The sequence below is a fragment of the Meridianimarinicoccus roseus genome (genome assembly GCF_003172915.1).
Lineage (GTDB): Bacteria > Pseudomonadota > Alphaproteobacteria > Rhodobacterales > Rhodobacteraceae > Meridianimarinicoccus > Meridianimarinicoccus roseus.
In genome coordinates this window covers 1-57,521 of sequence record NZ_QGKU01000047.1, presented here as the reverse complement: position 1 = coordinate 57,521, position 57,521 = coordinate 1, and the positions used below count along the sequence as shown (strand labels likewise).

Annotated in this window: 47 protein-coding genes, 4 tRNA genes, 3 rRNA genes and 1 pseudogene (1 of these 55 running past the window's edge); 42 read left to right on the top strand and 13 right to left on the bottom strand. The window is 65.2% G+C overall.

Features of this window, described 5'->3' with window-relative positions; translation table 11 throughout:
- From DKT77_RS14625 to DKT77_RS14590, 8 genes are all read left to right on the top strand, one after another.
- Positions 1-958, top strand: partial view of a heparinase II/III family protein gene (locus DKT77_RS14625; RefSeq protein WP_109812413.1) — the 3' portion only. The gene continues 794 nt to the left of window position 1, outside the view; only the last 958 of its 1,752 coding nucleotides appear in the window; its start codon lies off the left edge, out of view; the stop codon is at positions 956-958.
- A gap of 54 nt (positions 959-1,012) precedes the next feature.
- Entirely contained in the window at positions 1,013-2,596 is a 1,584-nt protein-coding gene (purH, locus tag DKT77_RS14620; protein WP_109812412.1) for a bifunctional phosphoribosylaminoimidazolecarboxamide formyltransferase/IMP cyclohydrolase, read from the top strand.
- 4 nt (positions 2,597-2,600) lie between these two features.
- On the top strand, positions 2,601-3,068 hold the full coding sequence (gene lspA / locus DKT77_RS14615; protein ID WP_238547919.1) for a signal peptidase II: 468 nt from the start codon (positions 2,601-2,603) through the stop codon (positions 3,066-3,068).
- 32 nt (positions 3,069-3,100) lie between these two features.
- Positions 3,101-3,652, top strand: a complete 552-nt coding sequence (locus DKT77_RS14610; protein ID WP_420798322.1) for a DUF3035 domain-containing protein — start codon at positions 3,101-3,103, stop codon at positions 3,650-3,652.
- 76 nt (positions 3,653-3,728) lie between these two features.
- Positions 3,729-5,087: a M16 family metallopeptidase gene (locus DKT77_RS14605; protein ID WP_109812409.1), complete on the top strand. Its 1,359-nt coding sequence runs from the start codon at positions 3,729-3,731 to the stop codon at positions 5,085-5,087.
- Positions 5,084-6,409 (top strand): M16 family metallopeptidase, encoded by a 1,326-nt coding sequence (locus DKT77_RS14600; RefSeq protein WP_109812408.1) that lies wholly within the window; start codon positions 5,084-5,086, stop codon positions 6,407-6,409. The genes DKT77_RS14605 and DKT77_RS14600 overlap by 4 nt, the downstream gene beginning before the upstream one ends.
- Before the next feature lie 410 nt (positions 6,410-6,819).
- Positions 6,820-8,676, top strand: a complete 1,857-nt coding sequence (gene mutL, locus DKT77_RS14595; protein WP_109812407.1) for a DNA mismatch repair endonuclease MutL — start codon at positions 6,820-6,822, stop codon at positions 8,674-8,676.
- A complete protein-coding gene (locus DKT77_RS14590; protein ID WP_109812406.1) occupies positions 8,673-9,842 on the top strand; it encodes a DNA recombination protein RmuC in 1,170 nt (389 codons plus the stop codon). The genes mutL and DKT77_RS14590 overlap by 4 nt, the downstream gene beginning before the upstream one ends.
- A gap of 25 nt (positions 9,843-9,867) precedes the next feature.
- Here DKT77_RS14590 and DKT77_RS14585 read toward each other — a convergent pair whose 3' ends face one another.
- Both DKT77_RS14585 and DKT77_RS14580 read right to left on the bottom strand, forming a co-directional pair.
- Positions 9,868-10,515, bottom strand: coding sequence for a ChrR family anti-sigma-E factor (locus DKT77_RS14585; protein ID WP_109812405.1), 648 nt, complete (start codon positions 10,513-10,515; stop codon positions 9,868-9,870).
- Between the two features lie 9 nt (positions 10,516-10,524).
- Positions 10,525-11,031 (bottom strand): sigma-70 family RNA polymerase sigma factor, encoded by a 507-nt coding sequence (locus DKT77_RS14580; protein ID WP_109812404.1) that lies wholly within the window; start codon positions 11,029-11,031, stop codon positions 10,525-10,527.
- Positions 11,032-11,353: 322 nt separating this feature from the next.
- Between DKT77_RS14580 and DKT77_RS14575 the strand changes: the two genes are divergently transcribed.
- The 12 genes from DKT77_RS14575 (at position 11,354) to DKT77_RS14520 (ending at position 23,450) form a co-directional block, all read left to right on the top strand.
- On the top strand, positions 11,354-12,643 hold the full coding sequence (locus tag DKT77_RS14575; RefSeq protein ID WP_109812403.1) for an NAD(P)/FAD-dependent oxidoreductase: 1,290 nt from the start codon (positions 11,354-11,356) through the stop codon (positions 12,641-12,643).
- Complete coding sequence (locus tag DKT77_RS14570) at positions 12,643-13,401, top strand: DUF1365 domain-containing protein (protein ID WP_109812402.1); 759 nt, start codon at positions 12,643-12,645, stop codon at positions 13,399-13,401. Before DKT77_RS14575 ends, DKT77_RS14570 begins: the two co-directional genes overlap by 1 nt.
- Positions 13,402-13,412: 11 nt before the next feature.
- A complete protein-coding gene (locus tag DKT77_RS14565) occupies positions 13,413-14,642 on the top strand; it encodes an MFS transporter (RefSeq protein WP_109812506.1) in 1,230 nt (409 codons plus the stop codon).
- Between the two features lie 3 nt (positions 14,643-14,645).
- A complete protein-coding gene (locus DKT77_RS14560; protein ID WP_109812401.1) occupies positions 14,646-15,239 on the top strand; it encodes a DUF3833 family protein in 594 nt (197 codons plus the stop codon).
- Entirely contained in the window at positions 15,236-15,979 is a 744-nt protein-coding gene (locus tag DKT77_RS14555; RefSeq protein ID WP_109812400.1) for an SDR family NAD(P)-dependent oxidoreductase, read from the top strand. Before DKT77_RS14560 ends, DKT77_RS14555 begins: the two co-directional genes overlap by 4 nt.
- Positions 15,980-16,066: 87 nt before the next feature.
- A complete protein-coding gene (locus DKT77_RS14550; RefSeq protein ID WP_109812399.1) occupies positions 16,067-16,438 on the top strand; it encodes a DUF3775 domain-containing protein in 372 nt (123 codons plus the stop codon).
- Between the two features lie 173 nt (positions 16,439-16,611).
- On the top strand, positions 16,612-18,546 hold the full coding sequence (locus DKT77_RS14545; RefSeq protein ID WP_109812398.1) for an AMP-binding protein: 1,935 nt from the start codon (positions 16,612-16,614) through the stop codon (positions 18,544-18,546).
- A complete protein-coding gene (locus DKT77_RS14540) occupies positions 18,543-19,367 on the top strand; it encodes an ABC transporter ATP-binding protein (RefSeq protein WP_109812397.1) in 825 nt (274 codons plus the stop codon). The genes DKT77_RS14545 and DKT77_RS14540 overlap by 4 nt, the downstream gene beginning before the upstream one ends.
- Before the next feature lie 80 nt (positions 19,368-19,447).
- A complete protein-coding gene (locus tag DKT77_RS14535; RefSeq protein ID WP_109812396.1) occupies positions 19,448-20,434 on the top strand; it encodes a branched-chain amino acid ABC transporter permease in 987 nt (328 codons plus the stop codon).
- Between the two features lie 153 nt (positions 20,435-20,587).
- On the top strand, positions 20,588-20,836 hold the full coding sequence (locus DKT77_RS14530) for a hypothetical protein (protein WP_109812395.1): 249 nt from the start codon (positions 20,588-20,590) through the stop codon (positions 20,834-20,836).
- Positions 20,837-21,013: 177 nt separating this feature from the next.
- Positions 21,014-22,090, top strand: coding sequence for a branched-chain amino acid ABC transporter permease (locus DKT77_RS14525; RefSeq protein ID WP_109812394.1), 1,077 nt, complete (start codon positions 21,014-21,016; stop codon positions 22,088-22,090).
- A 76-nt stretch (positions 22,091-22,166) separates the two neighbouring features.
- A complete protein-coding gene (locus DKT77_RS14520) occupies positions 22,167-23,450 on the top strand; it encodes an ABC transporter substrate-binding protein (protein WP_109812393.1) in 1,284 nt (427 codons plus the stop codon).
- Positions 23,451-23,503: 53 nt separating this feature from the next.
- On the opposite strand, the gene DKT77_RS14515 is transcribed toward DKT77_RS14520, so the two are convergent.
- Positions 23,504-23,743, bottom strand: a complete 240-nt coding sequence (locus DKT77_RS14515; RefSeq protein WP_109812392.1) for a DUF6552 family protein — start codon at positions 23,741-23,743, stop codon at positions 23,504-23,506.
- Positions 23,744-23,860: 117 nt separating this feature from the next.
- Between DKT77_RS14515 and DKT77_RS14510 the strand changes: the two genes are divergently transcribed.
- From DKT77_RS14510 to DKT77_RS14500, 3 genes are all read left to right on the top strand, one after another.
- On the top strand, positions 23,861-24,724 hold the full coding sequence (locus tag DKT77_RS14510; protein ID WP_109812391.1) for an ABC transporter ATP-binding protein: 864 nt from the start codon (positions 23,861-23,863) through the stop codon (positions 24,722-24,724).
- A gap of 261 nt (positions 24,725-24,985) precedes the next feature.
- The gene (locus tag DKT77_RS14505; RefSeq protein ID WP_109812505.1) at positions 24,986-26,215 is read left to right on the top strand and encodes a phenylacetate--CoA ligase family protein; all 1,230 of its coding nucleotides are present in this window, start codon (positions 24,986-24,988) and stop codon (positions 26,213-26,215) included.
- Between the two features lie 123 nt (positions 26,216-26,338).
- Positions 26,339-27,226: a PAS domain-containing protein gene (locus tag DKT77_RS14500; protein ID WP_146205013.1), complete on the top strand. Its 888-nt coding sequence runs from the start codon at positions 26,339-26,341 to the stop codon at positions 27,224-27,226.
- 23 nt (positions 27,227-27,249) lie between these two features.
- On the opposite strand, the gene DKT77_RS14495 is transcribed toward DKT77_RS14500, so the two are convergent.
- From DKT77_RS14495 to DKT77_RS14480, 4 genes are all read right to left on the bottom strand, one after another.
- Positions 27,250-28,455, bottom strand: a complete 1,206-nt coding sequence (locus tag DKT77_RS14495) for a surface lipoprotein assembly modifier (protein ID WP_238547918.1) — start codon at positions 28,453-28,455, stop codon at positions 27,250-27,252.
- Positions 28,456-28,544: 89 nt separating this feature from the next.
- Entirely contained in the window at positions 28,545-29,498 is a 954-nt protein-coding gene (locus DKT77_RS14490) for a transferrin-binding protein-like solute binding protein (RefSeq protein WP_109812388.1), read from the bottom strand.
- Positions 29,499-29,726: 228 nt separating this feature from the next.
- Positions 29,727-29,933, bottom strand: coding sequence for a type B 50S ribosomal protein L36 (gene ykgO, locus DKT77_RS14485; protein ID WP_238547917.1), 207 nt, complete (start codon positions 29,931-29,933; stop codon positions 29,727-29,729).
- 5 nt (positions 29,934-29,938) lie between these two features.
- A tRNA-Val gene (locus DKT77_RS14480) sits at positions 29,939-30,013 on the bottom strand.
- Between the two features lie 155 nt (positions 30,014-30,168).
- Here DKT77_RS14480 and DKT77_RS14475 point away from each other — a divergent pair.
- Positions 30,169-31,020 carry an N-formylglutamate amidohydrolase gene (locus DKT77_RS14475; protein WP_238547916.1) on the top strand — a complete coding sequence of 284 codons (852 nt, stop codon included), beginning with the start codon at positions 30,169-30,171 and terminating at the stop codon, positions 31,018-31,020.
- Between the two features lie 19 nt (positions 31,021-31,039).
- Here DKT77_RS14475 and DKT77_RS14470 read toward each other — a convergent pair whose 3' ends face one another.
- On the bottom strand, positions 31,040-32,293 hold the full coding sequence (locus DKT77_RS14470) for a DNA polymerase IV (protein WP_109812385.1): 1,254 nt from the start codon (positions 32,291-32,293) through the stop codon (positions 31,040-31,042).
- Positions 32,294-32,423: 130 nt separating this feature from the next.
- Between DKT77_RS14470 and DKT77_RS14465 the strand changes: the two genes are divergently transcribed.
- Positions 32,424-32,837, top strand: a complete 414-nt coding sequence (locus tag DKT77_RS14465; RefSeq protein WP_109812384.1) for a BLUF domain-containing protein — start codon at positions 32,424-32,426, stop codon at positions 32,835-32,837.
- Between the two features lie 6 nt (positions 32,838-32,843).
- Here DKT77_RS14465 and pyrF read toward each other — a convergent pair whose 3' ends face one another.
- The gene (gene pyrF / locus DKT77_RS14460; protein ID WP_109812383.1) at positions 32,844-33,542 is read right to left on the bottom strand and encodes an orotidine-5'-phosphate decarboxylase; all 699 of its coding nucleotides are present in this window, start codon (positions 33,540-33,542) and stop codon (positions 32,844-32,846) included.
- 184 nt (positions 33,543-33,726) lie between these two features.
- On the opposite strand from pyrF, the gene DKT77_RS14455 reads away from it, so the two are divergent.
- Entirely contained in the window at positions 33,727-34,275 is a 549-nt protein-coding gene (locus DKT77_RS14455) for a VPLPA-CTERM sorting domain-containing protein (protein WP_109812382.1), read from the top strand.
- Between the two features lie 111 nt (positions 34,276-34,386).
- On the opposite strand, the gene DKT77_RS14450 is transcribed toward DKT77_RS14455, so the two are convergent.
- Positions 34,387-35,916, bottom strand: a complete 1,530-nt coding sequence (locus DKT77_RS14450) for a hypothetical protein (RefSeq protein ID WP_109812381.1) — start codon at positions 35,914-35,916, stop codon at positions 34,387-34,389.
- A gap of 201 nt (positions 35,917-36,117) precedes the next feature.
- On the opposite strand from DKT77_RS14450, the gene clpB reads away from it, so the two are divergent.
- Complete coding sequence (gene clpB, locus DKT77_RS14445; protein ID WP_109812380.1) at positions 36,118-38,733, top strand: ATP-dependent chaperone ClpB; 2,616 nt, start codon at positions 36,118-36,120, stop codon at positions 38,731-38,733.
- A gap of 192 nt (positions 38,734-38,925) precedes the next feature.
- Here clpB and DKT77_RS14440 read toward each other — a convergent pair whose 3' ends face one another.
- A complete protein-coding gene (locus DKT77_RS14440; protein WP_238547915.1) occupies positions 38,926-39,693 on the bottom strand; it encodes a VPLPA-CTERM sorting domain-containing protein in 768 nt (255 codons plus the stop codon).
- Between the two features lie 176 nt (positions 39,694-39,869).
- Positions 39,870-40,349 (bottom strand): fasciclin domain-containing protein, encoded by a 480-nt coding sequence (locus tag DKT77_RS14435; protein ID WP_109812379.1) that lies wholly within the window; start codon positions 40,347-40,349, stop codon positions 39,870-39,872.
- 252 nt (positions 40,350-40,601) lie between these two features.
- On the opposite strand from DKT77_RS14435, the gene DKT77_RS14430 reads away from it, so the two are divergent.
- The 15 genes from DKT77_RS14430 (at position 40,602) to DKT77_RS14360 (ending at position 56,727) form a co-directional block, all read left to right on the top strand.
- On the top strand, positions 40,602-41,489 hold the full coding sequence (locus tag DKT77_RS14430) for a LysR family transcriptional regulator (protein WP_109812503.1): 888 nt from the start codon (positions 40,602-40,604) through the stop codon (positions 41,487-41,489).
- 86 nt (positions 41,490-41,575) lie between these two features.
- A complete protein-coding gene (locus DKT77_RS14425) occupies positions 41,576-42,052 on the top strand; it encodes a formate dehydrogenase subunit gamma (RefSeq protein ID WP_420798321.1) in 477 nt (158 codons plus the stop codon).
- Positions 42,049-43,566, top strand: a complete 1,518-nt coding sequence (locus tag DKT77_RS14420) for a formate dehydrogenase beta subunit (RefSeq protein WP_109812378.1) — start codon at positions 42,049-42,051, stop codon at positions 43,564-43,566. Before DKT77_RS14425 ends, DKT77_RS14420 begins: the two co-directional genes overlap by 4 nt.
- Positions 43,563-46,457 (top strand): formate dehydrogenase subunit alpha, encoded by a 2,895-nt coding sequence (gene fdhF / locus DKT77_RS14415; protein ID WP_109812377.1) that lies wholly within the window; start codon positions 43,563-43,565, stop codon positions 46,455-46,457. Before DKT77_RS14420 ends, fdhF begins: the two co-directional genes overlap by 4 nt.
- 5 nt (positions 46,458-46,462) lie before the next feature.
- A complete protein-coding gene (fdhD, locus tag DKT77_RS14410; RefSeq protein ID WP_109812376.1) occupies positions 46,463-47,281 on the top strand; it encodes a formate dehydrogenase accessory sulfurtransferase FdhD in 819 nt (272 codons plus the stop codon).
- A complete protein-coding gene (locus DKT77_RS14405) occupies positions 47,271-47,489 on the top strand; it encodes a formate dehydrogenase subunit delta (RefSeq protein WP_109812375.1) in 219 nt (72 codons plus the stop codon). Before fdhD ends, DKT77_RS14405 begins: the two co-directional genes overlap by 11 nt.
- A gap of 112 nt (positions 47,490-47,601) precedes the next feature.
- Positions 47,602-49,092 carry an FMN-binding glutamate synthase family protein gene (locus tag DKT77_RS14400; RefSeq protein ID WP_109812374.1) on the top strand — a complete coding sequence of 497 codons (1,491 nt, stop codon included), beginning with the start codon at positions 47,602-47,604 and terminating at the stop codon, positions 49,090-49,092.
- Between the two features lie 108 nt (positions 49,093-49,200).
- Positions 49,201-50,100 (top strand): protein-methionine-sulfoxide reductase catalytic subunit MsrP, encoded by a 900-nt coding sequence (gene msrP, locus DKT77_RS14395; protein ID WP_109812373.1) that lies wholly within the window; start codon positions 49,201-49,203, stop codon positions 50,098-50,100.
- A complete protein-coding gene (gene msrQ / locus DKT77_RS14390; protein ID WP_109812372.1) occupies positions 50,100-50,708 on the top strand; it encodes a protein-methionine-sulfoxide reductase heme-binding subunit MsrQ in 609 nt (202 codons plus the stop codon). The genes msrP and msrQ overlap by 1 nt, the downstream gene beginning before the upstream one ends.
- Positions 50,709-51,329: 621 nt before the next feature.
- Positions 51,330-52,794: ribosomal RNA gene (locus DKT77_RS14385) — 16S ribosomal RNA — on the top strand.
- A 159-nt stretch (positions 52,795-52,953) separates the two neighbouring features.
- Positions 52,954-53,030, top strand: a tRNA-Ile gene (locus DKT77_RS14380).
- Positions 53,031-53,076: 46 nt separating this feature from the next.
- Positions 53,077-53,152, top strand: a tRNA-Ala gene (locus DKT77_RS14375).
- Positions 53,153-53,491: 339 nt separating this feature from the next.
- Positions 53,492-56,395: ribosomal RNA gene (locus tag DKT77_RS14370) — 23S ribosomal RNA — on the top strand.
- A gap of 95 nt (positions 56,396-56,490) precedes the next feature.
- Positions 56,491-56,605 (top strand): 5S ribosomal RNA (gene rrf / locus DKT77_RS14365).
- The 16S, 23S and 5S rRNA genes sit together here with 3 tRNA genes alongside, the layout of an rRNA operon.
- A 45-nt stretch (positions 56,606-56,650) precedes the next feature.
- Positions 56,651-56,727: transfer RNA gene (locus DKT77_RS14360), tRNA-Met, on the top strand.
- 513 nt (positions 56,728-57,240) lie between these two features.
- Here the strand turns inward: DKT77_RS14360 and DKT77_RS21100 are convergent.
- A pseudogene (locus tag DKT77_RS21100) lies at positions 57,241-57,521 on the bottom strand (hypothetical protein); the annotation flags it as partial.

Below are 57,521 nucleotides of genomic sequence, written 5' to 3'. Positions count from 1 at the left end.
GCGTGCGCTGCGCCATGCAGATGGCGGGCTGGCGCGGTTCCACGGCGGCGGTGCGGGCGACCGGGCCCGGATCGACGCCGCGCTCGCGATCCTGCGGGCGGCCGGTATCGGCGCGGGCAGCGGCGCTGGTGCCCGTCACCGCGCGCCGCCCGACCAGCCGATGGGCTTCGTACGGCTGGCGCGCGGCCGCGTCACGGTGATCGCAGACATGGCTGCGCCCCCCGTCGCCCCGGAAGCGGCGACCAGCGCCCATGCCGGCACGCTGGGATTCGAGATGACGGTCGGCGCCGCCCCGCTCATCGTCAGTTGCGGGACCGGCGCCGCTTTCGGGCCCGACTGGCAGGACGCGGCGCGCCAGACCGCGTCGCACAGCACGCTGGTGCTGGACGGGCAGTCGTCGTCCCGGCTGGAACGCGGGCGCGGCGCGGCGTTGGTGCTGACCGCCGCGCCCGGCAACGTGCGCGCCGACCTGCACCCGGACGCGCCCGACCTGCATGTGGTCGGCGCCCATGACGGCTATGGGCCCGCCTATGGTCTGGTCCATGCCCGGCGGCTCGACCTGTCGCTGCCCGGGGACGTTCTGGAGGGCGAGGACATGCTGAGCGCGGCCACCGCCACCGAACAGCGCCGCTTTGCCGCGGTCGGCGGCGGGCAGGGGCTGCCCTTTGTGCTGCGCTTCCACCTCCATCCGCAGGTCGAAGCGACGCTCGATCCGTCCAACGGCGCGGTGCGGCTGACCCTGCCCACCCGCGACGTGTGGCACTTCAGCCATGACGGGCGCTGCACGATCCGGCTTGACCCCGGCGTCTATCTGGAGAAAACCCGCCCCGAACCCGCGCCGTGCCGTCAGATCGTGCTGGTCGGACGGGCCGCGCAGCCGGTCACCTCGGTGCGCTGGCGGCTGACACGGGATCGCGCAACGCCCGCCTTCGCCCCGCCGGACACGGGGCGAGATTGAAGACACCGACGCCACAGAACCGCCACCCCGCGGCCCGACCGAAGGACCCCCCGAATGACCGACACCGCCCCGCTTAAGACGGCCCTGCTCTCCGTTTCCGACAAGACCGGCCTGACCGAGTTCGCGGCTGCGCTGGCCGGGGCCGGGGTGCGGCTGCTGTCCACCGGAGGCACGGCGAAGGCACTGCGCGACGCTGGCCTGGAGGTGACGGACGTGGCCGAGGTGACCGGCTTTCCCGAGATGATGGACGGCCGCGTCAAGACGCTTCATCCCGCCGTGCATGGCGGGCTGCTGGCGCTGCGCGACAACCCGGAGCACGTGGCGGCGATGAAGGCGCACGGGATCGGCGCGATCGACCTGCTGGTGGTGAACCTGTATCCGTTCGAGGCGACGGTCGCCGCCGGTGCGGACTACGACACCTGCATCGAGAATATCGACATCGGCGGCCCGGCGATGATCCGCGCGGCGGCGAAGAACCACGCCCATGTGGCGGTCGTCACCGACCCCGAGGATTATGCGACGATTCTGGCGGCGCTGCCCGGCGGCGGCACCGACCTTGCGACCCGCAAGCGACTTGCGCAGATCGCCTATGCGCGAACGGCGGCCTATGACACGGCGGTGTCCACCTGGATGGCCGGCGCGCTTGGCGAGACGGCGCCGCGCCGCGCCGCGGTGGCCGGGCGACTGGCGCAGACCATGCGCTACGGCGAGAACCCGCACCAGCAGGCGGCGTTCTACACCGACGGCAGCGGCCGCCCCGGCGTGGCGACAGCGGTGCAGCACCAGGGCAAGGCGCTGTCCTACAACAACATCAACGACACCGACGCAGCCTTCGAACTTGTGGCGGAATTCGCGCCGCAGGACGGGCCGGCCTGTGTGATCGTCAAGCACGCGAATCCTTGCGGCGTGGCGCGCGGCGCGACGCTGGCCGAGGCCTACGGGCGCGCCTTCGACTGCGACCGGACTTCGGCCTTCGGTGGGATCATCGCCCTGAACGGCGTTGTGGACGGCCCGACCGCCGAGGCGATCACCGGCATTTTCTCGGAGGTGGTGATCGCGCCGGGTGCCGATGACGATGCCATGCGCGTCTTTGCGGGCAAGAAGAACCTGCGCCTGCTGACGACGGCGGGGCTGCCGGACCCGGCCGCTCCGGGCACAACATGGCGGCAGGTCTCGGGCGGCTATCTCGTGCAGGACAAGGACACCGGGCGTATCGCGGCCGAGGATCTGAAAGTGGTCACGAAGCGCGCGCCGACGGATGCCGAACTGGCCGACCTGCTGTTCGCCTGGCGTGTCGCCAAGCATGTCAAGTCCAACGCGATCGTCTACGTGAAGGACGGTGCGACGGTTGGCGTCGGCGCGGGCCAGATGAGCCGGGTGGACAGCACCCGCATCGCCGCGCGCAAGGCCCGCGACATGGCCGAGGCGATGGGCCTGCCTGCGCCGCTGACCGAAGGCTCTGTCGTGGCATCGGACGCGTTCTTTCCCTTCGCCGACGGGCTCGTGACCGCGGCCGAGGCGGGCGCCACAGCGGTGATCCAGCCCGGCGGCTCGATGCGCGACGACGAGGTGATCGCGGCGGCCGATGCGGCGGGGCTGGCGATGGTGTTCACCGGCATGCGCCACTTCCGGCACTGATCCGGTGCGCGCCTTCGCCCTTGCCGCGCTTGTCATGTTCGCTCTGGACCAGGGCAGCAAATGGGCCGTGGTGCATTGGCTGGGCCTCAAGCACCGGCTGGCGATCGACGTGCTCCCGCCGCTGCTGAACTTTCGCATGGGCTGGAACGACGGGATCAACTTCGGCCTGCTGTCCGGACATCCCGCCGCCGCGCGCTGGCTGCTTATCGCCCTGGCTCTTGCGATCTGCGCCTGGGTGACATGGTTCGCCCGCCGCGACGGGCGCCCGCGGATGATGATTGCGGCGGGCGTGCTGGTGGGCGGCGCGCTTGGCAACGTCGCGGACCGGCTGGTCTATGGCGCGGTGGCCGATTTCCTGAACATGTCCTGCTGCGGCATCACCAACCCGTTCGCCTTCAACATCGCCGATATCGGCGTGTTCGCCGGTGCCATAGCGTTGGTGCTGTGGTCGGACCCGGAAAAGACACGGTGACGGCGCTGCGCCGCTGCGCTAGAACCCCGCACATGACCGAAGGACCGATCCGAGTGACCATGCGCCTGCCTCGCCTTTTTCTGCTGGTCCCCGCGCTGCTGGCCGCCTGCGGCGGCGGAACGCCCAGCCTGATGAACTTCGCCTCCACCCGCGAGCCGAACGAATTCCTGGTGGTGCCCGCCAAGCCGCTTGAAACCCCGCCCGAAGGCGCCGCGCTGCCGCGGCCCGCGCCCGGCACCGCCAACCGCGCCGACGCTACACCGCTTGACGATGCGGTCGCGGCGCTTGGGGGCAACCCGGCCGCCCGCCGCGCGGACGGCGCGATCCCCGGCGGCGATGGCGCGCTGGTCAACCACGTCTCGCGCTACGGCCGCGACCCTCAGATCCGCGCCACGCTCGCCGAACAGGATCTCGCCTTCCGACTGGCCAATCCGGGCCGGGTGATGGAACGGCTGTTCAACGTGAACCGCTATTTCGACATCTACGACCGCCAGAGCCTCGATCAGCAGGCCGAGGCCGAGCGGTTGCGCCGGGCGGGCGTGCCCACCTCAAGCGCGCCGCCCGCCGCGCTGAAACCCGAATAGCACGCTCACAAACGCGTTGCCCGGCTTGCACGGGGGCGCCGGTGGCGTATCTGTCAGACAAGACGGAGGAACGCCCATGACATTCGCCACCCGCCTGCTGGCCGCCCCGCTGGCCGCGCTCACCCTGCTGGCCGGTCCGGCCGCCGCCGAGGACGGCGTGACCCAGTTCACCCTCGACAACGGGATGGACGTACTGGTGATCGAGGATCACCGCTCGCCCGCCGTGGTGCACATGGTCTGGTACCGCGTCGGTGCCGCCGACGAACCCGCCGGGCTGTCCGGCATCGCCCACTACCTCGAACACCTGATGTTCAAGGGCACCGACGACATGGCGGCGGGCGAATTCTCGGAAACCGTGCGCGCCAATGGCGGCAGCGACAATGCGTTCACCTCTTGGGACTACACCGGCTATTTCCAGCGCGTCGCGGCGGACCTGTTGCCCCGCATGATGGAGATGGAAGCCGACCGGATGACCGACCTGATCCTGAAGGACGAGGTCGCGCTGCCCGAACGTTCCGTCATCCTAGAAGAACGCGCCCAGCGGATCGACAGCGATCCCGGCGCGCTGTTCCGTGAACAGACCCGCGCGGCGCAGTACCTGCACCACCCCTACGGCCTGCCGATCATCGGCTGGCGACACGAGATGGAGCAGTTGTCCACCGATGACGCGCTTGATTTCTACCGCGAGTTCTATGCCCCAAATAACGCCATCCTGATCGTGGCGGGCGACGTGACCCCGGACGAGGTGCGCGCTCTGGCGCAGGAATACTACGGCCCGGTTCCGGCCAACCCGGATCTCACTCCGCGCGCCCGCGTCACCGAACCGCCACAGACCGCCGCGCGGCGCGTGGTGTTCGAAGACCCGCGCGTCGCGCAGCCTTATGTCACGCGCAGCTACCTTGCGCCCGAACGCAACCCGGGCGATCAGGACCGCGCGGCGGCGCTGACCCTGCTTGCCGACCTGCTGAGCGATGGACCGAATTCCTTCCTGCAGCGCCGGTTGCAGTTCGACACGCAAACCGCGCTCTATGCCGGGGCGTGGTATGGCGCTACCTCGCTCGACGCGACGACATTCAACCTGACCGTGGTTCCGGCCGAAGGCGTCAGCCTGTCCGAGGCGGAGGCCGCGCTGGACACGGCGCTGGCCGACTTCGTCGCCGGCGGCGTCGATGCCGAGAAACTTACGCGGCTGAAACGGCAATACGCGGCGCAGTCGGTCTACGAGATGGACAGTACCCAGTCCCGTGCGCGCAAGTATGGCGCCGCGCTGACCAGCGGTCTGACCGTGGCCGACGTGCAGGCCTGGCCGGACGTGCTTCAGGCCGTTACGGAAGATGACATCCTTGCCGCAGCCCGCGCTGTGCTTGTGCCCGAAACCTCGGTCACCGGCTGGTTGCGCGCGCCCGAAGGCACCACCCCGGAGGTGACCCAATGATCCGTTTCGCACCCGCCCTTGCGCTCTCCGCGCTGATCGGCCTCGCCGCCGCGGTGCCGGTCCGCGCCGCGGTGGACATCGAACAGGTGGAAACCCCCGGCGGGCTGTCGGCCTGGCTGGTGCAAGAACCGACGATCCCCTTCGTCGCGCTCGAAATCGTATTCCGGGGCGGCACCTCGCTAGATGCTCCTGAAAAGCTCGGCGCTGTGAACCTGATGACCGCGCTGATCGAGGAAGGCTCCGGCGATCTTGATGCCAGCGCCTTTGCCGCGGCGAGGGACGACCTTGCCGCCAGCTTCCGCTTCTCGGCCAGTGACGACGCGATCAGCGTCTCGGCCCGGTTCCTGACCGACACCACGGATGCGGCAATGGACCTGCTGCGCGGCGCGCTGACCGAACCGCGATTCGACCCCGACGCGATCGAACGGGTGCGCGCGCAGGTGATATCGGGACTGCGGTCGGACGCCGAGGATCCGAACGCGCTGGTCGGTCGCGCCTTCGCCGAGGCGGTATACGGCGATCATCCCTATGCCCGTCCCGGCGACGGCACGGTCGAGACCGTCTCGGCGCTGACCCGCGACGATCTGCTGGACGCCTTCGGCGGAGCCATCGCCCGCGACCGCGTGACCATCGCCGCGGCTGGCGACATCTCCCCACAGGAACTGTCGGCGCTGCTCGACGATCTGCTGGGCGATCTGCCTGGCACCGGTGCGCCGCTGCCCGGTCCGGCCACGCTGTCCTTCACCGGCGGGACCACGGTGATCGACTTCCCCACGCCGCAATCGGTGATCAGCTTCGGGCAGCCCGGTATTCCGCGCGACGATGACGACTTCTTCGCCGCGTTCCTGCTCAACCAGATCCTCGGCGGGGGCGGCTTCGGCTCGCGCCTGACCGAAGAGGTGCGGGTGAAGCGGGGGCTGACCTACGGGATTTATTCCTACCTCGCCAACAAGGATCACGCCGATCTCTATGTCGGGGGCGCGTCCACCGCCAACGCGCGCGCCGCCGAAACCATCGAGGTCGTGCGCGCCGAATGGGCCCGTATGGCCAAGGACGGTCCGACCGAGGCTGAACTGGACGCGGCGCGAAAATTTCTGATCGGCGGTTATCCGCTGCGCTTCGACAGCAACGCGTCCATCGCCAACATCCTCGTCGGCATGCAACTCGACGGGCTGAGGCCGGACTACATCGAAACGCGCAACGACCGGCTCGCGGCGGTGACCCGCGACGACGTGCGGCGCGTGGCAGCCGACCTGCTGGACCCCGAGGCGCTGACCTTCTTCGTGGTCGGCCAGCCCGAAGGGCTTGCCCCCGGCAACTGACCGCACGCCCGCCTCTTCGGGGCAGGGACAGGCCGCGCGGCGCAGCTTGGGATCATCGCGCCGCTCGAAGCGCCCGGCCATCCAAGACCGTACAGATCGCGGGCCGACTGCCCTGAAACCGGCAGGCGGGACGCGGGCTCGTCTCGTGCCCCGTGTCGCCACCGTTCAGCATTTCCGAATGCGGCGCCGCGCTGTGTCCCCAAGCCCGAACGCTTCGCCGACTTTTTAACTCCCAACCGGTATTCGGCGGGTCCTCCCCATCCCCGTTGGGGTTGGCCTGCGGGGGTCGCCCCTTTTGTTCTTTCGGGCTTATCATACAAGATTACTAAACTGTTCCGACTGCGGTCCGACACGGGGCCCCGGCGATCTGACCCTAGTGAATCACCCCGCTTCATGCTAGTTCTGGTGGCATGAACGCTCCCAACCCCCATATCCTTGCGCATCTCCCAAGAATTGCGCAGCTCAGCGATGCCGCCATCAACCGGATCGCCGCCGGCGAGGTCGTCGAACGCCCTGCCTCCGCCGTCAAGGAACTGGTGGAGAACAGTCTCGACGCAGGCGCGCGTCGGATCGAGGTGGCCTATGCCGATGGCGGCAAGACCCTTCTTCGCATAACCGACGATGGGCACGGCATGCGCCCCGAAGACCTTCCCCTGGCGCTGGCACGGCATGCGACCTCCAAGATTGACGGTACGGATCTGTTGAATATCAACAGTTTCGGCTTTCGAGGCGAGGCGCTGGCCTCCCTCGGGGCGGTAGGGCGGCTGACCGTGACGAGTCGTTATGCCGGCCATGACGGTGCAGCCGTTGCCGTGGCCGGCGGGCAGATCCAGCCGGTGCGGCCCGCGGCGCTGCGCGGCGGGACGGTTGTGGAACTGCGCGATCTGTTCTGCGCCACGCCCGCACGGCTGAAATTCCTGCGCACCGACCGTGCCGAGGCGCAGGCGATCGGCGACGTGGTGCGCCGCCTCGCGATGGCCGAACCCTTCACCGGCTTCACCCTCCGCGACGTCACCGGCGGCGGCGACGGCCGCACGGTGCTGCGGCTCGATCCCGAAAACGGCGATCCGCAGGACGCGCTCGCGGCGCGGCTGGCACGAGTGATCGGGCGTGATTTCGTTGAAAACGCACTGCAAATCGATGCGGAACGCGACGGCATCGCGCTGTCGGGCTTGGCTGCGCTGCCGACTTATTCGCGCGGCTCGGCGGTCACGCAGTTCCTTTTCGTCAACGGGCGGCCGGTGCGCGACAAGCTTCTGATCGGCGCCCTGCGTGCAGCCTATTCCGATGTGCTGAGCCGCGACCGGCACCCGGCGGCGGCGCTGTTCATTGACTGCGACCCGCTGCAGGTGGATGTGAACGTGCATCCCGCCAAGGCCGAGGTGCGGTTCCGCGATCCTTGGCTGGTCCGAGGGCTGATCGTGTCGGCACTGCGCCACGCGCTGGCCGAGGCCGGGCATCGCGCGTCCAGCACGCTGACGGGGGCGACGCTGGGCGCGATGCAACCCGGGACCGCTCCGCCGGCCGGAAGGGTCTACCAGATGGACCGTCCGGGACAGGCAGCGCGCGGGGCGGCCTACGCCGTTCAGGCCCCGTCTGCCCCGGATGCGCCGGGCTTTGCCGAAACCGGCGCGCCCTCCGCCCGGACCGAGGCGGCGCCGGACGCGGCGCGCGACCGCGATCAGGCCGCGCGCCCCTTGGGGGCGGCACGGGCGCAACTGCACGAGAACTACATCATCGCCCAGACCGACGACGGTATGGTGATCGTCGATCAGCACGCGGCCCATGAGCGGCTGGTCTATGAACGGCTCAAGGCGCAGCGCGCCGCCAACGGTGTCGCCGCGCAGGCCCTGCTGATCCCCGAGATCGTGGACCTGGGCGAGGACGCGGTGCTTTTACTGGAGCATGCGGAGGCGTTCGCGGCGCTTGGCCTGACGATCGAACCCTTCGGGCCGGGTGCCGTGGCAGTGCGCGAGACCCCTGCGCTGCTGGGCGTGGTGGATGCGCACGGCCTGCTGCGCGACATCGCGGATGAACTGGCCGATCTGGGTGACAGCGCCGCGCTGCCCACGCGGATCGACGCCGTGCTGTCCCGCATGTCGTGCCACGGATCGATAAGGTCCGGCCGCCGGATGCAGGCCGACGAGATGAACGCTCTGCTGCGCGAGATGGAGGCGACGCCGCTGTCGGGCCAGTGCAACCACGGTCGGCCGACCTATGTCACGCTGAAGCTGTCGGACATCGAACGGCTGTTCGGGCGCACATGACGCTGCCGGGCGGGCTGATCCTCGACCCGGCGGACCCGGTGCATCTTGCGCTGCTCGGGGCAATGGGGGCGCTAGCGCTCATGCTGGTCCTGCTGCTGGCCGCGCTCCGCGCGCAGCGACGGCAGGCCCGCATGCTGGAGCCGTTGGCGCAGCAGCTTGGCGCGCTGGGGCGGGCGCAGCAGCAACTGGCCGGTGGGCTGAGCCAAGTCACCGATGCTCAGCTTCGCAGCCAGCAGGCGACTATGGCCACGCTTGAAGCGCGGCTGGCCGATGTGAGTCGCAGCATGGGCGACAGCCTTCAGGGCAGCGCCACCCGCACCGCGCGCAGCCTCGGAGAATTGCAGCAGCGGCTGGAAACGATCGACCGGGCGCAGGCCAATATCGAGAAGCTGTCCGGCAACGTGCTCGGACTTCAGGACATCCTGTCGAACAAGCAGGCGCGCGGCGCGTTCGGGGAAATCCAACTGCACGAAATCGTTTCCAAGGCGCTGCCTCCCGACAGTTTCACGATGCAGGCAACGTTGGGCAACGGCAAGCGGGCCGACTGCTTGATCCACATGCCGATGCCGCCGGGGCCACTGGTGATCGACAGCAAATTTCCGCTGGAGCCTTATGAGGCGCTGGTCGCGGCCGAGTCGGACCACGAGCGCGGGCAGGCAGCGCGCGACCTGCGCATGGCGGTTAGGCGGCACATCCGCGCCATTGCCGAGAAGTACATCATCGAGGGAGAAACCGCCGACGGCGCGGTGATGTTTGTGCCGTCCGAAGCGGTCTATTCCGAATTGCATGCGCGCTATTCCGACCTCGTGAGAGAGGGGTTCGCCGCACGGGTTTGGCTGGTGTCGCCCACCACCTGCATGGCGACGCTCAACACGCTGCGTTCGGTCCTGAAGGATGTTCGGATGCGCGAACAGGCAGGGCTGATCCGGCGCGAGTTGCACCTTCTGCACGCCGATGTGGATCGACTGGTGACGCGGGTGGACAATCTAGACCGGCATTTCGGGCAGGCCCAGAAGGACTTGGCCGACATCCGCGTGTCCGCCGACAAGGCGGGCCGACGCGCGCAACGTCTGGACAGTTTCGATTTCGCAGACACCGCGCGGGACGAGGCGCATGAGGAAAATCCATCCGGCCCGGTGGGGGAGGTTCTTGCCGTCGGTCGTTAGGATTGTCCGCGTGGCCAGGCCAGGATCAGATCCGCAGGAAGGGCTGCGCGAGGCGCGGCAACATTGAGGTGAATCTAAGCCGCGCATCACTGGCCGTCAGGCAGATGCAGTCCTGAGCGCCAATGGCGACAGGTGTATGGTGTACCTCTTCGTCCGCAACCTCGATATCGCCGCGATGGTATTCGCCGTCATCGTCGCGGTAAGCGCCTTGAAGCACCAAGGTCATTTCGGTGCCGCCGTGGCTGTGATCCGGCATCGCCATGCCCGACGGAATGTAGAGCAGCCGCACGCGTGCGCCATCCTGCGTGGGCAGGATCGCCTGTTTCACACCCCCGCCAATCTTGCGCCATGCGACAGCATCCAGATCGCCGCCCACATAGTCCCTCACCGGGGCGGGTAGCACCGACGGCGCGGGGCGCGGTTGCGCATTGCGGTCCACCGGGCCGCTGCCCTTGATGCGGGCCAGCGTCGCCGCAAGTGCACCGCCCGACATTTCAGCCGGTTCCAGAGTGTCCAGAACCGCTCCGCCGACCGTGTCGTACGCGCCGAGCCGTGCCCGGCTGTCATCGGACAACGACACATGCGCGGCGACCACCACGTTGAAGGCTTCGGGCAGGATCCCGGCCGAATAGGCCATCAGGAACTCGTCCGCGATATGATGCTTCACGCCCATGTCTTCACTCTATCTCATTTCGTGACGCAACCGTTCCAGCGCCAACCTAATCCGCGACTTGATTGTGCCCAGCGGCAAACCGGTCTCTGCGGCAATTTCGCTGTGCGACAGGTTTCCGAAATACGCGCTTTCCACCAAGGCCCTTTGTTTTTCGGGCAGGTTCGCCATCGCGCGGGTCAACCTTTCGCTTTCCTGTTGCAGGACGACCACGTCTGCCTGGTCCGGTTCCGCCTCGGGGCCCCAGGGAAGATCCTCGGGTTCGGGGCGGCGCTGTCGGCGCAGCAGGTCGATCTTGCGATTCCGTGCGATGGTGAACACCCATGTGCTCACGCTGGCGCGGGAGGGATCGAACTGGTGCGCTTTCTGCCAGATCGTCGTCATCACATCCTGCGTGCATTCCTCCGCCAGTGCCTCGCTTGCGCCGGACTTGATCAAGAACCCCTTCACGCGAGGGGCATAGTATTCAAACAGCGTAATGAACGCCGTTTCGTCCTGCGCGTCGCGTATCCGCGCCATGCAGGCAGCCCACTCCGCTTCCCTTTGCTGCGTCGTCGTCAATGCCGCTTCCAAGCCTTCGCCGCACCTTCATGCCCCGTATCGACGCCCATTAACGGTGCTTCACTCGGAAGGCCCAGCCCCGGTCACCAAGTGTTGATGAGGTATAGGGGCCAAGGGCACAAACGGATCACTTTTCGACATGAAAAAAAATCTGCGTGCCCGCGGACGGCGCGATCGGCGGCAAACTGGCACTGCCGCCGCCGAGTTGCGACTCATCCGGTTGCGTCCGTCGCCCGTATCCTCCTTTAAGGGATCAAGCAGAAACGGATGAGGCGGGTTTATGCCATATGACACGACCGGCGGTGTGCCGATGCGCATCGCGGTGATCGGTGCGGGAATTTCCGGAATGGGCGCGGCATACAGGCTGGGACGCAACCACGCCGTCACGCTGTTTGAAGCCGAACCGCGGTTGGGCGGTCATGCGCGCACGGTACTGGCCGGCAAGCGGGGCGACCAGCCGGTCGATACGGGGTTCATCGTATTCAACTACGCGACCTATCCGCACCTTACTGCGCTGTTTGCCGAACTGGATGTGCCGATCGCGGATAGCCGCATGACCTTCGCCGCGTCCATTCGCGATGGCGAAGTGGAGTACGCCTTGAATACCCTGTCGAGCCTGTTCGGGCAGCGTCGCAACGCTGTCAACCCGTCCTTCCTTGCGATGCTGCGCGACATCTTGCGTTTCAACGCACGGGCCGAGGCGCTGGCCGCCGACGAGACGATGACGATCCGCGACCTGCTCGACCGACTGGGCACGGGCGCGCGGTTCCGTGACCACTACCTGCTTCCTTTCTCGGGCGCGATCTGGTCGACGCCGGTGCGGGACATCCTGGACTTTCCGGCGGCAGCGCTAGTTCGGTTCTTCCGCAACCACGCGCTTCTGGGCGTGACCGGGCAGCACAAGTGGTACACCGTGCGCGGAGGGTCGGTGGAATACGTTCGTCGCCTGGAGGCGGCGATGCACGGCGAAGGGGTGGAGGTGCGTACCGGTTGCCCGATCGACCGGGTGGAGCGGCTGGAAGCAGGTGTGCGGATCAAGCCGCGCTGCGGCGAATGGCAGGTTTTCGACGAGGTGATCTTCGCTACACATGGCGACGACAGCCTGCGCCTGTTGGGCGATGCCGACGACCGCGAACGCGCGGCGCTGTCCGGGGTGAAATACCAGCCGAACACCGCGATCCTGCATTCGGATTCCAGCCTGATGCCGCGCCGCCGCCGGTGCTGGGCATCCTGGAACTACACCGAAACATCGGCCGGGCGCGACGCTGTGGGGCTGACCTACTGGATGAATTCGCTTCAGCCGATCCCGATGGACGATCCGCTCTTCGTCACGCTTAATCCAACGCGCGACATCAACCCGGCGCTGGTGCATGACCGCGTCAGCTTCAGCCACCCGATGTATACGCTTGACATGATGGCCGCCCAGCGGGCGGTGGCCGCGCTGAACGGGCGGCGCAACACATGGTTCTGCGGTGCCTGGATGCGCAACGGCTTTCACGAGGACGGGCTTGCCACCGCGATGGACGTGGTGGAGGCGCTGGCCGACCGGACAGGCGTGCTGGCGGCCTGATGGCCCGCGACGTCGATCTTATCGTGGGGCGCACCTATCACGGGCGCGCGGGAGGGGTGGAGAACGCCTTCCGCTACTCGGTGGACTACTGCCTGCTCGACCCGGACCGCGCCCACGGGCCGGGCCTTTTCTCGCGCAACGGGCGCAATCTGACGGCCCTGCATGACCGCGATCATGGCGGGGCGCCGGGGCAGGGGCGGGGTGCTGCCTGGGCACGCGACGTGTTGGTGGCCCACCAGCTTGACCGCTGTGACGGCCCGCTGCTGCTGCTGGCGCAACCGCGCGTGCTGGGGCACGTGTTCAATCCGGTCAGCTTCTGGCTAGCCCACGGGCGCGACGGCACGCTGCGCGCGGTGATCGCCGAAGTGTCCAACACGTTCGGCGACCGCCATTCCTACCTGTGTCACCACCCGGACCAGCGCGCGATCACGCGACACGAACGGCTGCGCGCTGAGAAGATCTTCCATGTCTCGCCGTTCCAGCCCGTCGGCGGTGACTATACCTTCCGCTTCGACATCCGGCACGACCGGGTCGGGGTCTGGATCGATTTCCGCATCGGCACAGAACGGCTTTACGCAACGCTGACCGGCCGCCGCAAACCCCTGACCAATCGCGCAATCCTGTGGGCGGCGCTGCGCCGCCCGCTTGGGTCGCGCCGGGTTCTTGGGCTGATCCACTGGCAGGCGCTGGTGCTTTGGTGGAAGGGGGCGCGGTGGCACGTGCGCCCGGCGCCCCCGGCGGACGAGGTGTCGCGGTGACCGCGCAGGCGCTGCGGGCGCCGGGGCACCGGCTGCCGGCCTTCGCGCTTTTCGGCGCGATCCTGTCCGGTGCGGGCCTGCCGATCTACATCTATGCGCCGAAGTTTTTCGCCGACACCTACGGTGTCAGCCTGTCGCTGCTGGGTGCGGTCCTGTTCGGGCTGCGGCTGTTCGACGTGGTGCAGGATCCCGCGCTCGGCTGGGTGGCCGAACGGCTGGGACGCTGGCGTGGCGTCGCCGTGACGGGGGGCGCTGCGCTGCTGGCAATCTCGATGGTCGGGCTGTTTGCCGTCGCGCCGCCGGTCGCGCCGGTGCTGTGGTTCGCGCTGACCATCACGGGCCTGTTCACCGCCTTCAGCTTCCTGACGATCAATTTCTACGCGCAGGGTGTGCGCAAGGCCGCGGCGTTGTCGGGTGGGCATGTCCAACTGGCCGCCTGGCGCGAAAGCGGCGCGCTGCTGGGTGTGTGCCTTGCTGCCGTCGCCCCCACCCTTCTGGGTGCGGTCACCGGTCAGCCCTACGCGTTGTTCGGCTGGCTTTTCGCCGCGGTGGTGCTGGCCGCGACGCTGGCGATGCTGCCCGAATGGGGCGGCCCCGCGCGACCCGAGGCGCCGACGCCGCTGGGGCTGATCCTGCGCGATCGGATGGCCCGCCGCCTGCTGCTTCTGGCGCTGGTCAACGCCGCACCGCTGGCCGTCAGTTCCACCCTGTTCCTGTTCTATGTCGAGAGCCGGCTGGGCGCGCCGGGCTGGGAAGGCCCGCTGCTGGTCCTGTTCTTCCTGTCCGCCGCCGCGTCCGCCCCCGGCTGGGGCTGGCTGGCCAGCCGCATCGGCCCCAAGGCGGCGCTTCTGGCCGCGATGGCTCTGGCAATCGCGTCCTTTGCGACGGTGCTGGCGCTTGGGACCGGCGACATCGTGCCATTCGCTATCGTCTGCGTCGCCTCGGGTGCGACCATCGGTGCCGACCTGACGCTGCTGCCCGCCCTTTTTGCCCGCCGGATGGCCGATATCTCTCCGGACGGCGGGCAGGGCTTCGGGCTGTGGTCTCTGGTGTCCAAGTTCACCCTTGCCCTCGCGGCGGCGACGCTGCTGCCGCTGCTGGAGGCCGGGGGCTTCACCGCAGGGGGCGACAACAGTGCGCAAGCGTTGTGGCGGCTTACGCTGCTCTATGCACTGGTGCCCTGCGTTCTGAAACTGGTCGCGGTCGGCCTGCTGGCCGCGACCCCTCTGAAGGAGAGCTAGATCATGGATGTTCTGCTGTACGTGGCGCTTGGCGCAGTGCTGACCCTGGCAGGGTCCGCGCTTGTGCGCCGTGTCTGGAGCTTCCGGGCCCAGACCCCCGATGACTATGCCGGGCAGGAACCTGCTTTCGACATCCGCCGCCATCTGGACGGCGCGCTCGCTTGCGAAGGTGTGATCTATGGGCCGACCGGGCGTGTCTCGGCCCGGTTCGTGGCACAAATGCATGCCACTTGGGACGGCGACCGCGGCGTGATGACCGAACATTTCCGCTATGACAGTGGAGCGGTGCAGGACCGCGCTTGGGAGTTGACCCTGCGGCCCGACGGCACGATCCGCGCCGAGGCGGAAGATCTTGTCGGAACCGGCACGGGAATGCAGAAGGGGGCCGGTGTGATGCTGCGGTATCGCATCCGCCTGCCTGAATCCTCGGGCGGGCATGTGCTCGATACGGTGGACTGGATGTACCTGATGGAAAACGGCACGATCATCAATCGGAGCGAGTTTCGGAAATTCGGCCTGAAGGTTGCCGAACTGGTGGCCACTATGCGCCCTGCAGAAGCCGCGGATGCCGGGTCCGACCGGGTGGCGGCGGAATGAAACGTGACTGGGTCGGCAAGACGTACTGGCTGGTCGGAGCCTCGGAAGGGCTGGGGCGCGCGCTGGCACAGCTGCTGAGCGAGGCCGGCGCACACCTCGTGCTGTCTGCCCGCAACGAGGACACGCTGAAGGCGCTGGCCGATGACCTTCCGGGTCGCGCGACGGTCCTGCCGATGGACGTGACCGACCCGGCATCGGTCGCACAGGCGGCACAGGCGCTGGGGCGGATCGATGGGCTGATCTTCCTCGCCGGCGTCTACTGGCCGATGAAGGCGACTGAGTGGGATGCCGACAAGGCCGCCCAGATGATCGAGGTCAACGTGAACGGTGCGATCCGCAGTGTCGGCGCGGTGCTGCCGCAGATGCTGGCTCGGGGCGGCGGCCATATCGTGCTGACCGGCAGCCTGTCGGCCTATCGCGGCTTGCCCGGCGCCATCGGTTACGGCGCCAGCAAGGCCGCGATCATGTCGCTGGCCGAAAGCATGCATTGCGACCTGCACAACAGCGGGATCGAAGTGCAGCTGGCCAATCCCGGCTTCATCCGCACCCGGCTGACCGACAAGAACGATTTCAAGATGCCGTTCCTGATGGAACCTGACGAGGCCGCGCGCCACATGTTCCGGCACCTGTCTGGCGATGCCTTCGCGGGGGATTTCCCTTGGCTCTTTTCCACTGTGTTCCGCCTGAGTCGCCTGCTGCCCGAGGGCCTCTATATCCGCCTGTTCGGCGCGCGCGACTGACTGTCCGCCCGGTGCGGGATCGCTTGCGCCTTTCAAGCGCCGGGCGCATCATGTCCTTGACAACGGCTGACAGAACGGAGTGCGGCGATGCCCGAGATTCATGCGGACGCGATTGCCCAGGTGATCCTGCTGGCGCGCGAAGTGGGAGAGGCGACGGCGGTCGGTGCCCGCGATGGGGTGCGTCACGGTGGGTCCGGGTCGCTTGCCGCGCGCGAGTTGCGCGACTTCATCGCCAATCTCAACGAGGAAGAGCAATACAGCCTGGTCGCCGTGATGTGGATCGGCCGCGACAGTTTCACCGCTGACGAATACGACGAAGCCTATGACACCGCCCGGCTGGAGGCGACAAATCCGACAGAGGACTATCTGGTCGGCATCCCGATGCTGGCCGACTATCTTGAAAGCGGGCTGGAGGCGCTGGGTATTTCGCCCGGCGATGTCGAGCAAGGCGTGATCTGACGAACGCCTCGCCTGCGCCCGAAGCATTGTGAAACAAATATTTGACCTTGCGGGGTTTCCGGTAATTATATGACTGTGATCGGCCGGGACAGGCCGACGCGACGGTCCGCCATAAAACGAGCGGACGAAGGGAGGATTGCTTGGCGACACCTGCTGCCCAGGACGGCGGTGCCATGTCTATTCCGCGCCTGCTGGCCCGGAACGTCGATGCCTATGGCAGCGAACCGGCCTACCGCGAGAAGGATCTTGGCATCTGGCAGGTCTGGTCGTGGTCCGAGGCCGCCGCCGAGATCGAGGCGCTGGCACTGGGGTTCCTGACGCTCGGGGCGCAGCCCGGCGACACTATCGCGATTCTAGGGCGCAACCGCCCCGCGCTCTACTGGGCGATGGTTGCGGCGCAACGCGTGGGTGCAGTGCCAGTCCCGCTTTACCAGGACAGCGTCGCCGAGGAGATCGCCTTCGTCCTGGACCATTGCGAGGCGCGCTTCGTCGTGGCGGGCGACCAGGAACAGGTCGACAAGCTGATCGATGTGAAGGACGATCTGCCCGTCCTTGCCCATATCGTATATCTCGATCCGCGCGGACTGCGCAAATACGACCACACGCATCTGACTGCCTATGCGACGCTCCAGGACGCCGGACGCGCCGCGCGCGATGACCTGATGCCCGAACTCGTGCGGCGGACTGACGGTCTTGGCCCGGACGATACCTGCGTGATGCTCTACACCAGCGGGACGACCGGCAAGCCAAAGGGCGTCGTTCTGTCGAACCGCAACATCATCGAGACGGCGAAGAATTCGGCCGAATTCGACAGGCTGCGTCGCGACGAGGAAGTGCTGGCCTACCTGCCGATGGCATGGGTAGGGGACTTCATCTTTTCCATCGGTCAGGCGATGTGGTGCGGCTTCTGCGTGAACTGCCCCGAAAGCGAAGACACGATGATGACCGACCTGCGCGAGATCGGGCCAACCTACTATTTCGCGCCGCCGCGCGTGTTCGAAAGCCAGCTTACCTCGGTCATGATCCGGATGGAGGACGCGGGTGCGTTGAAAAAGTGGCTGTTCGACCGGTTCATGGCGCTGGCCCGGCGGGTCGGGGGTCCGATCCTCGACGGGGCGCCGGTGGCGGCAAGCGACCGGCTGGCCTATCGGCTGGGCGACCTGCTGGTCTATGGCCCGCTGAAAAACACGTTGGGGTTCAGTCGGGTACGCGTAGGCTACACGGCGGGAGAGGCGATCGGGCCCGAGATATTCGATTTCTATCGCTCGCTCGGGATCAATCTGAAGCAGCTCTATGGCCAGACCGAGGCATCAGTGTTCATCACCCAGCAGCGCGACGGCGAGGTGCGATCCGACACCGTGGGCACGCCGACGCCGGGGGTTGAACTGCGGATCGACGAGAGCCGGGAGGTGTTCTACCGGTCGCCCGGCGTATTCGTGCGCTATCACAAGAACCCGGAAAGCACCGCGTCCACCAAGGACGGCGAAGGCTGGGTCGCCACCGGCGATGCCGGCTTCATAGAAGAGGGCACGGGCCACCTGCGCATCATCGACCGCGCCAAGGACGTGGGGGCGATGGCGGATGGCAGCCTGTTCGCGCCGAAATTCGTTGAGAACAAGCTGAAATTCTATCCCGACATCCTGGAGGCAGTGGTCTTCGGCAACGGTCGCGACCGATGTTGCGCGTTCATCAACATCGACCTGACAGCCGTCGGCAACTGGGCGGAGCGGAACAACATTGCCTATTCGAGCTACCAGGAACTCAGCCAGCATCCCCGCGTGCTCGACACGATCGCCGGGCACGTGGCGGCGGTGAACGACAGCATTGCCGGCGACGAGATGCTGTCGGGGTGCCGCATTCACCGGTTCCTTGTCCTGCACAAGGAACTTGACGCCGACGACGGTGAATTGACGCGCACCCGCAAGGTCCGCCGCAGGATTATCGAGGACAAGTTTTCCGATTTGATAACAGCGCTTTACGATGGGTCGGACAGGGTATCGACGGTGACGGAGGTAACCTATGAGGACGGGCGCAAGGGTGCCATCAGCGCCACGCTTGAAATCCGCGACGTGATCCCCGCCCCGGCCGACCGGATGGCGGCGCAATGAATGTTGCGCGGAACGTGGCGGGAGAGGTCACGGCCGACGGTCGCACTCTGGGCGGCACGCTGATGGACCTGCGCAACATCACCTTGCGCTTCGGCGGGGTGACGGCGATCAAGGATATTTCCTTCGACATCCGTGAGGGCGAGATCCGCGCGATCATCGGCCCCAATGGCGCGGGCAAATCCAGTATGCTCAACGTTATCAGCGGGTTCTACAATCCGCAGGAAGGCGAAGTCTGGTTCCGGGGTGACCGGCGCGGGCCGATGCGGCCTTACCAGGTGGCGCGGCTGGGCATCGCGCGGACGTTCCAGAACATCGCGTTGTTCGACGGGATGTCAGTGCTGGACAACATCATGACGGGCCGCCTGACGCACACCAGATCGGGGCTTCTCGACCAGGCGATCTGGTGGGGCAAGGCCCAGCGGGAAGAGAACGCGCACCGAGAAAAGGTGGAGGAAATCATTGATTTTCTTGAGATTCAGCGCATCCGCAAAACGCCTGTGGGCCGCCTTCCTTACGGGCTGAAGAAGCGGGTGGAACTGGCGCGCGCGCTGGCCGCTGAACCGAAGCTGCTTCTGCTGGACGAACCGATGGCAGGCATGAACGTCGAGGAAAAGGAAGATATGTCCCGATATATCCTTGATGTGAATGACGAATTCGGAACGACCGTCGCCCTGATCGAACATGACATGGGGGTCGTGATGGACCTGTCAGACCGGGTGGTGGTGATGGACTACGGGCGCAAGATCGGCGACGGCACCCCGTCGGAGGTGCGGAACAACCAGGCGGTGATCGACGCCTATCTGGGGGTGGCGCATGACTGAAATGGCGCGTCGGAACCGCGTAGGAGTCGCATATGAAAACCATATGACTCCCATAGGACTCTCGCTGCGGGAGGCGATCCATGCCTGACCAGGTCTTCTTCGCGCTCGAGGTGATGGTGAACGGCCTGATGGTCGGCGTGATGTACGCACTGGTCGCGCTTGGTTTCGTGCTGATCTTCAAGGCGTCTGGCATCTTCAATTATGCGCAGGGCGTGATGGCGCTGTTCGCGGCGCTGACGCTGGTGGGCATTCAGCAGGGGCAGGTGCCCTTCGCCCATCTCATCAACGCGATCTTCGGCACCGACATCCACCATTTCGGCTGGCAGGTGCCTGCCCTGCTGGCCATCGTGCTGACCGTGCTGGTGATGATCGGGCTGGCCGTGCTGATCGAGCGGATCGTGCTGAAGCACCTCGTGAACCAGGAACCGATCATCCTCTTCATGGCCACCATCGGGCTGGCCTATTTCCTTGAAGGGGTGGGAGACCTCATGTGGGGATCGGACATCAAGGTGATGGATGTGGGTCTGCCGCAAGGCATTTCCGACAGCATCGACCGGGCGACCTTCGACTGGTTCGGATACGGCTTCTTCATCGACCGGCTGGACATCGCCGCCAGCATCATCGCCGCGCTGCTGGTGGCGGCGCTGATCGTCTTCTCGCAATACACTCGCGAGGGCCGCGCGCTGCGGGCGGTGGCCGACGACCACCAGGCCGCGCTGTCGGTGGGAATCAGCCTGCGCTTCATCTGGGTGCTGGTCTGGTCCATCGCGGGGTTCGTGGCGCTGGTCGCGGGTATCATGTGGGGTGCGAAGTCCGGGGTGCAGTTTTCGTTGAGCCTGATTGCGCTGAAGGCGCTTCCGGTGCTGATGCTGGGCGGCTTCACGTCGATCCCCGGCGCCATCGTGGGCGGGCTGATCATCGGGATGGGCGAGAAACTGTTTGAATTCATTGTCGGTCCGCTTGTGGGTGGCGCGACGGAGAACTGGTTCGCCTATGTGCTTGCGCTGCTGTTTCTCGTGTTCCGGCCGCAGGGCCTGTTCGGCGAGAAGATCATCGAGCGGGTGTGAGAATGAGCAGCCTCAAAGACCGGACGGATTGTGCTGCGATGCAGCAAAACTGCAATGGAGATATGCACTTGACGCATGGCAGCGGCTTCAGGCACAAGGACGTTGCGCCCGACTGTCGCAGGACGGCGGCGCGACCGGCGAGGGAAGAAACGCATGAAAAAGCTTTGGGCGATCGTGTGCGTCGTAGGGTTCACAGCCTTCTGGACGTATGGGTTCATCGCTTTGTCAGGCGTTATGGGGGACCGGCCCACGGAAGGTATCAACTTCGTGTTGTGTCTGCTGGGACTGGGTGCCGGATTGACGGGGTGGGTGCAGGTGATGCGCCATGCCCCCCGGATGCATGGGCGACGCGCGGCGGCGCGGGCGCGGCTGGAAGAGGAAGTCTCGGAAGGCACGAGCTGATCCGCGCCGCGCGGGGAGGAGCGCGCGACACGGATCACGTCATGGCAGTCGGGTGCGGGCGGGCGTTTGCCGATCCGTTCCGTCAAGCTCAGAGGGCTCTCGGCGTCTGCCGGGAGCCCTCTGGCGTTTTCGGGTGCTTCGGTTCCGGGATCGTCATCGTACCGCGGGAGGGAACGCATGTTCTATCGTGAGGCGGGCGATTTCAAGACACGCTATGCGGATGATGCGCAGAGCTTTCCCATCGCCTTCGACCGCTACCGCTATTACGCGGTCATGGTTCTGGCGCTTGGCGTGGTGCCCTTCATCGTCAACGATTACTGGGCGAACGCGGTCCTTCTGCCTTTCCTGATCTGGTCGGTGGCGGCGATCGGATTGAATATCCTGACCGGATATTGCGGGCAGGTCAGCCTTGGCACGGGCGGGTTCATGGCGGTCGGAGCTTTCGCCTGCTACAAGCTGATGACAGCCTTTCCGGGCCTGAACATCGGCATCGTGGTGCTGCTGTCGGGCGGCGTGACCGCCGGGGTGGGCGTGTTGTTCGGCCTGCCCAGCCTTCGGATCAAGGGTTTCTACCTTGCCGTCGCGACACTGGCGGCGCAGTTCTTTCTTGTGTGGCTGTTCAACCGTGTGCCGTGGTTCTACAACTATTCGGCGAGCGGCCAGATCAGCGCGCCGGAGCGCACCGTGTTCGGCGTGCCGGTGACAGGCCCGAATACCGACGCCTGGGCCACCTACCTTTTCTGCCTTGTGTTCCTGATCGGGGCGGCGTGGCTGGCGCGCAACCTGACGCGCGGTGCGGTGGGCCGGTCCTGGATGGCGATCCGCGACATGGACATCGCGGCCGAGATCATCGGCGTGAACCCGCTGCGCGCGAAGCTGACCGCCTTCATGGTGTCGTCCTTCCTTGTGGGGATCGCGGGCGCGCTGTTCTTTTCGGTCTACCTTGGCGCTGTCGAGGTCGGTGAGGCCTTCGGCATCCAGAAATCGTTCCTGGTGCTGTTCATGGTCATCATCGGCGGGCTGGGGTCGATCTTCGGATCGATGGCGGGCGCGGCCTTCATGGTGCTGCTGCCGGTGTTCCTGAAGAACCTGCTGGTCGGTGGGCTTGGCTGGGACACGGCGCTGGCGGCACATTTCGAACTGGTGATCGTGGGCGGGCTGATCATCTTCTTCCTGATCGTCGAACCGCACGGGCTGGCGCGCCTGTGGGAACTGGCGAAGGAAAAGCTGCGGCTCTGGCCGTTTCCGCATTGAATGCTGGCGGCGGGGCTGAACCCCGCCCCGTGACACCGGCCGGGAGTCTTCCCGGCGACATATGGGAGGATACGACATGACACGACTGACGACACTCGCGCTTGGGGCGGCGCTGGCCGCAGGGCCCGCGCTGGCGGACCTGGTGTTTCCGGACCTGAGCTATCGCACCGGGCCCTACGCGGCGGGGGGTATCCCGTTCTCGGACGGCTATCAGGACTATTTCGCACTGGTGAATGCCCGCGACGGCGGTATCGGCGGCGTGCCCGCGCGGGTGGTGGAATGCGAGACGGCCTATAACACCGAGAAGGGTGTGGAGTGCTACGAGGCGACCAAGGGCGAGGGCGCGCTGGTCTACCAGCCTCTGAGCACCGGGATCACCTATCAGTTGATCCCCAAGGTGCAGGCCGACGGCATCCCGCTGCACACGATGGGATATGGCCGGACCTCCGCGGCGAACGGCGAGGTGTTCAGCCATGTGTTCAACTACCCGGCGAATTACTGGGACGCGGCGTCGGTGGCCATCAGCTATCTGTCCGGCGAGAACGGGGGCGACCTGACGGGCAAGAAGATCACGCTGCTGTATCACAACTCGGCCTATGGCAAGGAGCCGATCCGGACGCTGGAGGAACTGGCAGCCAAGCACGGCTACGAACTGACCACGATTGCGGTGGACCATCCGGGCCAGGAGCAAGGCAGCCAGTGGTTGCGCATTCGCCGCGAGCGGCCCGACTACGTGATCATGTGGGGCTGGGGCGTGATGAACCAGGTCGCGATCCAGGAAGCGGCGAATATCCGGTTCCCGATGGAGAATTTCATCGGCAACTGGTGGGCCGGGGCCGAGCATGACGTGACGCCTGCGGGGGCCGCGGCGAACGGCTACAAGTCGCTGAACATGAACCGCGTGGTCGACTACCCTGTGTTCGACGACATCCGCACGTACGTGGTCGAGGCCGGCAACGCTGCGGGTGACGGGTCCAACGTGGGGTCGGTGCTGTACACCCGCGGCATGTACGCGGCGATGCTGGCGGTGGAGGCCGCGAAGACCGCGCAGGAGATCCACGGCGTGGCGGACATCGACGCGGGCATGATGCGCGACGGGATGGAGGCACTGGAGATGACTGCGGCCAAGATGGAAGCGTTGGGAATGCCCGGGATCGGGCCGGAATTCAGCGTGACCTGCCAGAACCACGGCGGATCGGGGCTTGGTCTTGTCCAGCAGTGGGATGCCGCTGCCGGGACGTGGACGCCGCTGACCGATTTCATCGCGCCGGATGACGCGGTGATCGACCCGCTGATCGCGGCAGACAGCGAGGCCTTCGCGGCGGAGAACGGGATCACGCCCGGCTGCGCTGAAAGCTGATGTCCGGTCGGGGTGGGGGGCAATCCCCCCACCGCTTTCCTCTGGCGCGGGTATCAGGTTCCGGTGCTGAGTAGGCCGACGATCATGGCACCCAAAGCGACGACATGAATGAGCATGATGGCGCGGTCGTTCCACAGCACCCCGACCGCCAGCCAGCCCACCAACCCGACGAGGAACAGGTAGATGTTCCACGGGGCAAGCCCGAAGGCGGTGGTGGCGTAACCGAGGATCTGGACGATGGATGCCGCCCATTTGACGAAAAACACGGGACGATCGCTGGAACGGGTTTGCATGGCCTTGCCGCTTTGCCGGAGTTTGACCAAGCCTGTGACGCGCCCGCGTGGCGCGCGCCAGTCAGAAATCCTGACGCGCGCGCAGCGAAACTTTCACCCCGTCGACGGGCCGATCGCATGAGCGCGGCATCCGCACAGCCCGATTCCGCCGCGGTCGCGCGCGCCTCCCGCGCCGAAGCCGAGACCCTGCTTGAGGTGAACAACATCGAGGTGATCTACAACCATGTGATCCTTGTGTTGAAGGGTGTCAGCCTTAAGGTTCCGCGCGGCGGCATTACCGCGCTTCTGGGCGGCAACGGCGCTGGCAAGACCACCACTCTGAAGGCGGTGTCGAACCTGCTGCACAGCGAGAGGGGCGCGGTCACCAAAGGGTCGATCCTTTATCGCGGCGACCGGGTGCAGGACCTGTCGCCCGCCGATCTCGTGAAGCGCGGCGTCGTGCAGGTGATGGAGGGTCGGCACTGTTTCGAGCATCTGACCATCGAGGAAAACCTGCTGACCGGCGCCTATACCCGCCGCGACGGACGCGGGGCCATCGCCGCCGATCTCGAGAAGGTCTATGCCTATTTCCCGCGCCTGCGCGAGCGGCGGGGCAGCCAGGCGGGGTATACCAGCGGGGGCGAGCAGCAGATGTGCGCTATCGGCCGCGCGCTGATGGCCGCGCCCGAGATGATCCTTCTGGACGAGCCGTCGATGGGCCTTGCGCCGCAACTTGTGGAGGAGATCTTCACCATCGTGCGCGATCTGAACGCGCAGGAGGGTGTCAGCTTCCTGCTGGCCGAACAGAACACAAATGTCGCGCTTAGGTTCGCCCACGAGGGATACATCCTCGAATCGGGCCGCGTGGTCATGGAAGGCAGTGCTGCCGCGCTGCGCGAGAACCCGGACGTCAAGGAATTCTACCTCGGCATGTCGGACGAGGGGCGCAGGTCGTTCCGCGACACGCGCAGTTACCGTCGGCGCAAGCGCTGGCTGAGCTGACCCTGCGGTGCCGAGCCGATGAACGTGATCAAGGGGAGGGGCATGTTTGGCGGCGGCACCATTGAGGGAGGAGGAGCGGTGCCGCCGCAGATCGTGAAGGCCCAGGGAGGAGGAGGCCTGCTGCGATCATGCCCGAAGGTGCGTTGCAACCTTCGATGCAGGAGAGATACCGCTTTTGCTGCACCTGCACAATAGAGCGGATTGCAAGGCTGGCCTGCGCGCCATGCATGGCTTCAAAACAACACGAAAACGGCGGATTCGATGATGAAACCATATGATGACTGGGAATGCCGCAGCGCAGAAGAACGTGCCGCATCGCTGGCCGAATGCCTGCCCGCTCAGATCCGGACGGCGCAAGGTCTTGCCGGGAACGCGGCCCGGTTGTCGGGCGTGGATGCCGCCGCTGTCACCGGGCCCGCTGCGCTGGCCGCCCTTCCGGTGCTGCGCAAGTCGGAGCTTGCGGCGTTGCAGACCCCGGCGGCGCCGCTGGGCGGCCTGTCGGTTCCCGGCGCGGCCGGGTTCGAGCACCTGTTCCAGTCGCCCGGTCCGATCTACGAAGCCGGGCGCACCAGCCATGACTGGTGGCGGCTGGGCCGGTTCCTGCATGCCTGCGGGATCGGGCGCGGCGACATCGTGCAGAACTGCTTCGGATATCACCTGACGCCGGCGGGCCACATCTTCGAGAACGGTGCGCGCGCTGTCGGGGCGGCCGTGCTGCCCGCCGGTACCGGCCAGACCGAGTTGCAGGTGCAGGCGGCGGCGCATTTCGGCTGCACCGCCTATGCCGGCACGCCCGACTATCTGAAGGTGATCCTCGACAAGGCGGACGAAATGGGGGTCGCGCTGCAGTTCCGGCGCGCGGCCGTGTCCGGAGGGGCGCTGTTCCCGGCCTTGCGCGAGGCCTATGCAGATCGCGGCATTGCCTGCCTGCAATGCTATGCCACCGCCGAGTTGGGCAACATCGCCTATGAAAGCCCGGCCATGGAAGGGATGATCGTGGACGAGGGCGTGATCGTGGAGATCGTCACCCCCGGTACGGGAGATCCGGTTCCCGAGGGCGAGATCGGCGAGGTGGTGGTCACCTCGCTGAACCCGGACCTGCCGCTGATCCGCTTCGCCACCGGCGATCTGAGTGCCGTCCTGCCGGGCCACAGCCCCTGTGGGCGCACCAACATGCGCATCAAGGGCTGGATGGGCCGTGCGGATCAGACCACCAAGATCAAGGGGATGTTCGTGCGGCCCGAACAGGTCGCCGCCTTCGTGGCGCGGCACCCTGACGTGACCCGCGCCCGCGTCGTCGTTACCCGCGATGGCGACCGAGACGCTATGGAAGTGCAGGTCGAAGCCCCCGGCGGACGCCCCGAGGATTTTTCCGATTCGGTCCGCGACGTTCTGAAACTGTCCGGCACCGTGACGCTTTTCGCGCCAGGGTTGTTGCCGCGGGACGGCAAGGTGATCGATGACCGGCGCGATTACGGCGGGGACGGGTAGAATGCGCGAAACTGCGCAAAGATCTGCAACCAAAGGGCGATCTGCGCGTTAGAATGTAGCGCGATTAGGTGCGACGGCGTTACTTTGCTATAATTCATATATGTATCGACTATGGGGGTGGCCGTGACCGGAACAATGACCGACGTGCCCGAGGCGCAGCTTGTCGAGGATCTGGCGACCGATCTGGCGCAGGGCAAGTCCGACACCGCGGGCAAGCTTTTTGCCGCCCATGATGCACCCGCGCCGCTGATCGTGTGGCGCCCAACCCTCGCGGATGCGCAGCATCCGATCCTGCGCAGCTTCCTGCGCGGTTGCGGTGAGGGCGGCGGGCCCCTGCCGGTGTCGTGGCTTGACAGCGAGGCCTTCGGTGCGCTGGGGGACTGGGCGATGGTCGTGGCGCCGGGCAACGAGCCGGGCGATTACGTCTATCGCCATTACGGCTCGAAGATCGCCGAGGTCTATCAGACCGACATGACGGGCCGCAGCGTGTTCGACATCGGGGGGCATGTGGCGGTTTTCTTCTCGGCGCTGTATCACGCGGTCGAGCGGCGGCGCGAGCAGGTGATGAGCGTTCATGAACCGCCCCGGCAGGTCTTCGTGCGGGCCTGGCGTCGGATCATCCAGCCGCTTCTGCACGAGTCGGGCGAACTTGCGTGTTTCGCGGCGGTGAACATGCCGGACAACGACCTGCGTGCCGGGTTGGAGGTGCTGCCGGAGGCGGCAATGGTCGTGTCGATGGACGGCAATGTGTGCTACGCGAACCGGCCGGCCTGCCTGCTGTTCGGTCAGCCGCGAAGCCCGCTTGCGGGCATGAGCGTGCAGGCCTTCACCGGGCTGGACATCGAGTTGCCAAAAAGCCCGGAGAAGCTGATCCTTGAGGGTGGGCCGCGTCACCTGCGCCGCGTGATGGCGCGGGGATCCTTGCTGGTGCCGGTCAACATGACGATCGGGGCGACCTATTACCGGGACATGCCGCTTTACGTCATTTCGGTGCGCAGCAGCGGGACCTGATCGGGCGGCGGCCGGGGTCAGGGTCAGAACACCCGGCGCAGCCCGACGCTGACGCCCCGCGACCAGTAGCTGAACGCGTCGATGCCGCTTTGCACTTCGTTTGCCTCCAGCTCGATGAAGGGCGAAAAGCCGTCGCCGAGGATCAGGTCGGTCTTCTCGACCCGCAGGCGGCCGGTGAGTTCGCGTTCGTCCCGGCTGCCGATGAACAGCGGGTTCGGAGTGATGTAATGGGTGCGTGCCCAGGTGACGGAGGGGCGGATCGACAGGCCGAAGCGGGCCTCCACGCTGCCGAAGACGCGCAGGCCGACCCGGTCGTAGGATTCGAAGTCCAGATCGGCGCGGCGCGCTTCGCCGAACAGCGCGGCGCCGATCACGGCGCGCCCGCCTATCGACCGGCGCAGACCCGCTTCGGCGAATACGGAGCTTCCGTCCAGAGTGTCGGTAAAGGCGTTATCCACGTCCAGCACCTGCGCGCTGCCGAACACCGACAGACCGCCCGGGCTGCGCCGTTCGGCCGCCAGTTCGAGTCCGGCGCGGTCCTCGAAATGCTCTGCCGCAACCTCGCGCCGCGTCGCCACGACCGCGACTGAGGATGTGGTGCGGGGTGCGGAAAAGCGCAGCCCTGCGCGCAGCCCGTAGCTGATGTCGCGCAGCGACGGGGTTCGGGCGTAGTCGCCGAAGCTGAACGCCTCGCCGAAAGCGGTGGTGGCGATACCGGGCCCGCTGAGCGTGGGCAGGTCCGCGCGAAGCCCGGCCGAGGCCGAGAAGGTCAGCCCGAGTTCGCGGTCATCGGTCCGGTTCAGCGTGAAGGGCAGGGCGATCCCGCCAAAATTCAGATCGATCGTGTCGGTGCGGTAGTTCTCGCCGCTGCGCAGTTCGGTCAGCGCGAGGCTGATGTCCCAATCAAAGCCACGCCGCGAATCGATGGCGCGTATGTAGGCCAACACGTTCGCACGCACCGGGCGCGGAATGTCGGCCGACAGCACCAGCAGGAATTCGCGTCGGGCGTTGGACCATTGCCTGTCCTCGAAATACGCGCGGCCAAGTTCCAGACGCACCCGCACAAGATCGGGATGCGGGCCGAGGATGCCGAGGAACACCGGAATGGCGGCACGAGGCGCGCCCCCGTCCAGCGCGGCAAGACCGCGCAGGAAGGCCGCGTCCACCGCGCGCGCCTCCTGTGCCGTACGGGGCGCGGCCTGAACCCCGCCGCTCAGCAGCACAAGCATGACGACAAGCCAGCGGCCTATCGCGCTGCCCGTGCCGATAGAAGGCACACTGCGCCCTCTCGCCGGGCCCTGCCTTTCACCGGTGGAAGTTATTGTTTCTTGCCGCCGAATGCGCCGCCATAGACGATGTTGGACCCCGTGATCCCGAACGTGCCGCCGACCTCTTCGGCTGCGGGGCCGAAGAACTGTCCGTCCACGCGGCCGCTGCGGCCCGGATTTGTCGGGGTCGCGGAGAAACCGGTTCCGGACACGGTTCCTGTTGCCTCGAAATTCAGGTCGCCCGGATTGGTCAGCGTGCTTGCGTTCAGCGAACTGAAGGTCGTGTTGGCCGACGTGAATGTCACGGTGTTGAAGTCGGGCGTGCTGATCGTGACATCGGAGTTGGTGAACCCGATGATCGCTTGGGAGCCGGTGGTGACGTTCGCAAGACCGATGGATTCGCCGGTATAGGTCGCGGAACCGGTCGGCACCGACCCCTGCGGTGTCTGGGAGCCGAACACGCCGAAACGGATCGCATCAGTGCCGTTGGGGTTCTGACCCGATCCGGACGTCTTGGCCCATCCGCCAAACGACGAAAACGCCATCGGCTGCGTGACCAGTTCCTGGGGTTGGATCAGGAACGATCCCGAAGCGGTCGTGATGCGGAACACCGACCCGTCGAAGGTCACGTCGCTGCTGCTTGCGCTCGTGCGAAGGTCGATCACCACGCTTTCGCCATTCGCGGTCAGGGTGACACTATCGGGACCTGCCGTCAGGTTGCCCGACGTGTTGGCCGAGGACTGGATCGTCGCGGCCACTGGTGCGCTGAAGGCTCCGAAACCGCCTGTGCTGCCGAAGGCGGATTCGATCGCTGTGCCGGTCAGGATGACCGGGCCGGTGAAATTGGTCGGGATCGGATCACCGGGATTGATGACAATGGGCGTGCTTGTGCTGGGCGGCGCAGGCGTGGGCGTCGTCGGCGTCGGTGTTGCACCGCCCCCACCGCCACCGCCACCGCAGGCGCCGAGAGCAAGAAGAACAATGCAGGCATGTACGGATTTCATGGGTAACCCTTCAAAGAAGCGCCCCGACATCATCAGAAACGATCTGTGCGACGCGGTCGGCGTGGGTGCCGCACTATCGCACCGTTCGGAGACGGGACAGGACATCAGACTGACCGAAACCTTACAGCCTTTCGTATGTTTCGCCACACAGAATCAGGGACGCCGTCGGGGCAACCACACACAAAAAAGCCGCCCGGAGGCGGCTTCGTCGTGGCGGTCGCCGGGGGATCAACCCTGGCGTGCCTTGAATTTCTTCTGGGTCTTGTTGATGACATAGACCCGTCCCTTGCGGCGCACCACACGGCAATCGCGGTGACGCTGCTTGAGCGAGCGAAGCGAGTTCCTGACCTTCATGGCCGTCTCCTGTTCGTCGCGGCGCGTCGCGGCGCCGTGTTGCAGTTCGTGCCCTTGCGGGCGGTTCAGTTCGCGCATCATGCGCATGGTGGGCGGTACTGGGATCGAACCAGTGACCCCTACGATGTCAACGTAGTGCTCTACCGCTGAGCTAACCGCCCCCTGTGCAAGCCCTTAACGTCCTGTTCAAACGAACAAGACGCGGTGGTGCCCGCGTCGGTGGACGGTCTATAGAAGGAGTCGCAGCGGGGTTCAAGGGGTATTGGTGGACAAAAGAATCCCGCTATATGAAGGGGCCTGTCAGCAAGGAGCGCCGGTGAATTACGACCTTCTGGAACCGTCCGCGACCACGACCGGCGTGGTGTTCGCCTCGCCCCACAGCGGGCGGGCCTACCCTGCGAACATGCGCAAGACAACAGTGCTGGACGAGCTTGCTCTGCGGTCGTCCGAGGATGCCTATGTCGACCGGCTGATCGCCGATGCGCCGCTGCTGGGCGCGCCGCTGCTGCTGGCCCGCACGCCGCGCGCCTTCGTCGACCTGAATCGCAGCCCGGACGAGCTGGACCCGGCGGTGATAGAAGGGGTGCGCCGGGTGATCCACAATCCGCGTGTGACCTCGGGACTGGGTGTAATCCCGCGCGTGGTCGCCAACGGGCGCGCGATCTACCGGGGCAAGATTCCCCTGTCGGAGGCGCGCCGCCGGATCGACGACCACTGGCACCCCTATCACGCCGCGCTGCGCGCGTTGCTGCAGCGCCAGCGCGCGGCCTTCGGCATTGCCGTGCTGGTGGATTGCCATTCCATGCCGCACGAGGCGATCGAGGGCATGAGCAGCGGGCGCGGCCCGGTGCCCGACGTGGTGCTGGGCGACCGTTTCGGTGCGGCGGCCGATGCCGGGATCGTCGACCGGATCGAGGCCGCCTTCACCGCCGAAGGACTGCGCGTTGCGCGCAATGCGCCGTTCGCGGGGGCCTTCATCGCCCAGCGCTACGGCCGCCCGACGCAGGGCACCCATGTGGTTCAGATCGAAATCGACCGCGCGCTTTACATGGACGAGGCGCGCGTCACGCCGCTGCCCCGCTTCGACGAACTGCGCGGGCTGATGCGGCGCGTGATGTCGGACATCGTGGACATTGCCCGGCCGGAGTTGCCGCTGGCAGCGGAGTGACCGCCAAGTCGGCACCGCATCATCTGAGCGCGCGTCCCTTGATGATCGCGTCGCTGCCGAACCGGGCGCGGATCGCGTCGGTCGCGCGCTCTGCTGCCGCGCGGCGGCGCGCGGACGGGTCCAAAAGGTCTCCGCCATCGTCCGCCGCACCGCCGGGCACCAGGTCCGACAGGCCGACGCCGATCAGCCGGAACGGGCCCTCCACCCTGGCGCGGTCCAGCAGTGTCCGGGCCTCGCGGTAGATCGTGTCTGCCAGTTGTGCCGGTGCGTGCAGCGCGTGGCGCCGGGTGACGATGGCATGGTTCGCCTGCTTGATTTTCAGCGTCACCACCCGGCCAGCCAGGTCGCGCGCCTTGGCCCGGTCCGCGACCTGTTCGGCCAGCCGCCACAGATGGCCGTCCAGGATCTCGTCATGGGCGGTGTCCTCGGCGAAAGTGGTTTCCTTGCTGATTGATTTCACAGGATTTCTTGGGGAAACGCTGCGGGTGTCCTGGCCGCGGGCGAGGTGCCACAGGCGATCGCCGAAACCGCCGAACCGTGCGGCCAGATCGCGCCTGTCCCAGCGGCGCAGATCCTCGAAGCTGCGGATGCCCGCGGCGTCCAGCGCGGCCTGCGTCGCCTGCCCGACGCCCCAGATCATGCGGACCGGCTTGTTGCGAAGAAAGTCCGCCGTTTCGGCGCGGCCGATTACCGAGAACCCGCGCGGCTTGTCCAGATCGGACGCGACCTTGGCGAGAAACTTGTTGTGCGACAGGCCGATGGAGCCGCTCAGCCCAAGCTCGGTTTCCATCCGCTGGACCAGCCGCGCCAGCATCACAGCGGGCGGAGCGCCGTGCAACTTGGCGGTGCCGGTAAGGTCGAGAAAAGCCTCGTCCAAGGATAGCGGTTCGACCGAAGGTGTCAGCGATTCCATCATCTTACGGATCGCGCGGGAGGCTTCGGCATAGGCGTCCATGCGCCCCTTGACCACAACCGCCTCGGGGCAGAGTGCGAGCGCCTTGAACATCGGCATGGCCGAGCGCACGCCCTTGATCCGCGCGATGTAGCAGGCGGTGGACACGACCCCGCGCCGACCGCCGCCGATGATCACCGGCTTGTCGCGCAGATCCGGATTGTCCCGTTTTTCGACAGAGGCATAGAAGGCGTCGCAGTCCATGTGCGCGATGCTGAGGTCGAACAGTTCAGGATGCGCGATCACCCGCGGGCTGCGGCAGGCGGGGCAGCGCTGGCCGGCGTCGAAGGGGGTCAGGCAATCGCGGCAGAGGGCGGGCATGGACGGGTCCGGGCGGTAAGAACGGCGTAGGAATCGCGTATGACTCCTGTATGACACTAGTATGCCGCCCGCTTGCGCCACGCGAGGGGGTTTGCGCATGCGGCCTCGCCGCAACCGGAGAGAGCGACCCATGAGCCTGCACCGTGTCATCTATTCCTCGCGGCCCTTCGGCTTTGATGAGGCGGTGCTGAGCAACATCCTGATGGATGCGCGGAAGGCAAACGCGCGCGACGGGATCACCGGCGCGCTGATCTGCCGGAGCGATATCTATCTGCAATGGCTGGAGGGGCCGGAGACGGCGGTGGAAGAAACGCTGGCGCGCATCAAGCGCGACGACCGGCACGTGGAGTTGACCTTGCACGTGGAAGGGCCGGTGCCGGTGCGCGCTTTCGGCGATTGGGCGATGCTGCACGACCCGGCGACAAGCTGGATCTGGACGATGGACGAGGTCGCTGACGGGGCGCCGGAACGCGCCGACCCGGCTCAGGTGATTGCCTTCTTCACCCGGTTGCGAGGGCAGACTTTGGACTCGGCTCCGGGCTGACGCGGCCTAGCATGCTGCAAGTTCAGTCAAGATGGCGGCGGCGGCGGCCCGCGGGTCGGCGGCCTGCCACACCGGGCGTCCGACGACGATGTGATCGGCTCCGGCGTCGATGGCGGCGGCGGGTGTCGCAATGCGCTTCTGGTCGCCCGCCTCGCTGCCAGCAGGCCGCACGCCGGGGGTGACGATCAGCTTTCCTGCGGCTTCAGGCAGGGCGCGGATCGCCGCCGCTTCGTTCGGGGAGGCGATGACGCCATCGGCTCCGGCCTGGAAGGCGCGGGCCGCGCGGTCGGTCACGAGGTCGGGGATCGCACCGGGGCGGATCATGCAGGCATCGAGATCGGCCCGGTCGAGCGAGGTCAGGATCGTCACGGCGAGGATCTTCAGCCCTGTTCCGGCAGCGCCTTCGCGCGCCGCGCGAACCACGTGCGGATCTCCATGCACCGTCAGGAAGTCGAGATCGAACTGCGCCAACCCGCGCACCGCCGCTTCGACCGTCGCGCCGATGTCGAAGAGCTTCATGTCGAGGAAGATGCGCTTGCCGTGATCCTGCTTCAATTCGTTGGCCAGCGCCAGCCCGCCGCCGGTGAGCATCCCCAGCCCGATCTTGTAGAAGGATACCGCGTCGCCGATCTGGTCGGCCATCTTGAGGCCCGACAGAGCATCGGGCACGTCAAGCGCAACGATCAGACGGTCGTCATGGTGCATGGGGCAGGTCCTTGGATTTGTCCGGAAAGCCGTCAGGGTATCGTTGTAAAGAAAAATCCACGCAAGACAAAAGGCTGAATTCCGCGCCTCCGTCCGCCACGGGGGATTAATAAACGTTGACACAATGAGTTGATGCCGTACTAGCTTGCCTGTGCTTAATCCCTGAAAATAGGAAATTTTTTCAATGAAGAATCTCCGCGCTATTCTCTTTTCGGCAACGATGGTCACCGCCGCGTTCACTGGAGCAGTCAACGCCGCGCCGACCACGCTTACCTTCGACGACCCGTTCGGCCCGGTGGCCAGCTATGTCGAGGCAGGCATGACGATAACGCAGGTCACAGGTTCGCTTGTCGGCGGCGGCAACGGCGTATGGGATGTCCCGTGCTGCCCGAGCGGGGCCGATGCCTACGACCTGACCACGGGTGGTCTGTTCAATCTGATCAGTATCGACATCGTCCATTCTGACGCGGGCGATCCGATCACATTCTCAGGCTACAACGGCGCGACGTTGGTTTCGGATTTCACCGTGAACAGCAACAATTTCGGCGCACTCGTTTTCGCCGGGTTCATCGGTTTGGACCGTGTTCGCATCACCGCGACGGGATCCTTCACGGACCCTACATTCGACAATCTCACATATGAGGCCACTGCACCTGTGCCGCTTCCCGCGGGCCTTCCCTTGATCTTTGCCGGGCTTGGTGCGCTTGGGTTTGCTGGTCGCCGCAAGACATAGTTGCAGCCTTTTTCAAGCAGCGGACCCATCGGCCTGCGGCAATGTAGGTTTCATGAAAGCGGGGCGCCCCAAATGGTTCGCCCCGCTTTCGTGTCTGGGCTGGCCCGGCCCTCACGGCGCAGGGAGCGGGTCGATCGCGTAGTAGATGTGCGACAACTGCTCCGGTGCGCTGGCGGTGCCGAACATGTTGTCCGGCCCGTTGAAGAGCGCGTGGCACGAAAAGCAGTGCGGCGCGGTGTCGAAGGAATAGGTTTCCATCGTCGCGTTGTAGAGCCCGAGGGAGCCGCGCAGGACCGACGGGTCGGGCGCGTTGCCATCGGGGATCGGCGCGTTGCTGCCCCTGGTCGCCGGGGCGGTCCAGATTGCGCCGGTCTGCACGTAGTTTGCGCGCGGATCGCCCGCCGCAAGCTGCCCGCGCACCGACGCGTTGAGCGACAGAAGAGCCGTGTTGTTCATGACGATCTGGTCCACCATCGGCTTGGTCACATCGGTGCCGTTCACGGTCGTGCCGATATCGGGCGGCCCGAGGGGGGAACTGCCCCACGGGCGCGCGCGCACCGTGTCCGACGGGACGATGCCGCCAGCGCAGACGAGGCTCCCGCCCGAAGTCGTGTCTGCGATGATCGTGCCGGTGGCGCCGCCGCCCTGCGCCTTCATGCATTCGACATTGGCCTTTGCCGGGTCCGCGCCCGTGGCGAGGAACACGAAATCGCCCGAGGCGTCATAGGAAAAGGGCACAATGCTGCCTGACGTGTCGGTGTAGTAGTAGGTGACGTCCGGCGCGTTCGAGATGTGTTCGAAAGTGGCCCAGACGAATTCCGGGTGGTTCTGAACGGTGCCGGCGATGTGCAGTCCGGTCAGTGCGAGGGTCACGTCGCGGTGGCCATGAGGTGTCCACTTGGTGTTGTCGCCGCTGCGCGCGTAGGTGGGCACACGGGCGGGCACCGTGATGTAGGCGCTGCTGTCGGCCACGGTCTCGGCATCCACCCAGGAGGTCTTGAGTTCCATCACAAGCGTTTCCGGTGCGGCGGACACGAAGGGCGGGCTGACGCTTGCCATATAGGCGTTCAGCGCGGCCATGTCGTCCGCATCATGGGCATAGGTCGTGGGGGTCGGGTCGATCGCGCCCGCCTTCTGGCCGGTCAGGAAATAGGCGTAAAGGTCGTTCGTGTGCACGCCGTAATGCACCAGCGCGCCATCCTGTGAGAGCAGAACGCCGCCCCCGCCCGCCTGCCCGATCTCGCCCACATCGTCCTTTTCGTTGCGCAGCGCGACGGTGAGCCGGGTTCCGGGCGTGCTGCGCTGAAACTGCCGCGCACCGCCTTCGTCGGGCAGGACGTTGAAGATCGCCGAGCTGTCGAGCACGCGACCGTCCTCGGCCGGGGACAAGAGCCAAAGGAACGCCTGTGCGCCCCAGTTGTAGAAGGCGCAGGCGGACGGATCGCCGCCGTTGTCGTCGGTGAAGGTCAGTGAAGGGGGCGGGGTCACGGTGCCGGCGGGCCCGATGCCGTCGGGGAACCACGGCGCGATGTCGGCGGTGCAGGTCTGCGCGGGATCTGCGGGAATGGCCATTTGCGCCAGCCCCGGAGCGGGGGCGAGAAGGCAGGCGGCGGCAAGGGTTGCGGCGCGGCTTGGTGTCATGACGGTTCCTCCGGGTATGGAACGAGCATACACGCGATGGATGCATCGGCGAGATATTTCGGGCCCCGGCGCAGGCGCGAAAACGGTCGGGATCACTTGCGCGTGTTCCGGCGGCTTCCCACATATGCCTCAAGGCCCGAAGATCCCGTGCCACATGTTGGGCGGGACAAGACCGGGCGCTTGATGAAAGGAGAACGACCGATGAACCTTGAGAAGTTCACGGAGCGGTCGCGCGGGTTCCTTCAGGCCGCGCAGACCATTGCCATGCGGGAAAACCACCAGAAGCTGGCACCCGAACACCTGCTGAAGGCCCTGCTGGACGACGAGGAAGGATTCGCCGCCACGCTGATCAAGCGGGCAGGCGGCGCGCCTGAGCGCGTGCGCGAGGCGACGGATGCGGCGTTGGCGAAGATGCCGAAGGTCGGCGGCGATGCCGGTCAGACCTACATGGACCCGCAGACGGCCAAGGTGCTGGACGAGGCCGAGAAGCTTGCCAAGAAGGCGGGCGACAGTTTCGTGCCGGTGGAGCGTATCCTGACCGCACTCGCGATGGTGCGGGGCAAGGCGCGCGAGGCGCTGGAAGCCGGCGCTGTCAGCCCGCAGAAGCTGAACGAAGCGGTGAACGACCTGCGCAAGGGCCGTACCGCCGACAGCGCCACAGCCGAAGACGGCTACGAGGCGCTGAAGAAGTATGCGCGCGATCTGACCGAGGCGGCGCGCGATGGCAAGATCGACCCGATCATCGGCCGCGACGAGGAAATCCGCCGCACAATGCAGGTGCTGTCGCGCCGCACCAAGAACAACCCGGTGCTGATCGGCGAGCCGGGGGTCGGCAAGACGGCCATCGCCGAGGGGCTGGCGCTTCGAATCATCAACGGCGACGTGCCGGAAAGCCTGCGCGACAAGAAGCTGATGGCGCTGGACATGGGCGCGCTGATCGCGGGCGCGAAGTATCGCGGCGAGTTCGAGGAGCGGCTGAAGTCGATCTTGAACGAGATCACCGCCGCCGCGGGCGAGATCATCCTGTTCATCGACGAGATGCACACGCTGGTCGGCGCGGGCAAGGCGGACGGCGCCATGGATGCCGCCAACCTGATCAAGCCGGCGCTGGCGCGGGGCGAATTGCACTGCGTGGGCGCAACCACGCTTGATGAATACCGCAAGCATGTGGAGAAGGATGCGGCGCTCGCGCGGCGGTTCCAGCCGGTGATGGTGGAGGAGCCGACGGTAGAGGACACGATCTCCATCCTGCGCGGCATCAAGGAAAAGTACGAACTGCACCACGGAGTTCGGATCTCCGACAGTGCGCTCGTGGCGGCGGCGACGCTGAGCCATCGCTACATCACCGACCGCTTCCTGCCGGACAAGGCGATCGACCTCGTGGACGAGGCGGCGTCACGGCTGCGCATGGAAGTGGACAGCAAGCCCGAAGAACTTGACGCGCTGGACCGCCAGATCCTGCAGTTGCAGATCGAGGCGGAGGCCCTGAAAAAGGAGGACGACCAGCCCTCGAAAGACCGGCTGGAAACGCTGGAGCGCGAGTTGTCCGGGCTGATGGAGCGGTCCGCCGAGATGACCGCCAAGTGGCAGGCCGAGCGCGACAAGCTGGCCGGGGCACGGGATCTGAAGGAACAGCTTGACCGGGCGCGGGCCGAGCTTGACCAGGCCAAGCGCGAAGGCAACCTGGCGCGCGCCGGAGAGCTGTCTTATGGCGTGATCCCGCAGCTTGAACGGCAGCTCGAGGGTGCCGAGGAAGCGGAAAGCGACGTGATGGTCGAGGAGGCCGTGCGCCCCGAACAGATCGCCAGCGTGGTGGAACGCTGGACCGGTATCCCGACCAGCAAGATGCTGGAGGGCGAGCGGGACAAGCTGCTGCGCATGGAAGAGGAACTTGGCCGCCGGGTGATCGGCCAGCGGTCGGCCGTGGTGGCGGTGTCCAACGCTGTGCGCCGTGCGCGCGCCGGTCTGAACGACGAAAACCGGCCGCTTGGGTCGTTCCTGTTCCTTGGACCCACCGGCGTCGGCAAAACCGAACTGACCAAGGCCGTGGCCGAGTACCTGTTCGACGACGATGCCGCGATGGTGCGGATCGACATGTCCGAGTTCATGGAGAAGCACGCGGTCGCGCGGCTGATCGGTGCCCCGCCGGGTTATGTCGGCTATGACGAGGGTGGCGTTCTGACCGAAGCGGTGCGGCGCAGGCCCTACCAGGTGATCCTGTTCGACGAGGTCGAGAAGGCGCATCCGGACGTGTTCAACGTGCTCTTGCAGGTGCTGGACGACGGGGTGCTGACCGACGGCCAGGGCCGCACTGTGGACTTCAAGCAGACGTTGATCGTGCTGACCTCGAACCTTGGCAGCCAGGCGCTGAGCCAGTTGCCCGAGGGCAGCGACAGCGCGCAGGCGCGGCGCGACGTGATGGACGCGGTGCGGGCGCATTTCCGCCCCGAGTTCCTGAACCGCCTGGACGAGACGATCATTTTCGACCGGCTGTCACGGGGCGACATGACGGGCATCGTCGACATCCAGCTTGCGCGTCTGGACCGGCGGCTTGCGGCGCGCAAGATCGTGCTCGACCTCGACGAAGGCGCGCGCCGGTGGCTGGCCGATGAAGGCTATGACCCGGTGTTCGGGGCGCGGCCGCTTAAACGGGTGATCCAGCGCGCGGTGCAGGACCCGCTGGCCGAGATGATCCTGTCGGGCGATCTGCCGGACGGGGCGCATGTGCCGGTCAGCGCCGGGCCTGATGGGCTGATCATCGGCGACCGGGTCGGCAGCACCGGGCGTCCCGCGCCCGAGGATGCGGTGATCCACTGACACGGCCCCGCTAGGGACCTGGAAAAAGTAACGCCCCGGCCGGTGACGGCCGGGGCGTTTTCGCGTGGCGCACTCGGAAACTTGCCCGCGAGGCGGGCATCATAGTCGTGAACGTGGCGACCGGGGGCCGCCCTGCGCCACCCGTTCGGCACACCGCGAGGGTCGGCGCGCCGAAAACCGGGTTGAGCGGTGTCAGGCCCGCGACGCGCGGCGGGCGCGCAGAGCGCCCAGGCCGCCGATGCCCGCAAGCAGCATCCATGCGGCGGCAGGAAGCGGCACGGGCGCCGGCGTGACGTTGAAGGGCGTGTTGCCGTTGGGACGGATCTCGCCCGCCGCGACCGGCACGAAGTTGGAATAGCCGCCATTGTCGAACAGCGGGTTGCCGGCCATTTCGTTGCCGACCCCGCCGATTCCGGGGTCAAGGAACGCGCCGTGGATCACGATCTCGCGCAGTTCCAGCGGGAACAGGTCGGCCGGAGAGATCCCGTCGGCGAAGGCGCCGGATGTGCCGAGATCGTAGGTATAGGCGAAGTCGATGATGCCGTTGCCTGCCGAGGGGAAACCGTCGAACGGGTCGCCCATCGCTGCCGCGTCCTCGTCGAACAACGACAGCAGGATGCCGCCGTATTGCGGCAGCCCTTCAAGCAGTTCCACAACGCCGTCGCCATCGGCATCGTCCGCCAGTGTCGGCGATACGCTGTCGATCGGGTTACCCATGTCGTCGAAGCGGCCGTGGATGTGCTGGACATGCAGCATGTCGGGGGCGAAGCCGCCGCCCTGCACGCGCACCCACAGCGTGTTGGCGAGGCTGTCGAACACAAGGTCGGCGCGGCCCGAACCGCCCAGGCCGCTGATGTCATCGAGAATGGCTTCGTAGGTGAATACGTCGGCCTGCGCGGGCAGCGCAGACAGGGCGGCCAAGGTGGCGGCCACGGCTGTCATCTTGCGGATCGTCGTCATGCGGAAAGCTCCCTGCTGTCAGCTTCTTTCACCGGGCGTTTGTCGTCCGGTCAGGTGCAGCCACGGGGTGCGACGCCCTGAAGTTTCAAAAAGGTTGCGAAAAAAATGAAGGACCCGGCCGCACGGGCCGGGTCCGGGAGCCTTTCATGGCCTGCCGTGCCTGTTTGCGGCACGGGTCATTCGGTCGGCAGCAGCACCGCGTCGATGACGTGGATCACGCCGTTGGTTGCTTCGATGTCTGCGGTCACGACATTGGCGCCGTTTACCATCACGCCGTCCCGGCCATCGACCGTAAGCCGTTCGCCGTTGACGGTCAGCACACTGACGGTTTCCCCGGCCAGCGCCGAGGACATCACCGCATCGGGCACTACGTGCAGGGTAAGGATCGCGGTCAGCGTCTCGCGGTTCTCGGGCAGGAGAAGGCTTTCCACCGTGCCTTCGGGCAACGCAGCGAAGGCTGCGTCGGTCGGGGCGAACACGGTGAACGGACCGTCGTCCTTGAGAGTGTCGACCAGCCCGGCGGTCTGCACGGCGGCCACGAGCGTGTTGAAGTCGTCCGCCGCCACGGCGGTGTCGACGATGTCCATGTCCTGCGCTGCGACCGGCGCGGCCAGAACGGTTGCGGTGGCGATGGCTGCGAGCGTTGTGCGAAGCATGTCGTCTCCTCCAAATTGGGTCAGGCGCAGGTCAGTCCTTGCGCCACAGCTCAATTAGGAGTGCTATCGGGCCCTGTCGCCGCGCGGAAATCCGCCGCCGCCCATCGGAGCGGGGTTGATCCGTCGCATGGCGCGGCTAAGCCGGCGGTGTCCGTTGCGGCCACTGAAAACGTTGTGAACGGGTGTGAGCATGCCGGTTCAGGCTTGGGGCGCTAACGGGCGCCGCGCGTGGAGGGAAAAGGGGGCAAGGCCGTGATCGGGAAATTGGAAATGCTGATTGCCCTGGCGCGGGAAAAGCACTTCGGACGCGCCGCCGAAAGCCTTGGCATTACCCAGCCGTCCCTGTCCACAGGGCTGAAGCAGCTTGAGGCGTATCTGGGCGTGAAACTGGTGCAGCGCGGCGCACGCTTCGGCGGGCTGACCCCGGAAGGGCAGCGGGCGCTGGTCGCCGCGCGCCGGATCACCGCCGATGCGCGCCGCCTGCGGGACGAGATGCGCGCGTCGCGGCTGGGCCTGTCGGGGCAGGTACGGCTGGCTGTGATCCCGACCGCACTGACCTGGGCATCGCGGCTGGCCACCGGATTCACGGCCCGCCATCCCAATGTGGGCTTCACGATCCTGTCGCGGTCCTCGCAGGAGGTACTGACCATGATCGAGACGATGGAGGCCGATATCGGGCTGTCCTATCTCGACAACGAGCCGCTCGGCCGGGTGACGCGGGTCGTGCTTTACCGCGAGGCTTATACGCTGGTGTGCCGCCGGGACCATCCGCTGGCGGCGCAGGGCGGGCTGGGCTGGTCCGATCTTGCCGGGGTGCGGCTGTGCCTGTTGACGCAGGACATGCAGAACCGCCGCATCATCAACCGCAATTTCATGGAGGCCGGGATCGCGCCGCCTTCGCCGATCGAGTCGAATTCGACCGTGGTGCTTGTGTCCAACGTGGCCGAGGGCGGCTGGGTGACGATCCTGCCCACCGACATGGCAGCCTTCCTTGCGGCGGGGCACGACCTGGCCATCGTCCCGCTGCAAGGCGGCGTGCCGGCCCATTCGGTCGGGCTGGTGGCGCCGCAGCAGGAGCCGCAGACCCCTGTTCTGGAGGCCTTGATGGAGCATGGTCGGACGCTGGCAATCAATAGCTGATGCCTATTGGTTGACGGAACAACGATATTGATTTGCGAATGAAGCTCTGTCTACCGTGGGATACAATGAGTCCCCCGGAGAGCTTCATGACCCGCATGCCCGTAGCGCCGCCCGACGCGGACCTTCGCGCCCTGATCGACGCGCATCTTCACCTCGAGGGGCCGTTGCTGCCGATCCTGCATGCGCTCCAGGAGGCCTACGGCCATGTGCCCGAGGCGGCGCGCCCGCTGATCGCAGAGGCGTTGAACATCAGCCGCGCGGAACTGCACGGGGTGATTTCGTTTTACCATGATTTCCGCGAGGTGCCTGCGGGCCGCCACGTGGTCAAGATCTGCCGCGCGGAAGCCTGCCAGGCGGTCGGAGGCACGTCTCTGGCGGATGCGGCGCTGGACCGGTTGGGGGTGGGCTGGCACGGCACCACGGCCAATGGCGCCGTGACGATCGAGCCGGTCTATTGCCTTGGCCTGTGTGCCTGCGGCCCGGCCGCGATGGTGGATGGGCAGGTCGTGGGGCGCCTCGATGCGGCGCGTCTCGATGCGCTGCTGACGGAGGCGGGAGCATGAGGATCTATGTTCCCGGTGACAGCGCGGCCCGGTCGGTCGGTGCGGACAAGGTGGCGGTGGCCATCGCTGTGGAAGCGGCGGCCCGCGGGATGGACGTGCAGATCGTGCGCAACGGCACGCGCGGCATGATCTGGCTTGAACCGCTGGTCGAGATCGACCGAGGTCAGGGGCGCGAGGCATTCGGTCCCGTCGCGGTGGAGGACGTGTCTGCCCTGCTGGACGGCACCCTTGTCGGGCTTGGCCCGACGGATGATCTGGACTGGATGAAGCGGCAGACGCGGCTGACCTTCGCCCGCTGCGGCGTGATCGACCCGCTGTCGCTGGCCGACTACGAAGCGCATGGCGGGCTTTCGGGCCTGCGCCGCGCTGCCGGGATGACCGGGGTCGAGATTGTCGAGGAGGTCACCGCCTCGGGCCTGCGCGGGCGCGGCGGGGCGGGCTTTCCGACCGGTATCAAGTGGAAGACCGTTCTGGGTGCAGAGGCGCCGCAGAAGTACATCGTTTGCAACGCCGACGAGGGCGACAGCGGCACCTTCGCCGACCGCATGATCATGGAGGGCGACCCCTTCACCCTGATCGAGGGGATGGCGATTGCCGGGCTCGGGGTCGGGGCCACTAGGGGCTATGTGTACCTGCGTTCCGAATATCCGGATGCGATCGAGGTCATGAACGCGGCGGTGCGTATCGCGCGGGATGCCGGTGTGCTCGGGGCCGATGTCGTCGGTTCCGGCCGGGCCTTCGACATGGAGATCCGCGTCGGGGCGGGCGCCTATGTCTGCGGCGAGGAAACCTCGCTTCTGAACAGCTTGGAAGGCAAGCGCGGCGTGGTACGGGCCAAGCCGCCGCTGCCTGCGCTGGAGGGGCTGTTCGGCCGCCCGACCGTGGTCAACAACGTCATCAGCCTTGCGACAGTGCCGGTGATCTTCGAGAAGGGGGCGCAGCACTACGCCGATTTCGGGCTGGGCCGGTCGCGCGGCACGGCGACGCTGCAGATCGCCGGAAACGTGGCGCGCGGCGGGCTTTTCGAGACCGCGTTCGGCATCAGCCTTGGCGAGGTGGTGAACGACATTGGCGGCGGCACCGCGTCGGGGCGGCCGGTCAAGGCGGTGCAGGTTGGTGGCCCGCTGGGCGCCTACATGCCGGTGTCGAAGTTCGACACGCCCATGGGCTACGAGGAGTTCGACCAGAATGGCGGGCTGATCGGTCATGCCGGGCTGGTGGTGTTCGACGACAGCGCCGACATGCTGAAAATGGCGCGCTTCGCCATGGAGTTCTGTGCCGTGGAAAGCTGCGGCAAGTGTACGCCCTGCCGAATCGGCGCGGTGCGCGGGGTGGAGACGATCGACCGCATCGCGCAGGGCGACGCCGGCGCGGCGGCGCTGCTGACCGACCTCTGCGAGACGATGAAGGACGGCTCGCTTTGTGCATTGGGAGGCTTCACGCCGTTCCCGGTGATGTCCGCGCTGACCCATTTCCCAGACGACTTCGCGACCGCCAAGGAGGCCGCAGAATGAAGGATTTCATCATCCCGACCGATGACCGCGACATGGGCACGCCCGCGCGGACGGGTGCCCCGGTCACGCTGACCATCGACGGGTTCGAGGTGACGGTGCCCGACGGCACGTCGGTCATGCGCGCGGCGGCGGAGGCGGGAATCCAGGTGCCCAAGCTCTGCGCGACGGACAGTCTGGAGGCGTTCGGGTCCTGCCGCCTGTGCGTGGTCGAGATCGAAGGGCGGCGCGGCACGCCTGCGTCCTGCACGACGCCGGTGGCCGAAGGCATGGTGGTTCGCACGCAGAGCGGCAAGGTCCAGAAGATCCGCAAGGGTGTCATGGAGCTTTACATCTCGGATCACCCGCTGGACTGCCTGACCTGCGCGGCCAACGGCGATTGTGAATTGCAGGACATGGCCGGGGCCGTGGGGCTGCGCGACGTGCGCTATGCCGCGCCCGACGGCGGCGGAATGGAGACTCATTTCCAGCCGCGGACCGCGACCGGGCCGAACCCGCAATACATGCCCAAGGACGAGAGCAACCCGTATTTCACCTATGACCCGGCCAAGTGCATCGTGTGCTCGCGCTGCGTGCGCGCCTGCGAAGAGGTGCAGGGCACTTTCGCGCTGACCATCGAGGGGCGCGGTTTCGACAGCCGGGTGAAGGCCGGCGGACCCGCCGACAGTTTCCTGACCTCGGACTGCGTGAGCTGTGGCGCCTGCGTGGCGGCCTGCCCGACCGCGACACTGCAGGAGAAATCAGTGATCGAGATGGGCACGCCTGAACGGTCCGTCATCACCACCTGCGCCTATTGCGGCGTGGGCTGCTCGTTCAAGGCTGAACTCAACGGCGATCAGTTGGTGCGCATGGTTCCGTGGAAGCATGGCAAGGCGAACCGGGGTCATAGCTGTGTGAAGGGGCGCTTCGCGTATGGCTATGCCGCGCACAAGGACCGCATCCTGAAGCCGATGATCCGCGAGGCGATCACCGATCCATGGCAGGAGGTGAGCTGGGACGAGGCGCTGCGCTTCGCCGCCGACCGGATGCGCGGTCTTCAGGAAAAGCACGGTCGCCGGTCGATCGGGGTCATCACCTCCAGCCGCTGCACGAACGAAGAAACCTACCTCGTGCAGAAGCTGGCGCGCGGCGTCTTCATGAACAACAACACCGATACCTGCGCGCGGGTGTGCCATTCGCCCACCGGTTACGGGTTGGGCCAGACCTTTGGCACCTCGGCCGGCACGCAGGACTTCGACAGCGTGGAACAAACGGACGTGGTGATCGTGATCGGGGCGAACCCGACCGACGGGCACCCCGTTTTCGCCTCGCGGCTGAAGAAACGCCTGCGCGCGGGTGCGAAGCTGATCGTGATCGACCCGCGCCGGATCGATCTGGTGAAGTCCGCCCATATCGAGGCCGCGCATCATCTGGCGCTGCGGCCCGGCACGAACGTGGCGGTCGTCACCGCTCTGGCGCATGTGATCGTCACCGAAGGGCTGATGGACGAGGCCTATATCCGCGAACGGTGCGACTGGGACGAGTTCAGCGACTACGCGGAGTTCGTGAGCGAGGCGCGCCACAGCCCGGAAGCGACCGAGATGCTGACCGGCGTTCCCGCTGACGACCTGCGCGCGGCGGCGCGGCTTTTCGCGACCGGCGGAAACGGCGCGATCTACTACGGGCTGGGCGTGACCGAGCACAGTCAGGGATCGACCACGGTGATCGGCATTGCCAACCTTGCGATGCTGACCGGAAATGTCGGTCGCCCCGGCGTGGGCGTGAACCCGCTGCGCGGGCAGAACAACGTGCAGGGTTCGTGCGACATGGGCAGTTTCCCGCACGAATTGCCGGGCTACCGCCATGTGAAGAACGCCGACGTGCGCGAGATCTTCGAGCGGGCCTGGGGCGTGAACATCGATCCCGAGCCGGGCCTGCGTATTCCCAACATGCTCGACGCTGCGGTGGAGGGCACTTTCAAGGGGCTCTACTGCCAGGGCGAGGACATCCTGCAATCCGACCCGGACACCAAGCACGTCGCCTCCGGCCTTGCGGCGATGGAATGCGTGATCGTCCATGACCTTTTCCTGAACGAGACGGCGAATTACGCGCATGTCTTTCTGCCGGGCTCCAGTTTCCTTGAAAAGGACGGGACCTTCACCAACGCGGAGCGGCGTATCAACCGCGTGCGCAAGGTGATGGCGCCGCGGAACGGCTATGCCGACTGGGAGGTGACGCAGCTTCTCGCGCAGGCGATGGGCGCGGACTGGGCCTATACCCACCCCTCGCAGATCATGGATGAGATCGCGGCCACCACGCCGAGCTTTGCCGGTGTGACCTACGATCTGCTGGATGCGGAAGGGTCGGTTCAGTGGCCCTGCAACGAAGCGCACCCGGTGGGCACGCCGCTGATGCATGTGGACGGGTTCATGCGCGGCAAGGGCCGGTTCATCCGGACGGAATACGTTGCGACCGAAGAACGGACCGGCGCGCGCTTCCCGCTTTTGCTGACCACTGGCCGCATCCTGTCGCAGTACAACGTGGGCGCGCAGACCCGGCGGACCGAGAACACGGTCTGGCACGAGGCCGATCTGCTTGAGATTCATCCCCACGACGCCGAAGTGCGCGGCATTACCGAGGGCGGCTGGGTAAAGCTGGCCAGCCGGTCGGGCGAGACGGCGCTGCGCGCGCATCTGACCGACAAGGTAAGCCCCGGTGTGGTCTACACCACCTTCCACCACCCGGACACGCAGGCCAACGTCATCACCACGGATTATTCCGACTGGGCGACGAACTGCCCCGAATACAAGGTGACGGCGGTGCAGGTCAGCCTGTCGAACGGTCCCACCGACTGGCAGGAGGACTACGCTGCGCAGGCTGCGCAGGCACGCCGAATCCTGCCGGCGGCGGAGTGAGCGGGATGGTCCGTCCGCTGCGCAGCATGCCGGGCCTTGCGGTGCAGGGTGACGGGCGGCACGAGGTCGCCCGTGCCCTGCCCGAGGAAACTCCCGTCGCCATCGTGATGGACGGCAGCACGGTAGCGGTGATGATGACCACGCCTGGCGACCTCGAGGATTTCGCGCTCGGCTTCGCGTTGACCGAAGGTCTGATCTCATCGCGGTCCGAGGTGGCCGATTTCGAGATCGTCGAACATGCTGCCGGGATCGAAGCGCGGTTCTGGCTGACCGGGGACCGGTCGGCAGCGTTGAAGGCGCGACGCCGGGCGATGCTGGGGCCGGTGGGCTGCGGGCTTTGCGGCATCGACAGCCTTGAACAGGCGCTGCGGCCCGTTCCACTTGTTGGCGCGTCGGCCCTGCGGATCGCGGCGGGCGAGGTGGCTCGCGCCACGGATGCCCTGCGTGCCCTGCAGCCGCTGCACGATCAGACCCGCGCGGTCCATGCCGCGGGCTTTCTGCGCCCCGGCGCCGGGGTCGTGCTGGCGCGTGAGGACGTTGGGCGTCATAACGCTCTGGACAAGCTGATCGGCGCGATGGCGCGCGCCGGGACCGATCCGCGCTGCGGCGCATTCGTGCTGACTTCGCGGGTGTCGGTGGAGATGGTGCAGAAGACCGCGATGGCCGGCTGCCCTGTGCTGATCGCCGTCTCGGCACCCACGGCCCGCGCGTTGCGGATCGCCGAGGACGCAGGTATCACCCTTGCCGCTTTCGCACGGGCGGGGGGCTTCGATCTTTATGCCCATCCGGAGCGCATTACCACGGGAGCAAGCGATGTCGCCTGAAAAGATGACCATGATGGCGAACCAGATCGCCACTTTCTTCAAGACCCAGCCGGGCAACGGGCAGGCGGACGCCGTCGCCGCCCATATCAACGATTACTGGGAGCCGCGGATGCGCGCGCAACTGATTCAGCACGCGGAGGCGGGCGGGACCGGGCTGGATCCGCTGGTCATGCAGGCGGTGGGCGCGATCCGGGTGCCGGCGGACTGATCCCACCACCGGTGCGCGCGGGGCCCGGCTCAGGCGCCGTGCTGAAAATGTCATTTGCTCCCGGCGGGCTTCTGTGGCGCTATCGCCCCGAAGCGGACGCAAGGAGCGGGCAATGGGATTTGTGGAACGCGGGCTCAATCTGCTTGGGCTTGCCCTTGTGCTGGCGGTCGCCATCGGGCTTGCGGCCATTGTCATCCTCTTCATCGTGGACAGCCTGCAGACGCGGGACGCGATCCGGCGCAACTACCCCGTTCTGGGGCGCTTCCGCTACCTGTTCACCAACCTGGGCGAGTTCTTCCGCCAGTATTTCTTCGCGATGGACCGCGAGGAGATGCCGTTCAACAGGGCGCAGCGCGGCTGGGTGGAACACGCGGCGAAGGGCGACAGCAATACCATCGCCTTCGGGTCCACCCGTAACATCGACATCGTCGGCACGCCGATCTTCGTGAATTCGGCCTTCCCGCCGCTGGACGAGGAAGCCGCCCCGGCCGCGCCTTTGATGATCGGGCCGGAAGCCAAGATCCCGTTCGTGGCGCGGTCGTTCTTCAATATCTCGGGTATGAGCTATGGCGCGATCTCGGCTCCGGCTGTGATGGCGCTGGCGCGCGGCGCGAAGCAGGCCGGCGTGTGGATGAATACCGGCGAGGGCGGGGTTTCGGACTATCACCTGCAGGCGGGTTGCGATCTTGTCTACCAGATCGGCACGGCGAAATACGGCGTGCGCACGCCGGAGGGCCGGTTGGACGACGACAAGCTGCGGGCCGTTGCGGCCTATGAGCAGGTTCGCATGTTCGAAATCAAGCTGAGCCAGGGCGCCAAGCCCGGCAAGGGCGGCATCCTGCCGGGCGAGAAGGTCACGCCCGAGATTGCCCGCGTGCGCGGCATCGCAGTGGGTCAGACCAGCCACTCGCCCAACCGCCACGAGGAAGTTCACAACTGGTCGGAGCTGCTGGATTTCATCGGCCATGTCCGCGAGGTGTCGGGCAAGCCGGTGGGCGTGAAGATGTGCATCGGTTCGGTGGACGGGCTGCGAGAGATGTTCGAGACGATCAATGCACGCGGAGCCGACAGCGCGCCGGATTTCATCACCATCGATGGGGGCGAGGGCGGTACTGGCGCTTCGCCAATGCCGCTGATGGACCTGGTCGGGATGCCGATCCGCGACGCGCTGCCCCGCACGGTGGACATGCTGCACGAATACGGACTGCGCAACCGCATCCGCGTGATCGCCAGTGCGAAGCTGGTCAATCCCGGGGACGTGGCCTGGGCGCTTGCGAGCGGAGCGGATTTCGTCGCTTCAGCGCGGGGTTTCATGTTCGCGCTGGGGTGCATCCAGGCACTGAAATGCAACCGGAATACCTGCCCCACAGGGATCACGACCCATGATCCGCGCCTGCAGCAGGGGCTTGTGGTCGAGGACAAGTTCCAGCGCGTGGCGAACTACGCGACCAGCGTCATCAAGGATGTGGAGACGATCGCCCATTCGGTCGGGGTGGACGACCCGCGCAAGCTGACCCGTGCCCATGTGCGGGTGGTGCAGCCCAACGGCCGGTCGATCCGGATGAACGCGCTGTTCCCCGAACCCGAGGCCCGGGTGCACTGACGACGTGCGCGCACCGGCTGCGGCGCCCTGGTGACAATGCCGTGATGCGGTGTGCTTTGCCTCTTTCCGCTGCGTGACTAGGGTATCGTTCAACGGATGGAGGGCATCATGGCCAAAAAGACGCGAAACCTGACTTGGGCCGACGTAACGCCTGAAACGCATTTCCTTAACCGCCGCCAGATTCTTGCCGGGGCTGGGGCAGTGTCGCTGGGCGCGATTGCCGGGCGCGGCCGGGCGACCGAGGGGTTGGAGCCGAACAGCTTCGAGGACATCACCAGCTACAACAACTTCTATGAATTCGGCACCGGCAAGGAAGACCCGGCGCGCTACGCTCACGAGATGACCACTGCGCCGTGGTCTGTGACCATCGACGGTATGGTGGACAAGCCCGGCAGTTACGATCTTGCCGCGCTGACCGATGGGATGACCATCGAGGAACGGATCTACCGGTTCCGCTGCGTCGAGGCCTGGTCGATGGTGATACCTTGGAACGGGTTCGAGTTGCGCGGACTGCTGGACCGGGTCGGCGTGCAGCCCGGTGCGAAGTACGTTGCATTCGAGACGCTCTACCGGCCCGACGAAATGCGCGGCACCCGCTCACGCATCATCGACTGGCCCTACCGCGAGGGGCTGCGGCTGGACGAGGCGATGCATCCGCTGACGATCCTGGCGACGGGACTTTACGGAAAGCCCATGCCGAACCAGAACGGCGCCCCCATCCGGCTGGTGGTGCCGTGGAAATACGGGTTCAAGTCGATAAAGTCGATCGTGCGGATCTCGCTTGTGGCCGAACAGCCCGAAACGAGCTGGAACATGATCGCGCCGAACGAATACGGCTTTTACAGCAACGTGAACCCGGCAGTGGACCATCCGCGTTGGAGCCAAGCCACTGAACGGCGGGTCGGCGGCGGGCTGTTTGCGGCCCGGCAGGATACGCTGATGTTCAACGGCTACGAGGACGAGGTGGCCGGCCTCTATGAAGGCATGGACCTGAAGCGGTTCTATTGATGGATCTCGCGGCGGAAGTGACCCGTAGGGCGCGACGCGTCCCGGTCTGGGTGATCTATGTGCTGGGACTGGCGCCGATGGGCTGGCTGTTCTGGCTTGGGCTGACGGGCGGGCTTGGTCCCGAACCGATTAAGGCGCTTGAACATCGCTACGGGCTGATCGCACTGCAGCTTCTGGTGGCGGGTCTCGCCATCACGCCGCTGTGCCGGATCGCTCGAGTGAATCTGATGCGGTTTCGCCGCGCGGTCGGGCTGCTCGCCTTTGCCTATGTGACGGCGCATCTGTTGGTCTGGCTTCTTCTCGATCTGCGGTCGCTCTCGCTGATTTGGCAGGATCTTGTGAAACGCCCCTACGTGACCATCGGAATGGCCGGGTTCGCCTGCCTCGTGCCATTGGCGCTCACTTCGAATGACCGATCGGTGCGGGCGCTTGGGCCGAGGTGGCGGCGGCTGCACCGGCTCACCTATGTCGCAGTGCCGTTGGGCGCAGTCCATTTCGTTATGCTGGTGAAAGGCTGGCAGTGGGAACCACTGGCCTATCTGGCGGCGATCCTGGGCCTTCTGGCCCTTCGGTTGCGGCTTGTGCGGAGCGCGTTTCAGCAGGCCTGACGGGTCGCACACGTCTGAGACGAAATTGCGGAAAGTGACCTATGGGAATGCCTTTGCGTCAGCTCAAGAACGATGTAAGTAATTGAAAAATATACACATATCAGAAAAATGACAAAAACCGTATTTTGCCTCAAAAAAGCTCTTGCGACTCTTGGTTGGTCTGTTTAGACACCCCTTCACCGACGGGGCGGCGACGCTCTGACGGGGCCCGGGACGGGACGGCGGCTAAGGTTGCTGGAAGGTTTCGGGGAAAATCTGAGGCAGCGTTGATCGGGTAGCGCCAGGTAAGTTTGGCGCCACACGGTTGATTTTGTCTCTGGAGCTTTCGGGTTCCGCGCTTTTTGACAATTGAGTATCTGAAGAGATATGTGGGCGGTTTGGTCTGTTCGATGGATCAGCCTCTTTCATATCAACGCTTCTAGGATTTCGGTCCGATGATGAAGTGTCAGCTTCACTGTTTGTCGGTATCACGTTTCTTCGGAAACTGATGCACGAGAAACAGAAGATGTCTGTTGGCCTGCGGGTTCTGGTGATTGGGGTTCGTCCTCAAGTAGCCGGAGGCGGTAGGACAATGGATGATGTGCAGAGGTTCGAACGTCAAGGATATGCCTTCGGGCATTTCAACTTGAGAGTTTGATCCTGGCTCAGAACGAACGCTGGCGGCAGGCCTAACACATGCAAGTCGAACGAGATCTTCGGATCTAGTGGCGGACGGGTTAGTAACGCGTGGGAACGTGCCCTTCTCTACGGAATAGTCCCGGGAAACTGGGTTTAATACCGTATACGCCCTTCGGGGGAAAGAATTTCGGGGAAGGATCGGCCCGCGTTGGATTAGGTAGTTGGTGGGGTAATGGCCTACCAAGCCTACGATCCATAGCTGGTTTGAGAGGATGATCAGCAACACTGGGACTGAGACACGGCCCAGACTCCTACGGGAGGCAGCAGTGGGGAATCTTCGGCAATGGGCGCAAGCCTGACCGAGCCATGCCGCGTGAGCGATGAAGGCCTTAGGGTTGTAAAGCTCTTTCGCCAGGGATGATAATGACAGTACCTGGTAAAGAAACCCCGGCTAACTCCGTGCCAGCAGCCGCGGTAATACGGAGGGGGTTAGCGTTGTTCGGAATTACTGGGCGTAAAGCGCACGTAGGCGGATTGGAAAGTTGGGGGTGAAATCCCGGGGCTCAACCCCGGAACTGCCTCCAAAACTATCAGTCTAGAGTTCGAGAGAGGTGAGTGGAACTCCGAGTGTAGAGGTGAAATTCGTAGATATTCGGAAGAACACCAGTGGCGAAGGCGGCTCACTGGCTCGATACTGACGCTGAGGTGCGAAAGTGTGGGGAGCAAACAGGATTAGATACCCTGGTAGTCCACACCGTAAACGATGAATGCCAGACGTCGGGCAGCATGCTGTTCGGTGTCACACCTAACGGATTAAGCATTCCGCCTGGGGAGTACGGTCGCAAGATTAAAACTCAAAGGAATTGACGGGGGCCCGCACAAGCGGTGGAGCATGTGGTTTAATTCGAAGCAACGCGCAGAACCTTACCAACCCTTGACATCTGGATCGCGGTTTTCCGAGAGGAATTCCTTCAGTTCGGCTGGATCCAAGACAGGTGCTGCATGGCTGTCGTCAGCTCGTGTCGTGAGATGTTCGGTTAAGTCCGGCAACGAGCGCAACCCACGCCTTTAGTTGCCAGCAGTTCGGCTGGGCACTCTAAAGGAACTGCCGATGATAAGTCGGAGGAAGGTGTGGATGACGTCAAGTCCTCATGGCCCTTACGGGTTGGGCTACACACGTGCTACAATGGCAGTGACAATGGGTTAATCCCAAAAAGCTGTCTCAGTTCGGATTGTCGTCTGCAACTCGACGGCATGAAGTCGGAATCGCTAGTAATCGCGTAACAGCATGACGCGGTGAATACGTTCCCGGGCCTTGTACACACCGCCCGTCACACCATGGGAGTTGGTTCTACCTGACGACGCTGCGCTAACCTTCGGGGGGCAGGCGGCCACGGTAGGATCAGCGACTGGGGTGAAGTCGTAACAAGGTAGCCGTAGGGGAACCTGCGGCTGGATCACCTCCTTTCTAAGGATGTTTCTGGAAGTGATGCTTGCATCACTCGTGAAACACTTAGCAGTCACGGTCCTTCTCACGAAGGCACGGTCAATTGGCCGGAAGTGACATATACGGCCAGGCCGTCCTCATATCTCTTCAGGAAGTTGCAGACCTACCGGTCTGGATCTTGGGTCGGTAGCTCAGGTGGTTAGAGCGCACGCCTGATAAGCGTGAGGTCGGAGGTTCAAGTCCTCCTCGACCCACCATGATTATCAAGGATGCGCCCACCAGAGGCGTCGGGTGCAACCTTACGGGGCCTTAGCTCAGCTGGGAGAGCGCCTGATTTGCATTCAGGAGGTCAGGAGTTCGATCCTCCTAGGCTCCACCAAAACAACTTCGGATACTCATGATCATCGGCGCCGATTTGACCGGCAAGCAAGGCGACTTGCTTTCCCGTCCAATCGGACACGCGGCTCCGGCCGCGGTTTTGACATCGTTTAGAGAGATACAACATCAGAGCTACGGATCTTCCGCGTGAGGAAGATCGGCGCGGCCTTCGGGCCGTTGCGACGTAGTTTTGTTCCAAGTCAAGTACACTAACCAACATGGCATTCATCACGAACCAGGATGAATGCCGGGAAAGTACGACTTTTGATCTCAAGCCCCCGAGCGAGCAATCGCACACAAAAGGCGGGGGTCAGGAAGAGGCCTTGCTTCTTCTGGATCAAATCAAGCGCGAGAAGGGCGTTTGGTGGATGCCTTGGCAGTAAGAGGCGATGAAGGACGTGATAACCTGCGATAAGCTTCGGGGAGCCGGTAATAGGCTTTGATCCGGAGATTTCCGAATGGGGCAACCCACCTGACACTTTATTATTGTCGCTTCGCGGCGGTCTCTCCGGTCCGGCCTTTGGTCGGTTGGGGGTGTCGTGGCGAGGTCGTCAATAATGGGGTGAAACAGGTACTAATAACCTGAATACATAGGGTTTTTAGAGCAAACCCGGGGAACTGAAACATCTAAGTACCCGGAGGAAAGGACATCAATTGATACTCCCCTAGTAGCGGCGAGCGAACGGGGACCAGCCGAGCCAGAGTTGTGAGCAGAACCGTCTGGAAAGTCGGGCGATATGGGTGACAGCCCCGTATGCGAAGCAGCAATGGACGTATTAAGTAGGGCGGGACACGTGAAATCCTGTCTGAAGATCGGGGGACCACCCTCGAAGGCTAAGTACTCCTTACTGACCGATAGCGAACCAGTACCGTGAGGGAAAGGTGAAAAGCACCCCGACGAGGGGAGTGAAACAGTACCTGAAACCGAACGCCTACAATCAGTCGGAGCCTCCTTGCGGGGTGACGGCGTACCTTTTGTATAATGGGTCATCGACTTGGTCTATCCAGCAAGCTTAAGCCGTTAGGTGTAGGCGCAGCGAAAGCGAGTCTTAATAGGGCGTCGAGTTGGATGGATCAGACCCGAAACCGAGTGATCTAGGCATGACCAGGATGAAGGTACGGTAACACGTACTGGAGGTCCGAACCCACACCTGTTGAAAAAGGTCGGGATGAGTTGTGCCTAGGGGTGAAAGGCCAATCAAACTCGGAGATAGCTGGTTCTCCGCGAAATCTATTTAGGTAGAGCGTCATCCGAATACCCCGGGGGGTAGAGCACTGGATGGGTAATGGGGCCCCACAGGCTTACTGATCCTAACCAAACTCCGAATACCCGGGAGTACTAGATGGCAGACACACTGCGGGTGCTAACGCCCGTAGTGGAGAGGGAAACAACCCTGACCTCCAGCTAAGGCCCCCAATTCACGGCTAAGTGGGAAAGCAGGTGGGACGACCAAAACAACCAGGAGGTTGGCTTAGAAGCAGCCATCCTTTAAAGATAGCGTAACAGCTCACTGGTCTAAATAAGTTGTCCTGCGGCGAAGATGTAACGGGGCTCAAGCCGTGAGCCGAAGCTGAGGATGCCGCAAGGCATGGTAGCGGAGCGTGGTGTGACATAGTCCGTGTCTGTTATGCCGCCCGATGTGGAAGCGCGAAAGCGCCCAAGCAGCGAAGCGGTAGCGCAGACAAGGACTCTACTGTGAAGCCGGGGCGTAAGCCATCCGGTGGAGTGATCACCAGTGAGAATGATGACATGAGTAGCGACAAACAGGGTGAGAGACCCTGTCGCCGAAAGTCCAAGGGTTCCTGCTTAAAGCTAATCTGAGCAGGGTAAGCCGGCCCCTAAGTCGAGGCAGACATGCGTAGACGATGGGAACCAGGTTAATATTCCTGGGCCAGGAGGATGTGACGGATCGGAAACGTTGTCGGGTCTTATCGGATTGACCCGGCCGCCAACCGGTTCCTGGAAATAGCCCTCCATCAGACCGTACCCGAAACCGACACAGGTGGACTGGTAGAGAATACCAAGGCGCTTGAGAGAACCACATTTAAGGAACTCGGCAAAATACCTCCGTAAGTTCGCGAGAAGGAGGCCCGGTTCGTAGGCAACTATGGGCCGGGGGCACAAACCAGGGGGTGGCGACTGTTTACTAAAAACACAGGGCTCTGCGAAGTCGCAAGACGACGTATAGGGTCTGACGCCTGCCCGGTGCCGGAAGGTTAAAAGGAGGGGTGAGAGCTCCGAATTGAAGCCCCGGTAAACGGCGGCCGTAACTATAACGGTCCTAAGGTAGCGAAATTCCTTGTCGGGTAAGTTCCGACCTGCACGAATGGCGTAACGACTTCCCCGCTGTCTCAAATGTGGACTCAGCGAAATTGAATTGCCTGTCAAGATGCAGGCTTCCCGCGGTTAGACGGAAAGACCCCGTGCACCTTTACTACAGCTTCACACTGGCATCAGGCCAAGCATGTGCAGGATAGGTGGTAGGCTTCGAAGCCGTGACGCCAGTCGCGGTGGAGCCTCCCTTGAGATACCACCCTTGCTTCGCTTGATGTCTAACCGCGGTCCGTTATCCGGATCCGGGACCCTGTGTGGCGGGTAGTTTGACTGGGGCGGTCGCCTCCTAAAGCGTAACGGAGGCGCGCGAAGGTTGGCTCAGAGCGGTCGGAAATCGCTCGTTGAGTGCAATGGCAGAAGCCAGCCTGACTGCGAGACTGACAAGTCGAGCAGAGTCGAAAGACGGCCATAGTGATCCGGTGGTCCCGAGTGGAAGGGCCATCGCTCAACGGATAAAAGGTACGCCGGGGATAACAGGCTGATGGTGCCCAAGAGTCCATATCGACGGCACCGTTTGGCACCTCGATGTCGGCTCATCTCATCCTGGGGCTGGAGCAGGTCCCAAGGGTACGGCTGTTCGCCGTTTAAAGAGGTACGTGAGCTGGGTTTAGAACGTCGTGAGACAGTTCGGTCCCTATCTGCCGTGGGTGTAGGATACTTGAGAGGAGTTGCCCCTAGTACGAGAGGACCGGGGTGAACGATCCACTGGTGGACCTGTTGTGGCGCCAGCCGCAGTGCAGGGTAGCTATGATCGGAAAGGATAACCGCTGAAGGCATCTAAGCGGGAAGCCCCCCTCAAAACAAGGTATCCCTGAGGACCGTGGTAGACCACCACGTCGATAGGCCGGAGATGTAAGCGCAGCAATGCGTTCAGTTGACCGGTACTAATGGTCCGATAGGCTTGATTTGATCCAGTAGAAGCCAGGCGCTTCCGCAAAATCAAAAGCCGTACACAAAACGTGTACCCGACTTGGAACAATATCTGATGAAGGCGGCTTCCTCGGTTTGGTGATCATAGCGCAAGTGAAACACCCGATCCCATCCCGAACTCGGCAGTTAAGCACTGTCGCGCCAATGGTACTGCGTCTCAAGACGTGGGAGAGTAGGTCATCGCCAAACCTAGAAAGCCGCCAACCTCTCAAAACGATGAAAACAAACAACCAGCGCGGGATGGAGCAGCCCGGTAGCTCGTCAGGCTCATAACCTGAAGGTCGTAGGTTCAAATCCTACTCCCGCAACCAGCGAAATCTGACTATCAGACAGCAAAGCGCCCCAAGGGGCGCTTTGTCGTGTCTTCTCATCACCTTGGAACACGTGCGACGCCGCACCCCGGATCTCGATCCGCATCCCGTCGCGCGCCGCCGCATCCCCCCACACATGAACGGCGCCCAGAAGCTCGCGAAGCAGCGCATTCGCCGCAACCATCTGATCGCTGCCCGTCAACAGATCCTCAAGACGCTCCACCTGCGCACGGTAGATCTCTTCCAGCGCCGCCAGCGTCGGCATCACCGGCGCCGCGGCAACGGCCATCGCGTCGAGATCGCCCTGCAGCGCCGCGCGCTCGCCCTCGCCCTGGAACAGGCTGTTCCCGCGCAGCGCGCGCAGCAGGCGCGTCGGCCCCGTCCGATCGCCTGGCGCGAGGGCAGGGAGCACGGTGTCGTGCATGACCTCGGCCGCGCATCGTGCGCGGCGCAGGGCGTCTTCGACCAGCGCGGTCAGGCGATCGGGATCGGCGGGGAAGTCGGCGGGGCGCATCAGCCGTGCCCTCCCGCCACCAGCGCGGGCGTGAGAACATCGCGGCGGCCGCCGGGAAACTCGCGGTTCGGGCGTGTCGCCAGCTTCTTGGCGGCGCGGAACTCGGCCGCCATGTCGCGCTCGGCCTGGAACCGCGCGCGCAGCTTCTGCATGTCCTCGAACGCCGCGCCCGTCAGATGGCCGAGCACCGGGGTCGCGCGCCCGCCGAGCGTGAACGACTTGTGCCCCACCGGCACCATGACACGCCGGATGCACACGAAGCGCGTCGGCTCCATCAGGC

Excerpts from the sequence above, each read along its gene's own strand:
- DKT77_RS14425 (WP_420798321.1), top strand. The coding sequence starts at position 41,576 with ATGACCCGCATGCCCGTAGCGCCGCCCGACGCGGACCTTCGCGCCCTG.
- msrQ (WP_109812372.1), top strand. The coding sequence starts at position 50,100 with ATGGATCTCGCGGCGGAAGTGACCCGTAGGGCGCGACGCGTCCCGGTC.
- DKT77_RS14580 (WP_109812404.1), bottom strand. The coding sequence starts at position 11,031 with ATGGCGCGGATACGCGACGCGCAGGACGAAACGGCGTTCATTACGCTG.
- DKT77_RS14610 (WP_420798322.1), top strand. The coding sequence starts at position 3,101 with ATGACCGAAGGACCGATCCGAGTGACCATGCGCCTGCCTCGCCTTTTT.
- msrP (WP_109812373.1), top strand. The coding sequence starts at position 49,201 with ATGGCCAAAAAGACGCGAAACCTGACTTGGGCCGACGTAACGCCTGAA.
- DKT77_RS14600 (WP_109812408.1), top strand. The coding sequence starts at position 5,084 with ATGATCCGTTTCGCACCCGCCCTTGCGCTCTCCGCGCTGATCGGCCTC.
- ykgO (WP_238547917.1), bottom strand. The coding sequence starts at position 29,933 with ATGATGCGCGAACTGAACCGCCCGCAAGGGCACGAACTGCAACACGGC.
- DKT77_RS14490 (WP_109812388.1), bottom strand. The coding sequence starts at position 29,498 with ATGAAATCCGTACATGCCTGCATTGTTCTTCTTGCTCTCGGCGCCTGC.
- DKT77_RS14520 (WP_109812393.1), top strand. The coding sequence starts at position 22,167 with ATGACACGACTGACGACACTCGCGCTTGGGGCGGCGCTGGCCGCAGGG.
- DKT77_RS14570 (WP_109812402.1), top strand. The coding sequence starts at position 12,643 with ATGGCCCGCGACGTCGATCTTATCGTGGGGCGCACCTATCACGGGCGC.
- DKT77_RS14400 (WP_109812374.1), top strand. The coding sequence starts at position 47,602 with ATGGGATTTGTGGAACGCGGGCTCAATCTGCTTGGGCTTGCCCTTGTG.
- DKT77_RS14560 (WP_109812401.1), top strand. The coding sequence starts at position 14,646 with ATGGATGTTCTGCTGTACGTGGCGCTTGGCGCAGTGCTGACCCTGGCA.
- DKT77_RS14420 (WP_109812378.1), top strand. The coding sequence starts at position 42,049 with ATGAGGATCTATGTTCCCGGTGACAGCGCGGCCCGGTCGGTCGGTGCG.
- DKT77_RS14590 (WP_109812406.1), top strand. The coding sequence starts at position 8,673 with ATGACGCTGCCGGGCGGGCTGATCCTCGACCCGGCGGACCCGGTGCAT.
- DKT77_RS14555 (WP_109812400.1), top strand. The coding sequence starts at position 15,236 with ATGAAACGTGACTGGGTCGGCAAGACGTACTGGCTGGTCGGAGCCTCG.
- DKT77_RS14495 (WP_238547918.1), bottom strand. The coding sequence starts at position 28,455 with ATGCTTGTGCTGCTGAGCGGCGGGGTTCAGGCCGCGCCCCGTACGGCA.
- DKT77_RS14510 (WP_109812391.1), top strand. The coding sequence starts at position 23,861 with ATGAGCGCGGCATCCGCACAGCCCGATTCCGCCGCGGTCGCGCGCGCC.
- purH (WP_109812412.1), top strand. The coding sequence starts at position 1,013 with ATGACCGACACCGCCCCGCTTAAGACGGCCCTGCTCTCCGTTTCCGAC.
- DKT77_RS14440 (WP_238547915.1), bottom strand. The coding sequence starts at position 39,693 with ATGACGACGATCCGCAAGATGACAGCCGTGGCCGCCACCTTGGCCGCC.
- DKT77_RS14550 (WP_109812399.1), top strand. The coding sequence starts at position 16,067 with ATGCCCGAGATTCATGCGGACGCGATTGCCCAGGTGATCCTGCTGGCG.
- fdhD (WP_109812376.1), top strand. The coding sequence starts at position 46,463 with ATGGTCCGTCCGCTGCGCAGCATGCCGGGCCTTGCGGTGCAGGGTGAC.
- fdhF (WP_109812377.1), top strand. The coding sequence starts at position 43,563 with ATGAAGGATTTCATCATCCCGACCGATGACCGCGACATGGGCACGCCC.
- DKT77_RS14465 (WP_109812384.1), top strand. The coding sequence starts at position 32,424 with ATGAGCCTGCACCGTGTCATCTATTCCTCGCGGCCCTTCGGCTTTGAT.
- DKT77_RS14535 (WP_109812396.1), top strand. The coding sequence starts at position 19,448 with ATGCCTGACCAGGTCTTCTTCGCGCTCGAGGTGATGGTGAACGGCCTG.
- pyrF (WP_109812383.1), bottom strand. The coding sequence starts at position 33,542 with ATGCACCATGACGACCGTCTGATCGTTGCGCTTGACGTGCCCGATGCT.
- mutL (WP_109812407.1), top strand. The coding sequence starts at position 6,820 with ATGAACGCTCCCAACCCCCATATCCTTGCGCATCTCCCAAGAATTGCG.
- DKT77_RS14470 (WP_109812385.1), bottom strand. The coding sequence starts at position 32,293 with ATGCCCGCCCTCTGCCGCGATTGCCTGACCCCCTTCGACGCCGGCCAG.
- DKT77_RS14525 (WP_109812394.1), top strand. The coding sequence starts at position 21,014 with ATGTTCTATCGTGAGGCGGGCGATTTCAAGACACGCTATGCGGATGAT.
- DKT77_RS14585 (WP_109812405.1), bottom strand. The coding sequence starts at position 10,515 with ATGGGCGTGAAGCATCATATCGCGGACGAGTTCCTGATGGCCTATTCG.
- DKT77_RS14455 (WP_109812382.1), top strand. The coding sequence starts at position 33,727 with ATGAAGAATCTCCGCGCTATTCTCTTTTCGGCAACGATGGTCACCGCC.
- DKT77_RS14435 (WP_109812379.1), bottom strand. The coding sequence starts at position 40,349 with ATGCTTCGCACAACGCTCGCAGCCATCGCCACCGCAACCGTTCTGGCC.
- DKT77_RS14405 (WP_109812375.1), top strand. The coding sequence starts at position 47,271 with ATGTCGCCTGAAAAGATGACCATGATGGCGAACCAGATCGCCACTTTC.
- clpB (WP_109812380.1), top strand. The coding sequence starts at position 36,118 with ATGAACCTTGAGAAGTTCACGGAGCGGTCGCGCGGGTTCCTTCAGGCC.
- DKT77_RS14530 (WP_109812395.1), top strand. The coding sequence starts at position 20,588 with ATGAAAAAGCTTTGGGCGATCGTGTGCGTCGTAGGGTTCACAGCCTTC.
- DKT77_RS14515 (WP_109812392.1), bottom strand. The coding sequence starts at position 23,743 with ATGCAAACCCGTTCCAGCGATCGTCCCGTGTTTTTCGTCAAATGGGCG.
- DKT77_RS14545 (WP_109812398.1), top strand. The coding sequence starts at position 16,612 with ATGTCTATTCCGCGCCTGCTGGCCCGGAACGTCGATGCCTATGGCAGC.
- DKT77_RS14505 (WP_109812505.1), top strand. The coding sequence starts at position 24,986 with ATGATGAAACCATATGATGACTGGGAATGCCGCAGCGCAGAAGAACGT.
- DKT77_RS14575 (WP_109812403.1), top strand. The coding sequence starts at position 11,354 with ATGCCATATGACACGACCGGCGGTGTGCCGATGCGCATCGCGGTGATC.
- DKT77_RS14605 (WP_109812409.1), top strand. The coding sequence starts at position 3,729 with ATGACATTCGCCACCCGCCTGCTGGCCGCCCCGCTGGCCGCGCTCACC.
- DKT77_RS14450 (WP_109812381.1), bottom strand. The coding sequence starts at position 35,916 with ATGACACCAAGCCGCGCCGCAACCCTTGCCGCCGCCTGCCTTCTCGCC.
- DKT77_RS14540 (WP_109812397.1), top strand. The coding sequence starts at position 18,543 with ATGAATGTTGCGCGGAACGTGGCGGGAGAGGTCACGGCCGACGGTCGC.